Origin of the sequence: uncultured Roseobacter sp. (genome assembly GCF_947501835.1) — a bacterium.
Taxonomy (GTDB): domain Bacteria; phylum Pseudomonadota; class Alphaproteobacteria; order Rhodobacterales; family Rhodobacteraceae; genus Roseobacter.
In genome coordinates, this window is record NZ_CANMXR010000001.1 from 171495 (window position 1) to 227254 (window position 55760).

The following is a 55760-nucleotide window of genomic DNA, read 5'->3' on the forward strand; positions in this document are numbered from 1 at the left end:
TGGCAAACCCCTCGTCAATCAGGATGTCCGAGATCAGTTCCCGGATGTCACGCTCGTCGTCTACAATGAGAATATCGCTCATGGGTCATTTCCTTCCAGCACTGGGGAGAGTTCGGTTTCTGCGGCGCCGCTTGTACAGGGCAGCGTGATTACTGCCATGGCGCCCGCGTGGGTCTGGCCGTCAAAGGCCGGTGCATCTTCGAGCGACAGGCTGCCGCCGTGCTCTTCGATAATCTTTTTCACGATGGGCAGGCCGAGACCGGTGCCCTCGCTTCGGGTTGTCACATAGGGTTCAAAAAGCCGCGCCCGGTCTTCGGGCAGGCCGATCCCATTATCCGCAATCGTGATCCGGGCGCGATCGTCATCGACGCTCAACCGGATCTGAATGGTCGGAACATGCCCATCCGGCACGCCCTTTTTACTCAGGGTTTCAATGGCTTCCCCGGCATTCTTGATCAAGTTTGTCAAGGCCTGGCTGATCATCGTCGCATCAAGATCAGCGGTCACCGCACGATCCGGCAGGGCGGCGTCGATCTTTACATCAGGCTGTCCGGTCTGCTGCAACAACACCGCATCGCGCACCAATTCCGTCAGGTTCAACGCCTTGCGGTCCGGCTCCGGCATCCGGGCAAATTTGGAAAACTCATCAACGATGCGGCGTAGATCGCCGGTTTGCCGCACGATCACATCGGTCATCTGCTCCAGCGTCTCGCTGTCCTCGCCCACCTTTGGGGAAAACTTGCGCTTAATCCGCTCAGCGGACAGTTGGATCGGGGTCAGCGGGTTCTTGATCTCATGCGCAATCCGCCGGGCCACGTCGCCCCAGGCCGCCATCCGCTGCGCGCTAACCAGATCGGTGACATCGTCAAAGGAGACCACATAGCCCTCCAACGCACCGTCCTGCGAGCGCCGTTTGGCCATGCGCACCAGCAGGTTTTCCGAGCGCCTCTGCCGGGTGACTTTGACCTCGCCCTGCGCCACTTCGTAATGTGGCTGGGTGATCGTCTCAAAAATCGGCCCGAACTCCGGCACCGCCACCTTGAGCGAGAGCGATTCCTGCCCCGCCTGCCAATCCAGCAATCGTTCAGCGGATTTATTCACGAAGGTGACCCGCCCCTGCGGATCGAGCCCAACGACCCCGGAGGTCACGGAACTCAGCACGGAATCAAAAAGGCGCCGCCGGCGTTCAATCTGTTCGGTGTTTTCCACCAGCGTTTCGCGCTGCGCCTTCAACTGCTTGGTCATCTGGTTGAAATAACGCCCCAGCATGGCGATCTCATCATCGCCCTCCTCTTCGCGGACCTGCACATCGAGATCGCCCGCACCGACCTGCTGCGCGGCCCCGGTCAGACGCCCCACGGGCACCGACAGGCGTTCGGCGAACCACAGGCCCAGCCAGATCGCCGCCAGGATCAGGATCACCGCAAAGGCCAGATACAGCAGCACAAAGTCAAAAAGCAGCCGCCCGCGTTCGCTTTCGAGCTGCTGGTAGAGCCGCACGGTTTCCTGCGTTTCATCCAGCAGCGACAGGATTTCGCCATCGACATCCCGGCTGATATAAAGGAACCGGTCAACAAAGGCGGAGAGGCGCACGATGGCGCGGAATTCGCTGTTGGCCCAATCTTCGATGACCAGCACCTCTTGCTCATCCGCATCAAGCAGTTGCTGCTGTGTCGGTTTTTCGAAATCGAAAAGATAAGACCGGTCGCCCCGCGCCCGAATGTCCCCGGTACCGTCAATCAGATAGGCCTCGCGCAGTCCGCGCTGAATTTGCCGCTGCCCTTCGCCCAGCAATTCACTGTCAGATACATTGATACCGGTGCGGCGCGCCTCGTTCAGACTGCGCGCCAGGGCCAACGCATCCTCGGCAAGATCGACCTGCTGTTCAGCCTCATAGGCCTGTGCGGCGGCAAGCGAGCTGCCGACCACTTCGCGCACCCGGTCCGAAAACCACCCCTCAAGCCCCACGCTTATCGTGAGACCGGCAAAAATCGCTACGGTCACCGTGGGGATCAGGGCCATCAAGGCGAAAACCCCAGTCAGGCGCAGGTGCAGCCGGGACCCGGCTGATTTTGCCCGCCGCGCCGCGATCAATCGCCCGACCTGGGCCAGCACAAGAGCGGCGACAACGAGGATATAGACCAGATCGGCAAGCAGGATCAGGCGCAGCCCGAGCGTATTGCCCGCTTGCCCCACCGGACCGAGCACGAGATAGGTCGAGAGGGCCAAAAGCGGCCCCAGAACGACAAGGCCCAGGGTTGTGAAGTTCCGCATGCGGCGCATCCGGCGCAAACGCCCCAGCCGCAGCCATAGTGACCTTTCTACACGGGGGTTCACCCGATGCCCTCACTTATGATGTGGCGCCAAGGCACCGTACCGCTCTATTTTGTGGTCCTGAGCAGGGGTGTCCCCAATCGGCCACGCTTTGTGTGGCAGTTTTACATCAATTTTCGGCGCCGTGTCACCTCAATATCGAGGTCGGTGATCTTTTTTCGCAGGGTGTTTCGATTTATTCCAAGTAAATCAGCGCATTTCGCCTGATTTCCGCCGGTCGCTTCGAGCGCAATTTCGATCAGTGGTCCCTCAACTTCGCGCAAAATCCGCGCATAGAGCCCCGCGGGCGGCAGCATATTCCCGTGCAGGTCGAAGTAGCGCCGCAAATGACGCTCCACTGACGCGCCCAGCTTTTCGGTGTTTCCCGAGGCGCGCATCGGTTCAAGATCCGGCTGCGCGCCCAAGACCTGCTCCACCTCGCTGGCGGAGATTTCTGCGGCGCGGCTGGTCAGACCAAGGCGACGGACCGCGTTTTCCAGCTGGCGCACGTTGCCGGGCCAGCTGTAGTTGCGGAAAATCTCGGCAGCTTCACGCGACAGCTCACGTGGCGCCGCCCCCGACGCCTCCGCCTTGGCCAGAAAGTGATCTGCGAGTATGGGAATGTCATCGACGCGCTCCCGCAGCGCCGGCACGGTTAAGGTGGCACCGCTCAGCCGGTAATAGAGGTCCTTGCGCATCTGCCCCGCCTCCATCGCGGCGTTCAGATCCGACTGACTGGTGGCGAGGAACCGCGGGGAATATTCACCGGGCGTGTCCATCATATGGACCAGCCGCGCTTGCAACTCAGCGGGGAGATCGGCAATCTCTTCGACCAGAAGCGTGCCCCCCTTCACCCGGGCCAACAGCCGCGCAGGCCCCTCAAGATCCTGCAGCTCTTCAATCGAGGCGGTGATGAAGGGCAGATTGCGCCGGTCCGAGAAATCGTGGATGGCGCGCGCGATCAGGGACTTTCCCGTCCCGGATTCGCCCCAGATCAGCACCGGCAGATCCGTGTTCATCACCCGCGCCACCACCCGGTAAAGCGCCTGCATCACCGCCGTACGGCCCACCAGCGGCAATTCGTCAGGGCGGGTATTGGCGTCCTCGGGCAGCCGTCGGTTTTGCGGTCGTGTTTCCAGCGCGCGCGCTGTTCGCTTCATCAGGTCCGGCAGGTCGAAGGGTTTGGGCAGGTAGTCATAGGCCTCCGCCTCTGCTGCCTGAATGGCGGTCATGATGGTGTTTTGTGCTGAAATCACGATGACGGGCAGACCGGGCCGGTCATCCGCGATCTTGGGCAGCATCTCCAGGCCGTTCCCATCAGGCATCATCACGTCGGAGATCACGACATCGCCTTTGCCCTCGCCCACCCAACGCATCAGCGTGGTCAGGCTGGAGGTCGCATGTACCTTGCACCCGGCGCGCGTCAGGGCCTGTGTCAGAACGGTCCTGATCGTTCTGTCGTCATCCGCAACCAATACCGTACCGTCCATCGTTAGCTCTCCTTCACAAGTCTTGCGCCGCACCTTTGGGTGCGCGCGGCAGGGAAATCCGAAATACTGTTCTACCGGGCACAGAGGTGACTGAAATCCAGCCGCTGTGGTCCGACACGATCTTGCTCACCAATGCGAGGCCGAGCCCCGTTCCGTTTTCACGCCCCGATACGAACGGATCGAACACATCGCCCTTGATGCTTTCGGGCAGGCCCGGGCCGTCATCGATGATCTCGATCTGCAGGGGCAGTGACTGACCGGACCCATCGGCTCGGCGCAGACGAAACGAATGCTCGTAATAGCTGTGCAGCCTGATGGTGCCCGCCTCGCCTTCGGTCGCCTCGGAGGCGTTTTTCAACAGGTTCAACACCACCTGCAGCAGTTGATCAGGATCCCCCAGCGCCAGTGGCAGGGAGGGGTCATAATCCTCGATGATCTTCATATGCGCCCCAAACCCAAGCAGCGCGGACCGACGCGCGCGGTCCAGAACGTCATGTACGTTGACCGGTTGGAAATCCGGCATCGAGAGATTTCCAAACTGCTCCACCTGCCCCAGCAGCTTCACGATCCGGCGGCTTTCCTCGACGATCAGATCGGTGAGTTCCAGATCATCTGCGCCAAGGTTCATGCTCAGCAACTGGGCGGCCCCGGTGATGCCCGCCAGCGGGTTCTTGATCTCATGGGCCAGCATTTCGGCCATGCCAATGGCGGATTTGGCCGCCGATTTGACCGAATGATTCTGCGTCATACGCCCGGCCAGCTCGCGAGGTGAGATCATCAGGATCATGTGCTCGGAATGCCCGACCAAGGGCGCCACCTGCAAATCGGATTGCATCGGCGCGCGCTGACCGCTGCCCACATCCACATCATTCACAAAAAGCGGCGTGTTGGTATCGCGCGCGCGCACGAAGGCGGTCTCCAGTGGATCATTCACCGCGATCTGATCCCAGACGGGAATGCCACGCACGGATTTGGCCGAGACATTCAAAAAGCCTTCGGCGGCGGAATTGATGTCGACGATCTTGTCATCCGGTCCGATGATCAGCGTTGGCACTGGCAGGCTTGCCCAAATCGCACGGTCCGAGTTCATGCAGCCACCAGATTGCTGGGCATGCAGGCCTGCCCGATCAGCGAAAGCGTCTCATCAACGCGCGCGCCCGTCAGAACCGCGCGCCGCAGATCATCCGGGGTTTTGCAGGTGTCCATGTACCAGCCGAGATGTTTGCGGGACACCCGCAGCCCCAATTCCGGACCGTAAAAGGCGATCATCGCCTCGTAATGGGCCTGCACCATGGCCGCGAAATCGGCACCGCTCGGAATGCTTGGCGCTGCTGTGCCAAAAAGCGCATGGGCGATCTCTGCCAACAGCCATGGCTTGCCGCGCGCGCCGCGGCCCACCATGATCCCGTCAGCCCCCGAAAGCGCCATGGCCCGCCGGGCCGATCTACTGTCGATAATGTCGCCATTTGCGATCACCGGAATCGCGACTGCATTTTTCACCTCATGGATCGCGGCCCAATCGGCGGCACCCTTGTAGAATTGGCACCGCGTCCGTCCGTGGATGGTGATCATCGTGATCCCGGCTGCCGCCGCCCGGCGCGCGATCTCCGGCGCATTGCGCATCCGGTCATCCCAGCCCAGGCGGGTTTTCAGCGTCACCGGTATCTTGACCGCCTTCACCACCGCCTCGATGAGGGTCAGCGCATGATCGGGCGTGCGCATCAGGGCAGAGCCTGAATAACCCTGTGTCACCTTCTTGGCGGGACACCCCATATTAATATCGATCACCTGCGCGCCCTGCCCTTCGACCATCCGCGCGGCTTCCGCCATGGGGGCGGCTTCCCGACCCGCCAGTTGCACCGCAGTGCCCACATGACCCAAACCCAGTTCCGCTTTCTCGCGGCTGCCGGGGCGCGCATTCAACATATCATGGCTTGCGACCATTTCCGAAACCACCAGACCCGCCCCGAAGGACGCGACCAAATTCCGGAACGGCAAATCGGTGATTCCTGCCATGGGCGCCAGCATCACCGGCGGCGTCAGATCGAAGGGCGGGGCAACTGCGGGCAAATGCTTAATCCTTAGGCAAGTGTCATTGGTGTATCAATGTAGCAGGTTTCTCTCAATATATCAGCGCTCTTGCGATCGCGACTAATGGCCCACTGCCTATTTTTTAATCACACCCTCCCGCCAATTGCCTCCGCTTCTGCAAAGCCCTAGACACGGGATATGAACAAGGCCCAAGGCATATGAAAATTGGCGCGGTCATCGTTGCGGCAGGTCGCGGCGCGCGCGCGGGCGGCGGCACGCCCAAGCAATGGCGGCCCCTGGCGGGCCAAACCAGCACGCAGTTTGCCCTGCAGGCATTCGCGTCACATCCGGGCATCGAGCGCCTGGTTCTGGTGCTGCATGCCGATGACATCGCCACCGACTACTGGCCTACGACGCCGGATGCCGAAATTGTCACCGGGGGCGATACCCGCAGTGCTTCGGTGCTGGCAGGCTTGCAGGTACTGGAGGGGGCCTGTGATCAGGTGTTGATCCATGATGCCGCGCGGCCTTGCGTGTCACGTGCCGTTATTGATGGTGTCATCGACGCGCTGCGCTCCGGGCCAGCGGCGGCCCCGGCGGTCGCCGTTGTCGATGCACTTTGGCGCGGTGAAAGTGGCGCCGTGGCAGAGACAGTGGACCGCAGCGCGCTCTACCGCGCGCAGACGCCTCAGGGGTTCGATCTCGATGCCATTCTGGCGGCGCATCGGGCCTTCCCGGATGGGGCCGCAGATGATGTCGCCCTTGCTCGTCGCGCGGGTCTTACGGTTGCCATCACGCGCGGCAGCGAGGACAATCTGAAAATCACATTGCCCGAGGATTTCGAGCGGGCAGAACGCATCCTGAGGACCCGTGATGGACATTAGACTTGGCAATGGATTTGACGTGCATGCCTTCGGGCCAGGTGACCATGTTACCCTCTGCGGCGTGAAAATCCCGCATCATCAGGGGCTTGTCGGGCACTCGGATGCCGACGTGGCGCTGCACACAATCACCGATGCGATTTACGGTGCCCTGGCGGAGGGAGACATCGGCCAGCACTTCCCCCCGAGCGATCCGCAGTGGAAAGGGGCCGCCAGCGACGTGTTTTTAAAACATGCCGTGGCCCTCGCGCGGGACATGGGTTTTGACATTTCCAACGTGGATTGCACGCTGATCTGCGAATTCCCAAAGATCGGCCCGCACGCGCAAAAGATGCGGGGCTGTGTTGCCGATATCATGGGGCTTGATCCCGCACGCGTGTCGGTGAAGGCCACCACCTCGGAACGGCTCGGGTTCACCGGGCGCGGGGAAGGAATTGCCTGCATCGCCACAGCCGCTCTGGTGAAACCATGATGGGGATGGCGAAGCTGATCGGGACCGTTCTGGGGGTGGGTTACATCCGTCCGGCGCCGGGCACTTGGGGGTCCCTTGTGGCCCTGCCCTGGGCTTGGCTTTTGCATATTCTGGGCGGGTTTCCGTTGCTACTTTTGGGGGTCGTCGCGGCATTTCTCAAAGGCTGGTGGGCAACCGCGCAGATGACCCGCGGCAGCGAAAATCACGACCCCTCGGAGATCGTTGTGGATGAACTTGTTGGCCAGTGGATCGCGCTCCTGCCGCTTTCCTACGCCGCCTGGTCGATGGGGATCAACGTGCTGGCCATGTGGCCCGGCTGGATCGCCGCCTTTTTGCTCTTTCGGTTTTTCGACATTCTCAAACCGGGGCCCGTGGGCTGGGCGGACCGGCGCGGTGATGCCCTGGGCGTGATGCTGGACGATGTGATCGCGGGCCTCTTCGCGGCCCTCGGGGTCTTGGTTCTGGCGGGTCTCTACCACGGCCTATTGACATGAGCCTCGTGTCAGAACTCATTGAAAAAGCCTCATCTCTCGGCAAAATGATTGCTGCCGCAGAAAGCTGCACCGGTGGTATGGTCACCGCGGCGCTCACGGATATTCCGGGCTCCTCCGCGGTCGTCGAACGCGGGTTCGTGACCTACACAAATGCGGCCAAAACGGAATTACTGGGCGTCAAACCCGACACACTGGCGGCCCATGGCGCCGTCTCCGAAGAGGTGGCCGCAGAAATGGCGCAGGGTGCTTTGGCGGCCTCCCACGCTCAGATCGCGATTTCCGTGACCGGGATCGCCGGTCCGGGCGGATCGGATCACAAACCCGAAGGGCGCGTCTGTTTCGGGCTGGCGGATGGATCACAAGTGCGCACCGAAACCGTTGAATTTGGCGCCTTGGGCCGCGACAAGGTGCGCAGGGCCGCGCGGGATCACGCGTTGCGACTGATATTATCCGCGCTCTGATCCACGCAATGCGGCCGTAAAACCGGCCATGTCGCCGTTCTGAACGCTCTGCCAAAGCGGATACGCCCGAGTGTCTCCCAACAGGCCCGCCGCCTTCGCGCGCAATTTCTCTGCGCGCAGCTCTCGGGTGATCGGCGCGGCCAGATCATGCGCCGCGTGGAACGTTTCACCCGTGCTGAGCGTGATCACCACCTCCGCCTGCATCTCGGACAATTGCGCGTCGGCCTCCACACTGATCTTTTGCCGCATCGCTCTGAGCTCAGGATCAGTGGCAACTGTTTCGGTGAACATCTCACGCTGCGCCGTTGATTTGCCCAACAGCGCCATGGCAGCGGTGTGCCGATAGCTGAATTTCGCCGCCAGGCCGGTTTCGGGATCGGGCTTATTACAAACAGACATCCAGCGCGGGTGTGTTTTAATATCTATTTTTTCAATGCCTTGAGGGGCGGTGTTAACAGAACTCAACGCTTCTAGCATCGCGTGCAACCCGTGACAGCAGGCGTGGAACTTGTGGCTTATCGACAGTATTTGCCAGGGCGTCTGACCAAGCGTGGCCAAAGATGTGGTGTCACCGGCACCGTGATGGGTCGCGCCAAATCCCAACGGACCGGCCAGACCATCAGCCGCTGCAGTCACCCCGCTTTGCGCCCACAAACCGGCCTCCACCCCGCTGCGCGCCGCAAGCCCGGCGTTCAAAGGTTTGCCGCCGGTGCCGAACTGAGCTTTGACACCGGAAGCCAGCGAGGCGCACAAGCCCAGGGCATGCCGCGTCTGATCCGGTGACAGCCCCAGCAAGCGCGCCGCTGCCAGCGTTGCGCCAAAGGCACCTGCCGTTGCGGTCTGATGAAACCCGACCTCATAGTGATCACGCCCCAGCCAAAGGCCCACGTGAATGGAGGCCTCGACCCCAATCAAAGCGGCTTCCAGAAAGGTTTCAAAATCCAGATTCTGTTGTTCCGCAAGCACCAGAGCAGCAGGCACCACCGCCACGGAAGGGTGCCCGATATGCGCAAAATGGGTATCGTCGAAATCCAACGCGTGGCTCAAGGTGCCATTGATCAGCGCCGCGTTGGCAGCAGGCACCGCGCCCCCGCCCAAAACACTCGCCTCGGCTGCGCCCCCTTGCACGATCATCGCGGTGCGAAACCCTGTGAATTCAGGATCATCGGCACCGGCAATGCCACAGGCCGCCCAATCAAAGAGCGACAGCCGCATCATATCGCGCGCCGCGCTATCCGCTGAATGACTTGCAAAATCAATCAGTTGATCGGTGATCCCCGTCATTGCGCCGCCAGGCATTTCAGGCGGTTTCCTTGCCGTAAAGCGCCTCGGCACGTGCCTCGAAAGCACGCACAATCCGCTGCATCGCTTCATTGAACACAACGCCGATCAGACGCTGCAGGATCATGTTCCGAAAGGCAAAATCGACAAAGAAGCTGACCTCGCAGCCCCCCTCAACATCGCGAAACCCCCAGTTGGATTTCATGTAACGAAAGGGACCGTCCAGATATTCGGTGTCGATCTTCTTGTCACCCGGCATGAGTTCCACGCGGCTGGTGAACCTTTCGCGAAAGACCTTGAAGCTGATCACCAGATCCGCCTCCATGATTTCGGCGTCCCCATGCGGCGTGACCGACTTCACCCGCGCCGCAGAACACCATGGCAAAAACTCAGGGTAGCGCGCCACATCGGCCACAAGATCGTACATTTGCTGCGCTGTGTAGGGAAGTTTTCGGGTCTCGGAGTGCGTAGGCATTGATTTGTCAGTTTGTGAAGGTTAGCCATCCATGTCCTATGTCCGCCGCTCAATATCAAGGTCTAACACATGCCCACGCGTCCTTATGTCATAGACGAAATGATCTCTGCCAAGGCGATTGCCGCACGTATCGAAGACCTCTGTCGCGAAATCCAGACCGAATTTGCCGGGACGGACAAGCTGGTTGTTGTGGGCCTGTTGCGGGGTAGTTTCGTGTTCATCGCCGATCTGGTGCGCGAGCTGGACCTGCCCATCGAGGTCGATTTTCTGGAAGCCTCCAGCTACGGCGATGGCATGGAAAGCACCCGCGAGGTGCGTATTCTCAAAGACCTGCGCGGCGCCATTGAAGGCCGCGATGTGCTGGTGGTTGAGGATATCGTCGACACCGGCCACACACTGAACCACGTCACCCATCTGCTGGAAAGCCGCCTGCCCGCGCGGTTGAAATCCATCGCCCTGCTCGACAAGCCCAGCCGCCGCGAGGTGGACTTCAAGGCGAACTGGACCGGCTTTGAGATTCCGGACGAATTCGTCGTGGGCTACGGCATCGATTTTGCGCAACGCAACCGCAACCTGCCCTACATCGGCAAGGTCCGCTTCGCGGAAAAATAATGCGCCCCTTGTGATCAATCGGCTCAGGTCACGCAGAATTGTGATCTGGGCGTTGAATAAATCACCCAATCTAAGCGTATAGTATCTTAGAGGCCTGATGTGCGCAGGGGCTCGCTTTAACGTATCCATTGTCCTGCAAGGAGATAGAGAATGAAACGATCCCTCACCCTACCGCTCGTGGCTGCATTGGCGCTGACCGCCGTTGCGGGTACGGCCATCGGCGACGGTCATTCAAACAAAGCCCTCGAAGATGCCATCAAGGCTCGCAAAGCGCAGATGACATTGGTGGGCTATAACACCGGCCTGCTGGGCGCGATGGCCAAGGGCGAAACCCCCTATGACGCTGCGGCGGCCACGGCGGCGGCCTCGACCCTCGCAGCCGTTGCGAAACTGGACCGTAGCATTCTGTGGCTCGAAGGATCCGTTCAGGGCACAGTCGAAGGCACCCGCGCCAAGGCGGACATCTGGACGGATGCTGCGGGTTTTGAAAAGGCTGCCGCCGGTCTCGAGGCAGCATCAGCTGATATGGTGACCGCTGCCGGCACAGATCTTGCATCGCTTCAGGCGCAGATGAAGGCGCTCGGCGATTCCTGCGGGACATGCCACAAGGCCTATCGCGGTCCCAAGAACTGATCGCAGCGATGCAGTTGGTCACGGGTCTGGCGCTGGCAGCCTGCGCCGCCGGTCTGGTGTTCTGGGGCGTGACAACGCCGGACAGGACACCGCCGGATTTCGCGAGCACCTCCGCAGGGGATGTCGAGGCTGGCGCGATGGTCTTTGCGGCGGGGGGCTGTGCCTCGTGCCACAAAGCACCCGATGCCAGCGCGGAAAACAAGCTGGTGCTGGCGGGAGGCCACGCGTTTCCCAGCGATTTCGGCACATTCTACGCGCCGAATATCTCGCCGGATCCGCAGGCCGGCATCGGACAGTGGACACAGGATGAGTTTGCCGTTGCACTGACCAAAGGTGTGTCCCCCGAGGGGGCGCATTATTACCCCGCCTTCCCCTATGCGGCATATAACAAGATGACCGCGCAGGATGTTGTGGATCTTTTTGCCTATATGAAAACCCTGCCCGCCGCGCAGACCCCCAGCCGCGACCATGACGTCGGATTTCCGTTTTCAATCCGCCGCACGCTTGGCGTCTGGAAACATCTCTTTGTCAGCGACGACTATCATATCACCGGCACGTTGAGCCCGGAGGTGGAACGCGGGCGCTACCTGGCCGAAGCGCTGGCGCATTGCACCGAATGCCACACGGAACGCAATGCCTTGGGCGGGCTGAACACCGGCAGGTGGCTCGCGGGTGCCCCTAATCCATCCGGCAAAGGTCGCATCCCAAATATCACGCCGTCCGATCTGGATTGGTCGGAGGCGGATCTTGTTGCGTATTTCACCAGCGGATTCACACCGGATTACGACAGCGCAGGCGGCGAGATGGCCGAGGTGATTGAAAACCTCGCACTGCTGCCCGCAGAAGACCGCGCGGCACTGGCTGCTTACCTACAAGCGGTGCCCGCGATCCCCTGAGCGCAGAGCCCGTCAGATGTTGGACGATTCGCCCATCGGGATCGGTCGCGTACGACGTGGGCTTTCACTTTGCGCATCACGTGCGAAAATCGCGTGGATGGCATCGTCAATATGATGGCAGGCCACATCATATCGGTTGCGGTCGAGAGATTTCTTTATGTCACGAAGGGCAAACACAGCCCAATGGTTATCGGTCATATCATAGGCTTTCGAAAAAGGAACTTGCTCCTCCGCCCTATACAACTTTTACGATTTTCTGTACGGGAAATCGGCGCCGCGTTTCCCCACCGGACGTTACGTCACGCCCGGTCAGGCGATGCCCAGCTTACGATTCCGGGCTGCGCGCAACTGCGCAAAATCATCGCCCGCGTGATAGGAGGACCGCGTCAGCGGTGTAGCGGAGACCATCAGGAACCCCTTGCCATAGGCCGCTTTTTCATAAGCGGAAAATTCATCTGGGTGCACGAACCGGTCCACCGCATGGTGTTTCGGCGTCGGCTGCAGATACTGACCGATGGTCAGAAAATCGATGTCGGCCGCACGCATGTCTTCCATCACCTGCATCACCGATTGCTTGTTTTCACCCAAGCCCACCATGATCCCGGATTTGGTGAACATCGACGGGTCGAGCTCTTTCACCCGCTGCAACAGGCGCAATGAATGAAAATACCGCGCGCCGGGGCGCACTTCGGGGTAGAGCCCGGGCACGGTTTCGAGGTTGTGATTAAAGACATCCGGGCGCGCCTCGACGACCAGTTCCAGCGCCTCCGGGGCACATTTGATGAAATCTGGTGTCAGGATTTCGATGGTTGTGTCCGGGCTGCGATGCCGGATGGCGCGAATCGTCTGGGCGAAATGATCCGCCCCGCCGTCTTCGACATCGTCGCGGTCCACCGAGGTGATGACCACATGGTTCAGGCCCAGCTTTTCCACTGCATGGGCGACGCGGCCTGGCTCAAATGCGTCCAGCGCTTCGGGGGGTTTGCCGGTCGCAATATTGCAGAAGGTGCAGGCACGGGTGCAGACCTCGCCCATGATCATCATGGTCGCGTGGCCCTGGCTCCAGCATTCGCCGACGTTCGGGCATCCCGCCTCTTCGCAGACCGTCACCAGCTTGTTCTCGCGCATAATGCGGGCGGTTTCGGCATAGCCCTGACCGCCGGGCGCCTTGACGCGAATCCAGCTGGGCTTTTTGGGTTGCGGATTATCGGGGCGCCGCGCCTTTTCGGGATGGCGCTGTTCTGGAATTTTGAGGTCCCGCGGGGCCATATGGGTCGCTCCTTTAACAGCAGGCACCCTTGGCACCCCTCGTTGCTTCCTATGTAGACATCTTAAGGGCGGTGTTTCAACAGCCCCCCGCGTCGCAGGCCGCATGGCTGCCTTGCAAAAACCGACACTGAAAAAATAAAGGGCGCCACGAGGACGCCCTTTCAAGTGAGTTTTCTTGCCTGATTTTCTGCCGTTTAACCGATCAGCGGTCCACCCGGACCGATGGTCTCATCATAGTGGCGCTTGAGCCGCATCAGCGCGATGCGCAGCACGATCTTGCCGGACCGCGCGGACCAGCCCAGCTTTTTTTCCGCTGTTTCCAACCCTTCCAGATAGCAGCAGCAGCGCAGCACAACATCCGAAAGACCCGGACCCAGATCTGCCAGCGCATCCGCCACACGTTTGCGCGCATTTGACGGGCCATCGCCGACACCGCTGTCGGGCACAAAGCTGCCGCGCCCGCCGGAGGTCAGAAAACGGTCCCAGTTCTGCGCGACCCGCGGCCCCATCTGCGCCAGCTCAAAGTCCTCGCGCAGCCGTTCGCCAACGGTGACCAGATCATCGCTGAGGAAGTTTTCGCCGTTCTTGTCGCGCCGCCGGGCCAGGGCCGTCAGCGGGCTCTCCGCGAGATTATAGCGCATCCGGCGCGGGCGACCGGTATCGACATCCGGTACCGTTTTCACGCCCCAGCTGCGATGCTGTTCCGCGAAATCGACCGGTGCCTCGGCGAATCCGCCAGCCGTCGTGTTACCATCACTATCCAGCAGATCTTCAAGGGCAGCACGCCCTGCCGGCGTGATGGTATAGCGGGTGATCTTGCCGGAGGTCTGGGCCGAAATCCATTCCTTCAGCGCCATGGCCTCGGCAATCTTGCGCGACACAACGCCTGTGCGCGTGGCCTGTGAACCTGCGCCGTCACGGACGATCACCGCTTTTTCCATCTCCGCAGCAACCGCCAGAACGGCACCCTTTTCACAGAGTCTGCGCAGAACACGCACACCTTCTGCGCGCAGAGAGGCTTCGCTGGGCGGGTTGTTTCCAGCATCCGTCGGAGCCGTGATACGATCTTGAAAACTCATGCGCGATAGGTCCTTTTTGTTCTCTAGAGCAGCGTTAGAACGGGGAACAAAATGCGCAGCACCCAAAGCCTTGAGGGCGGCATCAACCAGTGGATCATCACGCCGTGTCTCAACCCGCCGGATCTGGCGCAGTATCGTTGAGGCGTGGCAGCCTGCCGCACGCGCGAGCGCTCTGATCGGCAGTCCTGCTTCGGTATGAGCGAGGTAGACCTGCGCCGCTGCCGGGACCCAATCGGGCAATACAGCCGTATTCGGATCGCAGGGTTGCAATGGCGTGTGTCCCATCTCTTTCATTTGATCGATACCGGCGTCATATTGTACTATGGTTGATCCCAAAATATACAACACAACCTAAAGAGGAATTAGTTACCCGTTCGTTAACAGTTTCTGATTTAGCGAGTATTGTCTCTAAATTATAAACAGTATTTAAACCTCCGAACGCCCCAATATTGCCAAACGCAACAGTATGGACCGGGCGGGTTCAGAGGGCCGCGCGCGCCCAGCGCCTTTGCGCGATCCACCGACAAAACCCCTCCACTTCAAAGTGTTAACAAGTTCCTAAACCCTCCGAGCGTGGATCGACCGGCCTGCGCAACAGGCAAATTGTCCATGTAGTATCGACGCCAGAAGGACAGAAATGTCCTCAGGGGAAAGACGGTACAAAGGAATACAAAAATGCAAGATCTGCTCTCAATGCTGCACGCCATCCGACGTCCACCACTGCTGATGCGCGCGGCGCGTATTGGTGCTGAGGACTACCGGCGGTCGGTCCATCTGCCACGCCTTTTGGGATATGGCGTTCTACCCAGACATGGCTCTGCCCTGTTCCGATTGATCGAGATCGAAGCAGATCTGAACACGCAACGGACCAGCGGTGACACCAGCTACAGCCTGATCCGTCACGTCGATGTGCTGATCGCGATGCTGGGCGAAGCCCGCGTGCTGCGCGCCTCGCAAGCTGCCTGAAAGGGCTACATGAAGCTGTCAGGGGCTTCGGATTTCTTACGCGCAACGAAATCGGAAATCGCCTCGTTGATCGCAGGATCCAACGCGGGCTGCTGATAGTCACCCAACATCTTCTCGACCCGCAGGCTGGCCAGAGTTTGCGTGTCGCGTGCGCCTTCATCTTCCCAGGTTTCAAATGGCTTGTAATCCAGGAGGTCTGATTTCCAGAACGCCGACTGGAAGTTTTTCTGCGTATGTTCGCACCCAAGGTAGTGCCCCCCTGGTCCGACCTCGCGAATGGCGTCCATCGCCTGGGCGTTTTCATCGATGGACACGCCCTGCGCCAGATGATGCAGCGTGCCAAGCTGGTCGGCATCCATCACGAATTTCTCAAAGGACGACACCAGACCGCCTTCAAGCCAGCCGCAGGAATGCAGCATGAAATTCACCCCGGCCAACAGCCCCATATTCAGGCTGTTCGAGGTCTCATAAGCGGCCTGCGCATCGGGCAACTTCGATCCGCAAAACGATCCGGCTGAGCGATAGGGCAAGTCAAGACGCCGCGCCAACTGCCCTGCCCCATAGGTGATATGCGCAGCCTCTGGCGTGCCAAATGTCGGCGCACCCGAGTTCATGTCGATCGACGTCACGAACGCGCCCATGATCACCGGCGCGCCCGGACGGATCAGCTGGCTGTAGGCGATCCCGGCCAGCACCTCCGCCAGCACCTGCGTCAAGGTCCCGGCCACCGATACCGGCGCCATCGCCCCGCCAACAATAAAGGGCGAAATGATGCAGGCCTGATTGTTCGTGGCGTAAACCTCTAACGCGCCCATCATCACGTCATCGAAAGTCATCGGCGAGTTGATGTTGATCAGCGAGGTCATCACCGTGTTCTGCTGCACGAAATCCTCACCAAACAGCAGCCCACACATGTCCACCGAATCCTGGGCGCGCGAGGGCTCCGTCACCGAGCCCATGAAAGGCTTGTCGCTCAACGTCATATGCGCCTGCAGCATATCGAGGTGGCGCTTATTCACCGGCAGATCGGTCGGTTCGCAGACCGTGCCGCCGGAGTGATGCAGCCATTTGGACATATAGCCCAGCTTCACGAATTTGCGGAAATCCTCCATCGTCGCATAGCGACGCCCCCCCAAGGCGTCGCGCACGAAGGGCGGGCCATAGACCGGGGCCAACACCAGATTGCGCCCCCCGACCTCCACGGTGCGCGCCGGGTTGCGCGCATGTTGCGTGTAGCTGGAAGGTGCCGTTTTACAAAGCTGGCGCGCCAGCCCGCGCGGAATACGCACCCGCTCCCCATCGACATCCGCGCCGGCCTCCCGCCACCGTTGAAGAGCCGCCGGATTTTCCACGAAATTGACGCCAACCTCTTCCAGCACGATCTCGGCATTGGTTTCGATGATTGCCAACGCTTCCTCGCTCAGGACTTCGAAGTTGGGAATGTTGCGCTCGATGAAACGGGCGGTCTCAAAGGACACAGCGCTGCGCTCTGCGCGTCGGGCCGCACCGCCGCCACCACGCCCGCGTCGACCTCTACGCTCTGCTGCTTCCGCCATCTTTCGTCTCCCGGTAGGTTATTGAGCAGGTGCTACCCTATTCGACGGTTGCATTCATGCGTATAGCGGCCTTGCAGGGAAAAAAGCGACATTGGCCGCGCCGCCCGCTTCTTCTGGCCGAAAATATCCCGGGGGTATGGGGGCTGGCCCCCATTCCGACCCTTGCCACTTGGCCGCGCCGCCCCTAATCAGCACCTATGAACACACAAGATCATGACCGCCTTCTCATCATCGACTTTGGCAGCCAGGTCACGCAATTGATTGCGCGACGATTGCGCGAACTCAATGTCTACTGCGAAATCCATCCTTTCAATTCGGTTGATGAAGCATTTCTGACTGAATTTGCGCCCAAAGCGGTGATCTTCTCTGGCGGGCCCTCGTCGGTCTTTGCTGATGGCGCACCAATGCCCCCCAAGGGTGTTTTCGAACTGGGCGTTCCGATCCTTGGCATCTGCTACGGACAGCAGGTGATGATGCATTGCCTTGGCGGCAAGGTGGAACGCGGGCACGGCACAGCGGAATTCGGACGCGCCTATGTGACGCCCGAAGCGCGCCAACTAGCGCTTCTGGAAGGCTGGTTCGAAGCAGACCGCGAACAGGTCTGGATGAGCCATGGCGATCATGTCAGTGAAATCGCGCCCGGGTTTGAAGTCTATGGCACCTCGCCCAACGCCCCCTTCGCGATCACCGGAGACACGGCGCGGGATTTCTACGCGGTGCAATTCCACCCCGAAGTGCACCACACCCCCAATGGCGCAAAACTCTATGAGAACTTCGTGCGTCTGGCCGGGTTCAAAGGCGATTGGACCATGGGCGCCTATCGCGAGGAAGCCATCCAGCGCATTCGTGAACAGGTTGGAACAGGCCGCGTCATCTGCGCCTTGTCAGGCGGCGTCGATTCGTCGGTCGCCGCGGTGCTGATCCACGAAGCGATCGGCGAGCAACTCACCTGTGTCTACGTGGACCACGGTTTGATGCGCAAAGGCGAAAGCGAACAGGTCGTCGGCATGTTCCGGGAACACTATAACCTGCCTTTAATCCACGTAGACGAATCCGATCTCTTCCTAGGCAAGCTCGAAGGTGTCAGCGACCCCGAAACCAAGCGCAAGATCATTGGCGGGTTGTTCATCGAAGTCTTCGAAAGACGTGCCAAGGAAATGGGCGGCGCCGATTTCCTGGCCCAGGGCACGCTTTACCCCGATGTCATCGAATCGGTGAGCTTTTCCGGCGGGCCGTCCGTGACCATCAAATCGCACCACAATGTGGGCGGCCTGCCGGAACGCATGAACATGCAACTGGTCGAGCCGCTGCGGGAGCTTTTCAAGGATGAGGTCCGCGCGCTGGGGCGTGAGTTGGGCCTGCCCGACAGCTTCATTGGCCGACATCCTTTCCCGGGACCGGGTCTTGCGATCCGCTGCCCTGGCGAGATCACCCGCGAAAAGCTGGACATCCTGCGCGAGGCCGACGCGGTCTACATTGATCAGATCAGAAAACATGGCCTATACGATGAGATATGGCAGGCCTTTGTCGCGATCCTGCCCGTACGCACGGTCGGTGTGATGGGCGACGGGCGCACCTATGATTTTGCCTGTGCGCTGCGGGCGGTGACGTCGGTGGATGGGATGACGGCGGATTACTATCCGTTCAGCCACGAGTTTCTGGGGGAAACGGCAACGCGGATTATCAATGAGGTGCCGGGTATCAACCGGGTGACTTATGACATCACGTCGAAACCACCCGGGACCATCGAGTGGGAATGACAATCTCCAAAGGGATTTTTGCCTTCGGCGAGGATATTTTCGGCCAGAAGAAGCACGCGGTATGAGCCCCACCTTCAAGGCGGCGCTTTGGATGATGGGGTCCATCGCGTCTTTCTCCTCGATGGCTGTGGCAGGCCGGGAGCTGGCATCTGAGCTCGATACCTTCGAGATCATGATGTACCGCAGCCTCTTCGGGACGCTGATCGTGGTATTCTTGGCGGCGGTCACCGGCACATGGCGCCAGATCAATACCGGCAATATGCCGGTACACATCATCCGCAACATGGCGCATTTCACCGGCCAGAACCTCTGGTTCTACGCAGTGACAGTCATTCCCCTGGCGCAGGTCTTCGCCCTGGAATTTACCTCTCCTCTCTGGGTAATCGTGCTATCGCCGTTCCTGTTGGGCGAAAGGCTTACCTTCATGCGCGGTCTGGCGGCGGTGATGGGCTTCGTCGGCATCCTGATCGTGGCGCGCCCTGATATGGCCGGCATCAATGCGGGTGTTGTCACGGCCGCCTCTTCTGCCATTTTCTTCGCGCTCACCATCATGTTCACCAAACGCCTGACCCGCACACAGAGCATCACCTGCATCCTCTTCTACCTGACAACCATGCAACTGGTTTTCGGGATCGTCGCCGCCGGGTACGACGGGGATATCGCGCTGCCCTCCTCACAAGGGTTGCCCTTTGTCATGCTGATCGGTGCGGCGGGTCTCATGGCGCATTACTGCATGACAAATGCGCTTGCGATTGCACCTGCAACGGTGGTCGTTCCCATTGACTTCATTCGCCTGCCCGCCATCGCGGTCGTCGGTATGCTGCTTTATAATGAGCCCATCGAGATCTGGGTCGTTCTGGGGGCTTTGATCATTTTCGCCGGCAACTACTTGAACATTTGGTCGGAGACCCGACAAAGAAATTGATTTTACGTGAGGTCACAACGCAATATGCCCTAGCGTCAATAATTGACCGAAAGAGCAATCGTGCTTAAGTGCCCGCGCCTGTTTGCACCTACGCATTATCCAACTCAGGCGAATCTTCTGGGGAGGAGATCAATGAAATCGTATCTTACAAGTGTAACGGTCCTATGTCTTGCGACGGGTGCCGCCCATGCCGGTGCATTGGACCGCACCGGCCAATCCGTAGACGTATTGTTTGAGACCGGACGGTATGGTGAATTCAGCTTCGCCACCGTCTCGCCGGATCTGTCGGGCAATACCGTCACCCCGTTTTTGTCGAACGGCAGCGGTTCCGGTGACATTTCGCCATCCTACACGGTGTTTTCCGCCGCCTATAAGGCCGACATCAACAACACCTGGTCGTATGCCCTGATCCTGGATGAGCCCTTCAAGGCTGATGTCGATTATCTGGCAGGCACCGGTTACTTTGCAGCCGGCGCGCAGGCGAATTTCCAGTCTTACGCGTTGACTGGTCTGTTGCAATACAACATGCCCAGCGGGTTCAGCGTCTATGGTGGTTTGCGTCTGCAGTCCACCGAGGCGGACGCTCGTATCCCATTTGTCGCCAGCTACGAAGTCGAAGCAGATCGTGACTATGGTGTGGGCTATGTCGCCGGTGTCGCCTATGAACGTCCCGACATCGCCCTGCGCGTCTCGTTGACCTATAACTCTGAAATCGCCCATGAAAACGACACGGTTGAAACCTCCGTTTCGCTTCTCGGCGGTCCCAACGCCTCGGTCACCGAATTTGAAACACCGCAGTCGGTCAATCTGGCGTTCCAGACCGGTATCGCGCCGGGTACCTTGCTGTTTGGCGGCGTACGTTGGGTCGATTGGTCCGATTTCGCCCTTACACCAGCAAACTACCAGACCCTGACATCAGGTGGTTCACTGCTCAGCTACGAAGACGATGTCTACACCTACACGCTGGGGATCGGCCGCCGCCTGAATGACACGTGGTCCATCGCTGCGACGCTTGGGTATGAAGAAACCAACGGCAGCTTCTTCACCAACCTTGGCCCCTCTGATGGTCAGGAAAGCATCGGTCTTGCGGCCATCTACAACAAAGGCAACATGAAGATTACCACTGGCATCCGCTACGTGCGCATCGGTGATACGGTGACACGTGTTGGCGCACTGGCCCCTGCGGCCCGATTTGACGGCAACGATGCCATCGCCTTCGGCGTAAAGGTCGGCTACAACTTCTGATCCCCCGAACACATGGATCAGAGGCCCCCGCAAGCACGCGCTTGCGGGGGTTTTTTTGCGCATGATCCGGGTGGCCGGATCAAAGGCGTCTGCGTAAGGTGCCCGGATGATTGAGCAGACAACCATATCTTCGAGAGCATGGGCGGCGCTGGTATTACTGGCGTTGATCTGGGGCGCGTCTTTTGTCTCCATCCGGATCGCGCTGGACGAAATTGGCCCGCTGACCTCTGTGGCGCATCGCACCTTCTGGGCGATGCTCGTGCTATGGCTGGTGGTTGCCGTCATGCGGCTTCCCGTCCCGCGCGATCCGGCCCTTTGGGGGGCCTTCCTGATCATGGGGCTGCTCAACAACGTCATTCCCTTCGGGCTGATGGCCTGGGGACAGCTTCACATTGAAAGCGGCCTGACCTCCATTCTGAACGCCGCAACGGCCGTTTTTGGCGTTCTGCTCGCCGCAATCTTCTTTGCCGACGAGCGCCTCAGCCCCCGCAAGGTCATCGGCGTCACCCTTGGGTTTGCAGGCGTGGCCACGGCCATCGGGCTTGAAAACCTTCGCGACTTTGATCTGCGGTCACTGGCGCAGCTCGCGGTGCTGGGCGGCACCGTTTCCTACGCACTGGCCGGTGTCTGGGCGCGCAAGATGCTGGCGGGTCTCGCCCCGCAGGTGGCGGCAGCGGGCATGCTGACCGGATCGACACTCGTTACCCTGCCTCTGGCGCTGATCGTGGAAGGGCCGATGCGGTTTGATCTGCAGACGGACACCCTTCTTGCCATCGCCTATTACGCCGTGATCGCCACGGCGGGGGCCTATCTGCTCTACTACTACGTGCTCGCCCGCGCAGGCAGCGGTAACCTGCTGCTGGTCACATTGCTGATCGCTCCGGTCGGGATTGTCCTCGGCGCGCTCATCCTGGGTGAAGCGCTCAATCCAAACGCCTATGCAGGTTTTGGCCTGCTGGCGCTGGGTCTGATCATCCTGGACGGCAGGCTCTGGCACAGGCTGCGCAAAACCCGACCCCTCGCGGCTGATTGATTGACCGTCCCGGACCACGCCGCTAGGACTTGCCTAACGTCATTTGCCGCAAGGTCCGCACCCCATGCTTTATTCTTCTGCCGCCGATTGGCGGGCCGCCCCGCGCAAATCCGTGCTGGTCTACGGGATGTCGGGATTGGGCAAAACCCATATGTCCAATCTGCTGCGCGCCAGCGGGGACTGGTTCCACTACTCCATCGATTATCGCATCGGCACCCGCTACATGGGCGAATACATCACCGACAACGCCAAGGCCGAGGCGATGAAGGTGCCCTTTCTGCGCGACCTGCTGATGAGCGACAGCATCTATATCGGCTCCAACATCACCTTTGATAATCTGGCCCCCGTGGCCACCTATCTGGGCAAACCCGGCAGTCCGGCCAAAGGCGGACTGCCGATGGACGAATACGCCCGGCGGCAGGAGCAGTTCCGTCAGGCGGAGATCTCCGCGCTCTATGATACCGCACATTTCGCCGAACGGGCCGAGGCGCTTTACGGCTATCCGCATTTTATCTGCGATTCCGGCGGGTCGATCTGTGAATGGGTGGAGGCCGCAGATGACGAGGATGCGCTGATGCGCGATCTGTCCGCGCATTGCCTGCTGATCTGGATCAAGGGCGACGCAGCGCATACTCAGGAACTCATCCGCCGCTTTGACCGCGCGCCCAAACCCATGGCCTATCAACCTGCGTTTCTGATGAAGGTTTGGCAGGAATATCTGAATGAAAACAAATGCGTTGAGGCCGATGTTGATCCTGATGATTTTATCCGTTTCACCTATGCACGGGCGCTGGCCCACAGGCAACCACGGTATGAGGCGATGTCGCGCTGGGGCGTCACGGTCACCGCAGATCAGGTCGCTGCGTTAAAGACACCGCAGGATTTTGACGATCTGATTGCAAGCTGCTTGTAACGCGCGTCACCGACCTGTGAGCGCGCCCCTCTTGAGCCCCCCCTGACAACCGACTATCTGCCTTGCCTGACCAAGTTCTGGAAAAAACCCATGCCGATCAAGATACCCGCCGACCTGCCTGCCTATGACGTGCTGACGCGCGAAGGGGTGATGGTGCTCGACGAGGATCAGGCGGCCACACAGGACATCCGGCCCCTGCGGATTGGTCTTTTGAACCTGATGCCCAAGAAGATTCAGACGGAAAACCAGTTCGCACGGCTGATCGGAGCGACGCCTTTGCAGATCGAGCTGAGCCTCATTCGCATGTCCGAGCACAAGACCAAGAACACCGCCTCCGAGCATATGGCGAGTTTCTATCGCCCGTTTCAGGAGGTGAAACACGAGAAATTCGACGGGCTGATCATCACCGGCGCCCCCATCGAGCATCTGCCCTTCCCGGATGTCACCTATTGGGATGAGCTGCTCGAGGTCATGGACTGGACCCAGACCAATGTGCAGTCGACCTTTGGCGTGTGCTGGGGTGGCATGGCGATGATCAATCACTTTCACGGGGTCGATAAACACATGCTGGGGGCCAAGGCCTTTGGCTGTTTCCGGCACCGCAATCTGGAACCGGCCTCGCCCTATCTGCGCGGGTTCTCGGATGACTGCGTGATCCCGGTGTCGCGCTGGACCGAAATGCGCCAGGATGAAATTGACACTGCATCCGGCCTCAGGACCCTGCTCGGCAGCGATGAGGTGGGCCCCTGTCTGGTCGAGGATCCGGCGCACCGCGCGCTCTATATCTTCAACCATTTCGAATATGACCGCGACACGCTGAAACAGGAATATGACCGCGATGTCGCCGACGGCAGCGCAATCACCCTGCCCGCGAATTACTACCCCGACGATGACCCGACCCAGATGCCCCTGAACCGCTGGCGCAGCCATGCGCATCTGCTTTACGGCAATTGGATCAACGAGATTTACCAATCCACCCCTTTCGAGATGTCGCGCATTGGGACCTAGGATGTTGATGGTGGGCCTCCTTGTCACCCTGGCGGTGGTCGGCACAGTGCAATGGCGCGCCAATGCGCGCGAAGCACAGGCCGCCGACGCCTACCCCCCCAGCGGCCAGATCATCGAGGTGGACGGCACACAGGTGCACCTGACCATGTCCGGGAGCGGGCCCGATCTGGTACTGATCCACGGCGCCAGCGGGTCACTGCGGGATTACACCTTTGATCTGGTGGGTCGGCTGAAAGACCGCTACCGGGTCATTGCGCTGGACCGTCCCGGACTGGGCTGGAGCGACCGGCCACACCCCGGCTATGGCGGCGTCTGGAACACATCAGCGGAACCACCCGCCTTGCAAGCGCGCGTTTTGCAGGCAGCGGCGGATGCCGTCGGGGTGAAACGCCCGATTGTGCTGGGCCATTCCTTCGGCGGTGCCGTGGCGCTGGCCTGGGCGTTGGAACGCCCCGAGGAGACCGCAGGGCTTGTTCTGCTGGGTGCCGCCTCAAACCCCTGGCCCGGCGATCTTGGCGCGCTCTATCAGATCAACTCTTCCCGCCTGGGCAGCGCTCTGGTGATCCCGTTGATCACCGCCTTTGCACCACATTCCAGAATAGAAGACACAGTCGCGTCCATTTTCACACCGCAGCAGATGCCTGCGGGCTATCTGGAACACATCGGTCCGGAGATGTCTTTGCGCCGCACTACCCTGCGCGCCAATGCCCAGCAGGTGAACAATCTGCGCCCCTATATCGTCGATATGGCAAAGCGCTACCCCGATCTGACGCTGCCGGTGGAAATCCTGCATGGCACCGAAGATACGATTGTGCCGCTGCGGGTGCATTCCGAGCCGCTGGCGCAATTGCTGCCGAATGCGACGCTGACCCGGCTGGAAGGTGTGGGACACATGCCACACCATGCGGAACCTGAGACAATTGTTGCCGCGATTGACCGCGTGGCGGCGCGCGCGGGTTTGCGTTAAGCCTGTTAACATCCCATATTAAAACAGACACCCGCCTCCGGAGGCCCCATGACTCTGCCCTTTGACGGTGAAATCAGCCGCTTTTTCGAGACCGAAGCGCCCAAAGACATTCGAGATGCGATCAAGCGGGGGGAAAAGGACGATATCCTGTCACCAACCTATCCGCATGGCGAGCGCCTGGCGCGCAAACCCTATGAAAAAGCGCTGGCGACCCTGCAGATCGAGCTGGTGAAAATGCAGTCCTGGGCTAAAACCAGTGGCGCCCGGATCGTGATCGTTTTCGAAGGTCGGGACGGCGCCGGAAAAGGCGGTACAATCAGTCGCTTCCGCTCCAACCTTAATCCACGTGGCGCGCGTATTGTTGCCCTGTCCAAACCAACGGAAACCGAGGCCACACAATGGTATTTCCAGCGCTATACCGGCCATATGCCAAGCGCGGGGGAAATGGTTTTCTTTGACCGCAGCTGGTACAATCGCGGCGTTGTCGAAAAGGTCTTTGATTTCTGCACCGACGCGCAACGCGAGCAGTTTTTCGGTCAGGTCGGGCCCTTCGAGGATTTGATTGCCGATGACAACGTCGTTCTGTTCAAATTCTGGCTGAATGTGGGGCGTGCCGAACAATTACGCCGCCTGTTGAAACGCGAAGCTGATCCGCTCAAGCAATGGAAACTGAGCTGGATCGATGTGGAGGGCCTCAAGCGCTGGGATGCTTATACGGATGCGATCGGTGAGACCCTGACGCGCAGCCATAGCAAAACCGCGCCCTGGACCGTTGTGCGGTCGGACGACAAACGCCGCGCGCGGATCAATGCCATTCGAACCGTGCTGCATGGCTTGGACTACGACAGGAAAAACCCGCAGGCCATTGGAAAAATTGATAAATCCGTCTGCGGTGGTCCGGAAATCTGGGATGCCTAAACGGGGCTATCATCATGGCAATCTGCGGCAGGCTTTGATCGACGCGGCGCTGGAGCTGATCGAAGCGCGCGGGCCAATGGGGTTCACCCTCTCGGAGGCGGCCAAACAGGCAGGTGTCACGCCCGCCGCCGTCTACCGCCATTTCGAGGGGCGCGAAGACCTGATCGCTGAGGCTGCCTTGCAGGGTTATGAAATCTTCGCAGACCTGATGGAATACGCCTATGAAAAGGGCCAACCGTCGGCCCTGGCGGCCTTTTCCGCGACCGGGCGGGCCTATCTGGCCTTTGCGCGCAAATACCCGGGCCATTACATTGCGATGTTCGAAAGCGGTATCTCGATCAACCGCACGCCGGAACTGGCGGCCGTTGCAAACCGCGCCAGCGGGGTTCTGGAGAAAGCAGCAACCGGGCTCAGCCAACACATCCCGGAGGATAAACGCCCGCCCGCCTCCATGTTTTCGGCTCATATCTGGGCCTTGAGCCACGGGGTCGTTGAACTCTTCGCCCGAAATTCGCCGGGACGCGCGTCACCTTTCCCGCCGGATGACCTTTTGGAAACGGGTATCGGGATTTACCTGCGCGGTCTTGGATTGATCAACCCGGACGAGTGATTGCGCGGTGTTCTACGCGACCAGATAGGGCCGTAGGGCTGCCGCCTCGCGGGCATTCAGGGTCATCTTGACCGTGGCCCCGAATTGCTCATACCGGTTTTGCACAGCCGGAAAAATGCTCTTGAGCTCTTCGCGCTGTGCGCGCTCCAAGGCTCCTACCGCACTATCGGCATAGAAAAAGCTTTCCATCAACGCGCCATTGGCCCGCACGATCTGATGGCTGTCGAACATGAAATGAGTGTAGCTGATCCGCTCTTGCGGGCTGAGATCCACGCCGGGTATGCCGCACAGATGCTTCGCCGCAACGAGCACTTCACGCTCCCCGAACAACAGCTCCGCCATGGCGTTTTCGACCCAGACGCGATGCTGCTGGGACACCAGCAGTTCCGCGTCGTTGCCAATCGCACCAGGTGCAAAGCAGACGGGCGCAAAGGCACCTTGTCCGGAAACGTCGGTGGTGGAAACCCAGCGCACCGGTAGATCGCCTGACTCCCGTGTCCAAACGGCCTGACCCACGGTGATGTCCTGCACCGGTATCGGGCCATCCGCTGTGTCGATCAGCGTGCCTTCGGCAAAACAGGTGATGTAGTTTTCATAGCCCGAGGTGCCAGAATTCGTCCCGTCCACTTTTACATAGGACACACCGTCCTGAAGCGGCGCGCTGGTCGCATATCCCCAGACGTCGCTGAAATTGCCGTTTTGCGAAAACACGTAAATCGATATTCGGGGTCCGGTCGGGTTGCCCATGCTGTTCAGCGCGCGCACCTCGATGATGGATTCCGATTCCACCCCCGTCCCATCGGCGACGATGCCGCCCCCGTCCGTGATCACATGGTTGGCGGCATTGTCGTCGTTGAAATTGCCAAAGCCGCCACCGGTATCATTCAACTCGATCTCGGTGCCGCTGCCGGCGGTGTATTGAAAGACCGTGCCATTCGGCGTGCTGGAATTGTTGACAATCGGATTGCCGACAATGCCGCCATTGTTGCTGGAGGTTACAATGAGACTGTCATTGTCGAAAGCTATGAAAGATCTAAGAACCATAATGACGCCGTGATAAACCATCTAAGGATTAACAATGTAGTGGGAATTTCCCGGAATTTGAAACACCAAGGGTCAAAATCGCGGGAAATTGCCGGAAATAGCCACTAAAATGCAACGTGCGCGATGTGATCCTGCGGGTGATCTGCGCCATAAAACGCAAAAAAGGCCGCCTCGGAAGGGCGGCCTTTTCGATAAGAGTATTGGAAGCTTAACGCTTGGAGAACTGGAAGCTCTTCCGCGCTTTGGCTTTACCGTATTTCTTCCGCTCAACCACGCGGCTGTCTCGGGTCAGGAAACCGGCCGCTTTCAGCGCACCGCGCAAGCTGGGATCGTAAAGCTGCAGCGCTTTGGAGATGCCGTGCTTGACCGCACCCGCCTGACCAGAGAGACCGCCACCCTTGACGGTGGCAACCACGTCAAACTGACCTTCAGTCCCGGAGATGGAGAAGGGCTGCGCCAGGATCATCTGCAGCACAGGGCGTGCAAAGTAATCGTTCTGCGGCTTGCCATTCACGGTGACCTTGCCGGAGCCCGGCTTGATCCAGACACGGGCAACAGCGTCTTTACGCTTGCCTGTGGCGTAGGAACGGCCCAGATCGTCACGGACCGGCTCGCGCGCGACAACAACTTCGGCTTCGGGCGCTGCGACCTCGAGACCAGCGGCCTGGCCGAGCTCTTCGAGTGTATTGATTTCTTCAGCCATGCTCATGCACTCCGGGTGTTTTTGCTGTTCATGGATTTCACGTCCAGAACTTCGGGGCTTTGCGCCTCATGTGGGTGATCGCCACCTGCATAGACGCGCAGGTTGGTCATTTGCTGACGGCTCAGACGGTTGCCCGGCAGCATGCGCTTGACCGCGAGGGTCACGACACGCTCAGGGTGTGCACCTTCGAGGATCTGCGCCTTGGTGCGGGATTTGATGCCGCCCGGATGGCCGGTATGCCAGTAATGGTGCTCTTCACGCTTCTTGCCGGTCAGCTGGATCTTATCCGCGTTGATGACAATCACGTTGTCGCCCATATCCATGTGCGGTGTGAAGGAAGCTTTGTGTTTGCCGCGCAGACGTTGCGCGATGATCGAGGCAAGACGGCCCAGAACAACGCCCTCGGCGTCGATCAGGATCCATTTCTTGTCGATATCTGCGGGAGTTGCAGAGAAGGTTTTCATGGACGATTCCCCGTTTGAGGTGACAGACCGGTACGGGAGCGCACGGGCCTCAATTCGATTGGGGCGTTATAAAGGAGGGAAATGTCACGTCAAGCGAGGGAATGTCGATTTAATCTTTGCAAAACATATACTTATAAAATAGGTATTATTTTACCCCAAAATTCAGACGCTGATTTGCTCCGGCGGGTTGTCCAGCAGCTGGCACAGGCGCGTCATGGCTGCCTCGAAGCTCCCGATCGACACGCCGGCATTGACCGCCATCCGCACGGCATGCGGCGCGCGCGCCTCACGACACACAAACTCCTCGGCGGATCTGATCTGAACGCCGACCGCTTCGGCGGCCTGACAAAACGCCCCTGCTCGCCAGCCCATCGGCAAGCGCAGCCAGAGGAAGGGCACATCCTCGCGCCAGCTCAGATCGTGGCCGCCGAGAATATTGACCGCGCTTTGCACATATTTGTTGAAGGCGCGTCGGGTCTCGCGTGTCAGATCGTCAATCTGCGGATGCACCAGCAGCAAGGCCGCCAGATCGCTCAACGGCGTGGCCAGTCCAAAAAAGCTGTGCTCCGCAGTACGGCGCAGGATCGACCATTTGCCTTCGGGCGCAATCGCAAACCCAAGGCGCAAGGCGGGCGTGACCGTCTTTGCGATGGAGGACACATACCACCCCCGCTCCGGGGCCAGCATTCGGTAAGAGGGCGCCCGGTTCACGCCCATCCGGTAACAATCGTCCTCGACGATCTGCACATCGTACTGTCGGGCGATTTTGGCGATCTCCTCGCGACGGGCCACCGGTGTGAAGCCGCCCGTGGGGTTGTGCACCTCCGGCGATGTGCACAGAACCTGCGCGTCATGCGCCCTGACGGCCGCTTCAAGCGCGTCGGGGATAATGCCCTCCGCGTCCATCGGGACAGGCACCACATCCGCCCGCAACATCTCGGCGGCACGGCGAAATCCGGGATACGCCAGCTCTTCAATCAGAACCGTGGGTTTGCGCCCCTCCAATATCGATTGCAGGATCATCAGTATCCCGTTCTGACCGCCGTGACAGAGCACGATATCCTTCTCCCCCAGCGGCCCAAGCGGTGTGCCTTCCAACCACCGCAGCACCGCCCGGCGCGCCGGACGCGCGCTGTCGCGGCTTGGATAATGCATGATGCCGGAGGGCGGGTTCGCCGCAACCTCGGCCATCAGATGGCGGATCAGCTTGTCCTGACCGACACAAGGCAGATGCGGGGAAAACAGGCTGACATTGTATTGATCACTGTCTTCCTCGGCACTGTGCGGGATCACGTCAATCTCGATCGGCGCATCAAAGACGCGCGCAGCCCGCGGCGGCGCCACAAAGGTCCCGCGCCCCACTTCGGCCTGCAGCGCACCTTCGTCCGTCAATATCGTATAGGCGCGGGCGACCGTGCCGGGTGTGATGCTCAATTTCCACGCCAGATCACGCACCGGCGGCAGTTTGTCACCGACCTGTAACGCACCCTTTTCAATGCCGTCACGTATCGTTGCGACAACGGCGCGGTATTTGGGTCCCTGCCCGGCGATCAGTTCAGGTTGCCAAATTGTATCCATTACAATGTTTTCCTAGCGTCTTTGTACCCGTTATCGTATCAATACAGCATGGCGGAAACGTCTTATTGTGTCAATACAATTTAGGAGATTCCCATGACACACGCAATGACACCTTCACCCGACTCCATGGCCTATCTGAACGAGGCCAAGACGATGCCCACAGTGGCCATCATCGCGGTAGAGTTTGCTGTCTGCGTGTCCAAATGGGCCACACGCCGCCGCACCAGGCGCGCGCTGAAACAGCTGACTGTCTGGCAGCTGGACGATGTGGGACTGACACCGAGGCAGGCTCGTAACGAGGCGGTCAAGGTGTTCTGGCGCGCGTAACCTCCCCGGTACGCCCCCAGACCTCTTCCTCAAGGCCGGGCTTTGTCCCGGCCTTTTTTTGCACCACTATTTTCCGCGCCGATTGCCTGCTCCATTGGAAAACCGGCGCTTTGCCAAGCCCGTGCGATCCCCTAAAAAGGTCGGCAAAACATACAACGCGAGGCGGAGATCATGGCAGAAATTCCAATCAGGTCGTTCATTGCATCCCTCTTCGCCATCCGAAGAACCCAAGCGCGGCACGAAGTTCTCCTGCTGAAGAGAACGCAGACGCTGATCGGCGCATGGTGTCAGGTGGCAGGCAGCATCGAGGAAGGCGAAACAGCCTGGCAAACGGCCTTGCGCGAACTTGATGAAGAGACGGGGTTGCAGCCTGAAACATTATGCTCGGCGGACACCTGCGAGCAGTTCTATGAAGCGGACCGCGATGCGATTACGATTGCGCCGGTCTTCGTTGCCTTCATCAACAGCGCCGCCACGGTTTCACTAAACCATGAGCACAGCGAATACCGCTGGGTGAGCTTCGAAGAGGCCCGTGAGATGGTCGCCTTTGGCGGGCAGCGACGCGTTCTGAGCTGGATCGAAGACGAGTTTATCAAGAGACCCCCAGCAAGCATCTGTTGATTGAGAGCCTTTAGATCCGCGCCGCGACAGTCAATCGGGGCTCACAGCGGAGATTGCCCTTACGGTTGGCGTTTGGGCGGGATCGCATAGGTCAGGCTCGCGCGCGCAACCGGTTGCGCCATACCTTCCGAATAGATCAGCACATCACTGACGGACAATTGTTTGCCCAGCTTCAACAGCTGCACCTCTGCAATCAGATCGACCCCCGCCGTCGGTTTCCGCATGAAATCGATGGAGCAATTGGTGGTCACCGCCAGAGCCTGCGGGCCGATCATCGCCATGGTGACGATATAGGCGGATACATCGGCAAGCGCGAACATGGCAGGCCCCGACACCGTACCGCCAGGGCGCAGGTGCCTGTGCTGAACATTCAGCCGCACCCTCACCCGATTTGGTTTGACCTCTTCAATGGTGAACTCGCCCTTCACCTGCTCGAAGACCTGATCCAGAAACGCGCTCATTTCCGCGGCGGTCATTTTTACGTCCATCGTTCAGCCCCCTTTGACGGTGCAGAGTTGTTCGAAACGCCCACAAGGGCAAGCCAGCATATGGTTTGCGAACATTTTCCGTAACGTCCGATGATTGTTTCCAAATCCGGTCCGGAGAGTTTCTACCTGCGGTATTTCAATTCGGGCAGGAACGTGGCAAGACTGCGGCAAGGCCTTAAGCGCCATGACGCTTTTGGGTCGCCGTGGGCGGAAGGTCCCTCCAAACCAGTCTCTCGCTGGTTCGACATTCCCGCAGCGGCGACCCCAAAATGCCCCCTCCCCCCCCTGACAGCGAAAGCATCACCTCTCATGTTGCGCGCGCCCGGTCGCTGCCTTACATGACGCCCATGGCGACAGAACTTCATATCATTGGCGGCGGCATGGCCGGATCCGAAGCAGCATGGCAGGCGGCACATCTGGGCGTGCCGGTGGTGATCCACGAGATGCGCCCCAAGGTGGGCACCTTCGCGCATCAGACCGGGCTCTTGGGGGAGATGGTCTGTTCCAATTCCTTCCGCTCTGATGATGACGAGCAAAACGCGGTCGGGTTGCTGCATTGGGAAATGCGTCAGGCGAACGGGTTGATCATGCAGACGGCGGACAAACACCGTTTGCCCGCGGGCGGCGCGCTGGCTGTCGACCGCGATCCTTTTGCACAATCGGTGACTGACGCGCTGATGGCGCATCCGAACATCCGCATCGAATATGGTGAGATCACGGAGCTGCCGACCGATGGTCAATGGATCATCGCGACCGGCCCGCTGACGTCATCCGCCCTGGGCCAGGCCATCGCTGCAGAAACGGGGGCCGACGCGCTGGCGTTTTTCGATGCAATTGCCCCCATCGTCTATTTCGACAGCATCGACATGTCCAAGGCCTGGATGCAATCGCGCTATGACAAGGGTGAGACGGAGGAGGAACGCACCGCCTACCTCAACTGCCCGATGGATCGCGATCAATACGAGGGCTTCATCGATGCGCTGATGGCGGCTGACAAGACCGAGTTCCACGAGGGCGAAACGGCGGGTTATTTCGACGGCTGCCTGCCCATCGAGGTGATGGCCGAGCGGGGGCGTGAAACTCTGCGGTTTGGGCCGATGAAACCGGTCGGCCTGACCAACCCGCATGCGCCGGACGTAAAGCCTCATGCCGTCGTGCAGCTACGCCGGGATAACAAGCTGGGCACGCTTTACAATATCGTGGGCTTCCAGACCAAGATGAAATACGGCGCGCAAACGGAGGTTTTCAAGCGTATTCCGGGGCTGGAGAACGCCAGTTTCGCGCGCTTGGGCGGTATTCACCGCAACACCTTCCTGAATTCCCCGACGCTGCTCGACGGTCAGATGCGGCTGCGGTCGCGTCCGAACATCCGCTTTGCCGGGCAGATCACGGGCGTGGAAGGCTACGTCGAATCCGCCGCGATGGGTCTTCTGGCCGGGCGATTGGCGGCGGGTCAGATCCTGGGCCACCCCGTAGACACGCCGCCCCCCAGCACCGCAACCGGCGCGCTGATCACCCATATCTCGGGCGGCGCCGAGGCCAAGATCTTTCAGCCGATGAACGTGAACTTCGGTCTCTTCCCCCCGGTTGATGGTTTCAAGGGCGGTCGGCGCGGGCGCAAAGACCGGTACAAAGCCTACACGGATCGCGCGAAACTGGCGTGGCAGCAGTGGCTTAACCCCGAGGCACTGGACGCCGCCTGATCCGGGCGGTTATCCTAGGCAGATGGGACAAGGATTTTTAGACAAGGCTTACGCAGCCCGCGACGCGGCACAAACCCGTGCACTATATGACGACTGGTCAGACAGCTACGAGGCCGAGGTCGGCAAAAACGGCTATGCCACGCCGGGACGCTGTGCCGAGGCGCTGGCAAAATTTACTGATAATCAGACCGAGCCGATCCTCGATTTCGGCTGTGGCACCGGGCTATCCGGGCTGGCACTGAAACTGGCCGGATTTGCAGCGATCGACGGGTTCGATCTTTCCCAGGAGATGCTGGCGCAGGCAAAGGCCAAGCGGCTCTACCGGGAGCTTCATCAGATCGAAGCCGATGCCCCGTTGCCTTTCGCACAAGGGGCCTACCCCGCGATTGCGGCCATTGGCGTGATCGGGGCGGGTGCCGCGCCCATCTCGCTGCTCGACACGCTGATGAAAGCGTTGGGACGCGGTGGCAAACTGGTGTTTTCGCTCAACGATCATGCGCTCCAGGATCGCGCCAACGAGGCCCGTCTCAACGAATGGACCGACTGCGGCGCCGCCTGTCTGCTGTTTCGCGAGCACGGGCCGCATCTGCCGGGGATCAACCTGAAGTCCAACGTCTACGTGCTCGAAAAAGCGTGACGCGCACCACCCGGTTTGCCCCCTCGCCGACGGGGCCGTTGCATTTGGGTCATGCCTATGCGGCGATGGTGGCCGCCGATATGGCCGCCGGGGGGCGGTTTTTGCTGCGCATCGAAGACATCGACCAGGGCAGATCGCGCGCCCAGTGGGAAGCGCAGATTTATGAAGATCTGGCCTGGCTCGGGCTGCAGTGGGAGACGCCGGTCTGGCGCCAATCCGATCATATGGACCTCTATGCACAGGCGCTGGACGATCTGTGGGATCAGGGGCTGCTGTATCCCTGCACCTGTAATCGGCGCGACATTCAGGAAGCGGCTTCCGCCCCACAGGAAGGTGGCGCTGCGCAATACGGCCCGGATGGGCTGATCTATCCCGGCACCTGTCGGCACGCGCCGCGCCCCGGAGCACGCCCGACCGACATGGCCCTGCGCCTCGATCTGGAAAAGGCGCTGGACATCAAAAGTATCCGATTCACCGAAACCGGCGCGGGCCCCGACGGCCAAACCGGAGAGATCACGGTGGCGCGCGATACCCTTATCCGAAACGTTGGCGATGTCGTGCTGGCGCGCCGCGACATGGGCACCTCCTATCACCTGTCGGTGGTTGTGGATGACGCGGCGCAAGGCATCACCCATGTCACCCGCGGTGCGGACCTCTTTGAGGCCACGCAAATTCACGTGGTGCTCCAACGGCTTCTGGGTCTGGAAACGCCGATCTACCATCACCACCGCCTGATCCGCGACACCCAAGGCAAACGACTTGCCAAACGCGACGATGCGCGCGCGATTGCCAAATACCGCGCCGATGGCAAGACGCCAGCAGATATCCGGCGCAGGGTCGGTCTGAGTTAGGCGCCAGACGGCATCGGCTGCATCAATTCGGTCTCGCCTGCAGCGGAGACGCCAGTGTAAAAGCACGAACGCCGGTTCGTATGACAGGCGGGCCCGGTCTGACGCACCTGCATCAGCAGGCAATCGCGATCACAATCCACCCGCATCTCGACCAATTCCTGCACATGGCCGCTGGTCTCGCCCTTGACCCAAAACGCCTGCCGCGAGCGGCTCCAATAGGTCACGCGACCGGTCTCCAACGTGCGTGCAACGCTTTCGCGGTTCATCCACGCCATCATCAGCACATCGCCATTGTCGACGTCCTGCGCAATGGCCGGGATCAGACCTGCGGCATCATAGGTCAGCGTCGCGGGGTCGAAGGGAGCAGGATCATTTGACATCGCGAAAACCTTTTTGCTTCTCTGGCGCCAGGTCTTATGTATGGATTAACGTATTAAAGGAAAGCCATAAGGTGTCTCATGTCTGGTGAAAATGACCTGATCAATCTGTATTCGGGCCGTATTCTGGCGCTCGCCGCCGATATCCCGCATTTGGGCCGGCTGGATGCACCGATGGCATCGGTCAAGAAACGGTCCCCTTTGTGTGGATCGGCTGTGACGGTCGATCTGAGCGTAGAAGACGAACGCGTCAGCGCCTATGCGCAGGACGTAAAAGCCTGCGCTTTGGGTCAGGCCGCCGCCGCTGTGACCGGGGGGGCTATCATCGGTCGTACCCTGAGCGAGCTGGAAGCCGCGCGGGACGCATTGCGCGCGATGCTGAAGGACGATGGCCCCGTGCCTGCCAGCCCATTTGACGGCTTTGAAGTGCTGCAACCTGCGCGCGATTACAAGAACCGCCACGCCTCCATTCTGCTCAGCATCGAAGCCGCCTGCGAAGCCATGACACAGGCGCTGCAGGCCGATTGTGCCTAACGGACATTAGCACTTTTTAAGTAAAATAGTGTCAATAAGACCCCGCAGCACGGCGCGGGGCCCTATGAACACGCAACCACAATTTTCCGAAAACCAGCAAACAGATCGCCTGACAGAAGCGGCAGCCGCATTGGGGTATGAGATTGTAGACATCGCCGGGTTTCTCGACCTGGTCGAGGAACATGCCCGCGCGCAACGCAGCGGTCTCACGGTCCTGGATGCGCGCGCCACTGAAATGGTGCAGGCGAATTCCGACGTGCGCAGCGCCGTACGACAAATGGCTCAAAGCACCGACGAGACCGCGCATGATGTGAAATCATCCGCTGAGCTGATGCGCACAACCGGCGAAAAAACCCGCAATGTGGCAGGCTGGGTTCAGGACCTGGCGCAACGCACCGAAGCGGTGAGCGATACTTTGAGCGCTGTTAAAAGCAATAATCTGCAGATCGCGAATATCGCCACGCAGGTCAACACCCTCGCAATCAATGCGAAAATCGAAGCGGCGCGGGCCGGTGATGCCGGGCGCGGATTTGCGGTTGTCGCGGAAGCAATCAACGAATTATCCCGGAAAACCCGCGAAGCGGCGGTCGAGATATCGGACAATATCGAATCCCTGACCAGCTGGATTTCCAACCTTGGAAAGGAAGCCTCCGGTGTGGCGACCGAAGCTGCGGATGTATTGGAAAACGCGGGCGGCACCGACAGCGCCCTGGGTCGGATGGAAACCTCCATCGCCTCGGCAAACCAGCAGGCCAAACGCATCGCCGAACAGGCCGAGCGCATGCAATCGGCCATCGAAGATTTCACCCCCGCGCTCGCTGGGATCGATGAAGCGGTCGCAAGCACAACATCCGGGATCGAAACGACGCATGAACGGGTGTTGCGGCTCATCGATACGTCAGAAACGATTGTCCAGACCACGGCCCTGCTGGGCGGCGATTCTGCGGATACACCCTTTATTGCGCGCATCCAGACGATGGCGCGGGACCTGTCTGAATTGATGGAAGACGCGGTTGATCAGGGGGATATTTCAATGTCTCGACTGTTTGACCGAAACTACCGCCTGATCCCCGACACCAATCCCGAGCAGTATCTTACCGAGTTCACCACGCTGATTGACAAGATTTTACCCCCTATTCAGGAGCCAGCGCTGGAGCTCGACAGCAAAGTCGTCTTCTGCGCGGCGGTGGACAACAACGGCTATCTGCCGACCCATAATCGCAAGTTTTCGCATCCGCCCAGCGACGATCCGGTCTGGAATACCGCGCATTGCCGCAACCGCCGTATTTTCGATGACCGTGTAGGGCTGAAAGCTGGACGCAATACGCAGCCGTTTCTTTTGCAGGTCTACCGCAGGGACATGGGTGGTGGCGCGTTCACCATGATGAAAGACCTCTCCGCGCCGATTTCCGTAAAAGGCAGACATTGGGGGGGCCTGCGCCTCGCCTATACATTCTAGAGCATATCAGGCAAAAAAACGCCGCACGTTCTGAACAGAACGGCGGCGTGAGGTAAAGCAATGCTCACGTGGGACCCGGGCAAGCGCGGTGAGGAAAACCTCAGTTAAAGACCAAGAACAGGCAGTGTTCGTCTTTAGGACCAGTTTGGGGAGAAAACTGGCGCTTGCACGGCGCGAGATCGCAGGCAGAAATCAGATAAACGCAGGCAGATGCAGACCGACCACAAGCATCACGATCAAAGCAGCGGCACCAGCTGCGTCTTGCAGCAAAGTCGCATGGGATCGGGTTGCGATACCTTTGATCTGTAAAAATGTGGTCATGTGAACCTCCTACATTTGTTGCTACTTTGTTCTCATATTTTTAATCCTTTGTAAAGAACTTAAAGAGAACATTCGCGAACAAAATGCGCCAGACTGCTTAACCCACTGAAATCAAACGGATCGCTTCCTCCTGTCGCATCAGCCACAAAAGCAGGCGTGCCGCCTGACCTCTGTCGCTTTGCAGGCCAGGGTCCTCCGACAATAAATGCCGCGCATCGCTTTGTGCAATCGCCATGAGGCCAGCCTGCCGTTCCAGATCTGCCACCCGGAACCTCGGCACACCAGATTGGGCGGTCCCGATCAGATCGCCGGCGCCGCGCATTTGCAAATCCGTCTCGGCAATTGCAAAACCATCCTCGGTTTCGCGCAGCACTTCCAGTCGTTTGCGGCCGTTTTCCGACAACGGAGATTGATAGAGTAACAAGCAGGTGGACGCGGCATCCCCCCGCCCGACCCTTCCCCGCATCTGGTGCAACTGCGCAAGCCCAAAGGTCTCGGCCCGCTCAATCACCATGATGGTTGCGTTTGGCACGTTCACGCCCACTTCAATCACCGTGGTTGCCACCAGCACCTTGGTGTCACCTGCCTGAAACCGCGCCATGGCCGCGTCTTTTTCCGCCGCGGGCATCTGGCCGTGCACCAAGCCGACGATCCCCTCACCCAGTGCGGCACGCAGATGTTTGAAACGTTCTTCGGCGGCCGTCAGATCAACCGCCTCGCTTTCCTCGACAAGCGGGCAGACCCAGTAACATTGGCGGCCCGCATCAATGACTGTGCGCAACCGCGTCACCACCTCATCCATCCGCCCGGTGCTGATCAGGGCGGTTTTGATCGGCTGTCTGCCGGGCGGCTTTTCATCAAGGACGTAGACATCCATGTCGCCATATTGCGCCAGCGACAAAGAGCGCGGGATTGGCGTCGCCGTCATCACCAGAACATCAACCGCCTCGCCCTTGCGGCCCAACTCCAGACGCTGGCGCACACCAAAGCGGTGTTGCTCATCGATGATCGCCAGTCTGAGATCGCGAAATGCCACATCCGCCTGAAACACCGCGTGGGTGCCCACCAGCAAATGAATGTCCCCGCGGGCCAGGCCATCCAGTTTTCGGCGACGCTCAACGCCCTTGTCGCGTCCCGTCAGCACCTCCAAAACGACACCTGCCTCTTCGGCCAGCGGCACCAGGCTTTCGTAATGTTGCCGCGCCAGAATTTCCGTTGGCGCCATCAAAACCCCCTGCCCGGCGGCCTCCACCGCGCGCAGCAAGGCCATGAATGCGACAAGCGTTTTTCCGGCACCGACATCCCCTTGCAGCAACCGGTTCATGCGCCTCGGATCCGCCATATCGGCATTGATCTCGGCAACGGCGCGCTCCTGAGCAGACGTCGCCTTGTAGGGTAAGGCGGCGATGACGCGGGCCTGCAATTGACCGTCGCCAATGCTCACCCGCCCGGGCTTACGCCGCTCCGTGGCGCGCGCCAATGCAAGGGTTAGTTGATGCGCGAACAACTCGTCATAGGCCAACCGCTCGCGGGCGGGCGCTGTCGGCAGCAGATCTTCCTGACGCGTCGGCGTATGGGCCATCTGCGCGGCAGCGTCGAAATCCGGCCACCCCGCCTTTGTTTTTTGTGCTACATCTATCCATTCAGGGAAATCCGGCACCAAGGCTATGGCCGCGCGTGTTGCCTTGAACATGAGCTTTTGCGTGACCCCGGCAGTCAGCGGATAAACCGGCTCAAAATCAGGGATACTATCGGCTTCCGCTTCCGGCACGATGTGGTCTGGGTGCACCATTTGCGCAATGCCATCAAAGGCTTCGACCTTGCCCGAGACAATGCGGCGGCTGCCTTCGGGCAGAGCTTTGCTCCAGTAGTCACCGCGCGCATGAAAAAAAACCAGTTGAAAGAACGTCTCGGCATCCTCGACATGAATCCGGTAAGCCCCCCCCTTGGCGCGCGCGGCCATATGCTTGCCAACGGTCACGGCCACGGTCAACGTGGCGGGGAGCACGGCACCCTCAATGGTATGCCGCAAACGCCGATCGATCCCGGAATACGGGAGCGTGAACAGCAAATCCCGCGGGACCTCAACGCCAAGCGCCACCATGTGAGCCGCCGTTTTCGGCCCGATGCCTTGTAGCGTTCGCAATTCAGCGAAGAGCGGAAAAAGACGTTCCGGCCGACCGGTCATATGTCTGAAATCAAGGCGAGCCAGCCATCCTCATCAAGGGTTTCAATCCCAAGATCCGCAGCCTTTTTCGCTTTCGAGCCAGCGCCCGGCCCTGCGACCAGCAAATCCGTCTTCGCCGAAACCGAACCCGACACTTTCGCCCCTAGCCTTTCGGCGCGGGCCTTTGCCTCCGCACGTGTCATTTTCTCCAATGTCCCTGTGAAAACAACGGTTTTGCCGGCGACAGGGCTGCCTTGGGTGTCGGGGCGTTCGACAGGTTGGACCGTGAGCTCGGCAACCAGGCGATCAATCGAAGCACGCTCGGCGGGCTGCGCAAGCGTTTGCGTCAGAGAGCTGGCCATGACGGCGCCGACCCCGTCAATCGCGTTCAAATCGTCCCAGGCTTCACCGGATTGATCAACTGCCGCCCGCATCGCCGCGTCGAAATTCTCCCAACTGCCGTAATGCAGCGCGATCATGTTGGACGCGGCTTCGCCCACATGTCTGATGCCAAGCGAAAAAATCAGGCGCGGGAGCGGGATCTGCCGCTTTTCTTCAATGGCGTCAAAGAGGTTGGTCGCGGATTTTTCGCCCCACCCTTCGCGGTTCTTGAGCTGTTGCAACCCGTCGCTGAACCGGGCGCGCAATGTAAAGATATCAGCAGGTTCCTTGATCCATTGGTCGGCGTAGAATTGTTCCACCTGCTTGGCGCCAAGACCTTCGATATCAAAGGCGGCGCGTGACACGAAGTGCTTCAGCTTCTCCACCGCCTGCGCCGGACAAATCAAACCGCCGGTGCACCGCCTGACCGCGTCGCCTTCTTCGCGGATGGCATCGCTGCCGCATTGTGGACAGACCGTTGGAAAAACAAAGCGTTCCGCGTCGTTCGGGCGTTTGCTCAGGTCCACATCCGCGACCTTGGGGATCACATCGCCGGCGCGGTATACCTGCACCCAGTCGCCAGCGCGAATATCCTTGCCCTCGCGGATGGTCTCACCCTTGCTGTCTTTGCCCGCGATGTAATCTTCGTTGTGCAGCGTTGCGTTCGAGACCACGACCCCACCGACAGTGACCGGCGACAGGCGGGCCACCGGGGATAACGCGCCTGTGCGCCCGACCTGAATGTCGATGGCTTCAAGCCGAGTCCACGCGAGTTCAGCCGGAAACTTATGCGCCGTTGCCCATCGCGGCGTTGTCGACCGAAAGCCCAACCGCTCTTGCAGGGTCAGGTCGTTCACTTTGTAGACGACGCCATCGATATCATACTCAAGGGTGGCGCGCATTTCTTCGATCTGCGTGTAATGCTCAAGCATTTCCTGCGGGCCGGCGCAGAGTTTTGTCAGAGGGTTTACCGAGAACCCGAATGCAGCCAGTCGCGCGATGGCCTCCATCTGCGTCTTTGCCAGTGGCTCCGAGAGAGCCCCCCAGGCGTAGGCAAAGAAGCGCAACGGCCTGGATTTGGTGATGCGCGCATCCAATTGGCGCAGCGACCCCGCAGCCGCATTGCGTGGATTTGCAAAGACTTTGCCGCCGCTTTCCGATTGCCGGGTGTTGAGCGCTTCGAAATCCGGATGCGACATATAGACTTCACCCCGCACCTCAAGCACATCCGGTGCGCCGGGGATGTTTTCGGGAATGTCTGAGATTGTGCGCGCGTTGGCAGTCACATTTTCGCCAACCGACCCGTCTCCGCGGGTCGCGGCTTGGATCAGTCGCCCATTTTCATATCGCAGCGACAGCGACAGACCGTCAATTTTGGGCTCGGCGGTGTAGGTGAGGGTGTCGTCCTCCAACGTTCCAAGATATTTTCGAACACGTGTGTCAAAGTCGGTAATGTCATCGGCGTCAAATGCGTTTGACAAAGACAGCATCGATATCGCGTGGCTGACCTTGGAAAACCCTTCCGCCGGGGCTGCGCCCACTTGGTCGGAGGGGCTGTCGGCGCGTTTGAGGTCCGGGAAACGCTCTTCAATGGCGGCATTGCGCCGCTTTAATGCGTCATATTCGGCGTCAGAGATCTCGGGCGCATCCTGACCGTGATAAGCCAAATTTGCCTGCTGCAGTATTTTGGAAAGCTGCGCCAGTTCGGCCTTTGCGGACGTCTCGTCCAACTCTTCAATACTTCTCAAAGACGCCAAGACCTGCCCCTTCACCGCTGCCTATCATCGTAGATATGCGCAGGTCAGGACCAGGTCCAGTCGAATTCAGTTTCGAAATGTCGCGTCTCCGGTCCGGCACCAGCCCCCTGGGCCGGACCATCAGCGCTGCATTTATGCGCCCACAGCAAGCCGCTGCGGATCGTCGACTTGATTGGGTTCTGGATCACGCAGCACATAGCCGCGCCCCCAGACTGTCTCGATATAGTTTTCGCCGCCTGTCGCAACGCTGAGTTTCTTACGCAGCTTGCAGATAAACACGTCGATAATCTTGAGCTCCGGCTCATCCATACCGCCGTAAAGATGGTTCAGGAACATTTCCTTGGTCAGCGTTGTGCCTTTACGCAAGGAAAGCAATTCCAGCATCTGATATTCTTTGCCTGTCAGATGTACCGCTTTGTTGTCCGCGCTGACGGTCTTCGCATCCAGATTGACCGAAATCAGCCCTGTGTCGATCACCGATTGCGAATGGCCCTTCGAGCGCCGGATGATCGCGTGAATACGCGCCACCAGCTCTTCGCGGTGGAAAGGTTTGGTCAGATAGTCATCTGCACCAAATCCGAACCCCTTGATCTTGTTCTCGGTATCATCCGCACCGGACAGGATCAGGATTGGCGTCTCGATGCGGGAAAGACGCAGCTGCCGCAGCACTTCGTGACCATTCATGTCGGGCAGGTCCAGATCCAGCAGAATCAGATCGTAATCATACAGCTTTGCTAGATCGATCCCCTCCTCACCAAGGTCTGTCGCGTAGACATTCAGGTTTGCGTGGGTCAGCATCAATTCAATGCTTTTCGAGGTCGTGGGGTCGTCTTCGACAAGCAGTACGCGCATAATTTTCTCCGCATCGGATGAACGTTTATCTCGGAATTAACCGTGAACAAAAAAGGTTAACCACACGTTACCGTCAGCAAGAATGTTATCGCGACAACTTAAGGTTGTCTATATTTTTGTAGTGCTGTTGCCTTCAGAGCATCCTCGCCATGCTCCGAAACGGCCTTAACCCACTCCTGAAACTCATCTTCGCTGATCTGATATTTTTTCAGCGCATCGCTTTGCGTGATCAGCCCGTAGGCAACCCCACGCACCACCGCAGCCTTGCGCGACGCCACCCAACGCCGGGTGTTCGCGGGCGGAAGGTCCGCAAGCGTCATTACCGTGCCATCAGCCAAGGTCACAGATCGTGGCCCATCAACTTTCTTCAGATACATCACTCATACCCATGTCTACTCAGTTGATCGGACCTTGACCTCATCGCCTTAAAGACCGATGAAGCCGCCTCTTGAGAGTAATTAGGATTTTCCTATATTTTCTCAGAATATCCGGAGACCCGTGACATGTCGCTTGACCACAAGCCCCAGTTGAACTCGCTTGGCTTTGCCAAATCGCCCGCCGACACGCGTGTCGTCGTGGCCATGTCCGGTGGCGTCGATAGCTCCGTTGTCGCTGCTATGCTGGCCGAAGAGGGCTATGACGTGGTCGGTGTGACGCTGCAACTCTACGATCACGGCGCCGCGCTAGCCAAGAAGGGCGCCTGCTGTGCGGGTCTGGATATTCACGATGCGCGCCGTGTGGCGGAGAAGATGGGTTTCCCGCATTATGTGCTGGATTATGAGAACATTTTTAAAGATGCGGTGATCGACGAGTTCGCGGATAGCTATCTCGGCGGGGCCACGCCAGTGCCCTGCATCCGCTGTAACGAGCGGGTGAAATTCAAGGATCTTCTGGAAACGGCCAAGGATCTGGAAGCAGATTGCATGGCCACGGGACACTACATCCAGCGCAAGGTTGGCATGCAAGGCGCCGAATTGCATTCAGCTGCCGACGCCGCCCGGGACCAAAGCTATTTCCTGTTTTCCACAACGCCCGAGCAGTTGGAATTTCTGCGCTTTCCCCTCGGCCACCTGACGTCAAAAGCAAAAACACGCGCCGTGGCAGCCAAATACGGCCTGAGCGTCGCGGACAAACCTGACAGCCAGGACATCTGCTTCGTGCCCAATGGCGATTACGCCTCGGTCATCCGAAAACTGCGTCCCGAAGCCGCCGATCCCGGTGAGATCGTGCATGTCGATGGGCGCGTTCTTGGCCAGCACGCCGGTGTCATTAACTATACCATCGGGCAACGGCGCGGACTGGGGATTGGCGGTCTGGCGGACCCGCTTTATGTGGTGAAGCTTGATGCAGATGCCAAAACCGTGGTTGTCGGGCCCAAAGAGATGCTCGCCACCAGAACGGTTCCAGTGCGCGAGATCAATTGGCTGGGCGATGCGCCTCTCACCTCTCGTGACGCATGGCATGTTGCCGTCAAGGTGCGCTCCACCCGCCCGCCGACCGATGCCATCATCCGCCCGATCAGCGAAACCGAGGCGAGCGTCGAACTGCTCACCCCCGAAGAGGGCGTCTCACCCGGTCAGGCCTGCGTCTTTTATGATCCCGACAGCAGCCGCATTTTCGGGGGCGGCTGGATTCACAAGGGCTGAAAGCCGGATCGCCGCAACACGCACTGCCCTCTCGACAAACTGTTTGGCCCGCGCGGGCCAAACGCATCGTGTCAGGCGCAGCCTGTCCTTTTAACAACAGCGGTGCTCACAACCGCGCCAGAACGGCGCGGGCGGCGCGCAGTCCAGGATCCTCGCCCCCCTCGCCCAAGCGCGTCATGGTGACCTCCATCGCTGCCAATTGCGCCTCCGGCGCTTGCATGATGTCGAGCAGCGCTTGTCCGATCCGATCGGGCTGACAATCAGGGCCCAGGAAGTCAGGAACCACCCGCGTGTCCGAAACCAGGTTGACCAGGGTCACGGTGTCCACCAAAGCCATCGCGCGGATCAACCGAAAGGTGAGCCAGTTCATTTTGTAGGCAATCACCATCGGCGTGCGCGCCGCGGCCAGTTCCAAGGACACGGTCCCTGAGGCAGCCAGAGCAATATCCGCCGCGCGAAAAGCCGCGCGTTTGAGATGGCCCGCCGCGGCCAACGTCCTGCCGCGCGGGTCCAGAACCACTGCTTTTACAGGCCAGTCCGCGACCGCGTCCCGCACCAGCTCCGCCACGGGGGCCGCTGCCGGAACCACCACCTTCAGATCGGGATGGCGCGCCAGGACCGGTGAAACGGATTGCCCAAAAACCGCGGCCAGCCGTGACACTTCCCCGCGGCGTGATCCCGGCAGAACCATTAAAACGGGCGCATCGCCAAGGCCGTATTCTGCGCGAAAGGCCAACGCGTCCTCCGCGCTTGCCTTGGGCTCCGCTACCACCGGATGTCCCACGAAGTCACAAACCATCCCATCCACGGTCATCAGCGGCGGCTCAAACGGAAAGAGCGCCAACACTTGGTCGATGACCTGCGCCATCTTTTTCGCCCGCCCGGCACGCCAGGCCCAGACGGTCGGCGCCACATAATGCACAGTGCGGATGGTGCTGACGGACTTCACCCGGCGCGCGACCCTGAGCGAAAAATCCGGGCTGTCGATGGTGATCAGTACATCAGGTGCCGCCTTCACCACGCCGGCTGCAGTCTCGTTGATGCGGGCCATCAGTGCCCGATACTTGGGCAGGATTTCCGCAATACCCATCACGCTGAGTTCTTCCATTGGGAAGCGACTGACCAGCCCCTCAGCCTGCATGTCGGTGCCACCAATGCCATCGAACTGAACCTCTGGCAGAAGCTGTTTCAACCCCTTCATCAATGCGCCGCCTAGCTTGTCGCCCGAAGGCTCGCCCGCGATGATGAAAACCCGCATCAGCCCGGCGTGCGCGCCCAAAGGACCAGACCTGCCGCCTCCGCAGCGGCCACTGTCGCCTCAGGCTCCAAAAGAATGACCTGGCCCGCATCCACCACAACCCCGGCCAAACCGGCTGCCGCGGCAGCGGTAATCGTACCGGGGCCAATAGCGGGCATATCCACGCGCAAATCTTGGCCCTGCTTGGGCCGTTTGACCAAGATCGCCCGCGCCTTGGCCGCCGCAGCGGGCAATGTGCGCAGGAGATGATCCGTCCCGCCCAGCGTCTCGATGCCCCAGACCTGCCCGGCGCCAACAACACAGCCCTGCCCCACATCCAGCGGGGCCAGAGCGGCCAGCACAGCCGCGGCACGGGTCACATCCGCCTGCATCTGATCATCGGGCTGCGCGGTGGACAGCACCCCCTCAGGCACCAGGATATCCGGCGCCAGTTCATGCGCGGCCCGCACCATGAACCCCTGCGACTCGAAAACCGCGATGACAGCCCGCAGCGCCCCGTCATCCCCGGATCCAAGCGCCTTCATGATCAAGGGCACAAAGGGCAAGGTCGCCGCATCCAGCGCTGCCGGATCAACCGGTGGCCGCTCAATCGCACCGCACATGCAGATCTCCGTCACCCCTCGGGCCTTGAGATCGCCCAGCAACGTGCCCAGATGTTCCAGCCGAAAGGTGAGATCCGCCGTCAGCTTGTCTGGTTCAAAGCCTTGCAACACACAGATCAACGGCGGTGGTGACTGCGCCCCAGCGATGCGGGCGGGAAGCCCCCCGCGCCCTGCGATCAACGCCAGCATCAGCGCGGCGTCAGGAAGTGACGGTCGCTGCCCGCCAGGATGAAATCAACGATCTCGCGCACGTAGTCGCTGGTGGTCTCATCCGCCAGACGCCGGGCGCGGTCGTGGAAGGTGCCTTCGCCCTGCGCCAGCATCTGAAATCCCGCACGCAACGCGGTGATGTCCGCACGCGACACGCCGCGGCGCTTCAGCCCCACCAGATTGAGCCCGTCAAGCTCGCCGCGCGGGGCCTGTACCAGACCGTAAGGGATCACATCATTGGTCACCATGGTCACGGCCCCGATGATCGCCCCGCGCCCGATGCGCACGAATTGATGCACGCCGGACAGACCGCCCACGATCACGTCATCCTCCAACACGCAATGCCCGGCAATGGCCACGGAATTCACGATGATGCAGCGATCCCCGAGGATCGCGTCATGGGCAATGTGACAGCCCGCCATGAAAAGCCCGTCATCGCCGATCCGGGTGATGCCGCCACCACCTTCGGTGCCGCAATTCATCGTCACATGTTCACGGATGCGGTTGCGTTTGCCGATCACCAGCCGCGTGGCTTCGCCCTTGAATTTCAGATCCTGCGGGATCTCTCCGATCACCGCGAAAGGAAAGATCTCTGTATCCTCGCCAATCTCGGTCTGGCCCGTCACCACCACATGGCTCTTGAGGTGCACGCCCGCGGCCAGAGAAACCTCCGGTCCCACGATGCAAAACGGCCCGATCACCGCAGAAGGGTCGATCTGCGCGCCCTCTTCGATGACGGCGCTGGGGTGAATATTGCTCATGCGCAGCTACCCCAGATCCATCATCGCGGTGAATTCACACTCTGCGGCCATTTCACCATCGACAGACGCCACGCCCCCAAAGCGCCAGACCTTGCCACCGGGTTTGCCGCGCAGGGTCTGCAGCTGCATTTCAAGCACATCGCCGGGCACGACCTTGCGGCGGAACTTGGCCTTTTCGATCGCCATGAAATAGACCTTCATCTCCTTATCCGCCATCTCCAGCGTCACGCCCACCATCACGGCGGCGGTCTGCGCCATGGCCTCGATGATCGTGACCCCCGGCATGATCGGAAGCCCCGGAAAATGGCCCTGAAAATGCGGCTCGTTCATTGTGACATTCTTGATGCCCTTGGCCGATGTCGTGCCGTCAATATCGACCACCTTGTCCACCAGAAGAAACGGATAGCGATGCGGCAGGATCCGCTGAATCAATTGGATGTCAGCGCTGGTGGTCGGGCTTGTCATGTCAGGTGTCCTTTTGTCCTCAAGGGCTTGACCCTCTGCCTAGCAACTGAGCGGCGGCGGAGCAAGCATCGTGCAACCGGCTCAGGGCCTGGGCACATCGCTCCCATCCCCCAAAACCGCATCCAGGCGTTCCACGGCGGTTCGGGTGATGTCGATGGCGTTGGAGCTGAGAAAAACCGACCGGCGCTCCATGATAACCGCGGCTCCGGCTTCGCGCATGAGCATTTCCAGAACCGGTGCCGCCGCGTTCAAAAAGACGACGCGACGCTCTTCCAGCGCCACATTCAGATCCCGCGTCTTGGCATCCTGTCTGCGGCGAGTGGATTGTACCTTTTCGTCAAAAGCATCCGCCAAAACCCGAAACTCCGCCGGGGTCATTGTGCCGCGTTTATCGGTGAGTTCTTTTTCCTCGGCGGAAAGCTCTTCCTCGATCCGACGGTTTTCAGCGGCCAGTTCAGCACCCCGCGCTTCGAATTCTTCGACCGTGCGCTGACCGAAGGCGCTGTCTGAAAACAGCTTGTCGGAATCTATGGTCAGGATCGGGCTTTGCACCGGTCCGACCCGCTGCGCCAGAGCTTCGCCCCCCCCAAGGCACAGCCAGACCGCCATCAAGACAGTTAGAAGCCGTGCCGCAGGTGCCATCGGATCAGAACGTTGTGCTGAGCGTCAATTCGAACGACTGATCGCGGTCAAACTCTTCTTTGCGCAGCGCGTCGGTGAAATTGAACCGGAGCGGACCGACCGGCGTGTTCCACAGGATCGCAAACCCGATCACGTGGCGGAACGAGCCGCCCTCACCCACGATATTGCCGCCGGCGACATTCACATCGCTGAGATCCCACAAGTTGCCAACGTCGTAAAAGAGACCACCTGTGATGCCATATTCCTCTGGCAGGCCCAGCGGGAATTCAGCTTCGAAACGCGCCGCCACATAGAGGTTGCCGCCCAGCGGATCTTCGGGACCGGTTGTCAGGTCGCGCGGACCAATGCCGCCCGGTTCAAAACCGCGGATGATATTGGAGTTCAGCAGGAACCGGTCCACCGCACGGTTTGTGCCGCTCTGCCAGGACAGCGCGCCGCCTTCGAGGGTTGCCCGCAGGGTGACCTCTTCGCTCAGAACCTTGGTCTGACCAACCACTTTTGCCGTGGTCTTGATGTATTGGCTGTCGCCACCAAGCCCGGCGAAATCCTGTGCGAACTCCAGCAGATAGCCGGAGTTTGGATCCAGACCGGTGATCCGGGTGTCGTACGTCAGCTCATATCCGATAGCGCTGCTCAACTGCTCACCGGCTGCAATTTCATTGCCGATGACCGGGCCATTGACCGGTGTGTCACGCTGCTGCATTTCCGAATCTTCCAGCGTATAGCGCAGCTGCAGCCGGGTGTTTTCGGCCACGGGGAAGGTCAGCGACGGCTGGAACAGGAACCGTTCCGTATCATAGGTGGTGAAGGAGCTGTCCGTCTCGGCGATATCGAACCGCAGACCAAGCGCGACTTCGCGGCCCAGGAACGACGGCTCAATGAAGTTGATGCCATAACGACGGGAATCTTCGGTGGTCGAGACGTTCAGAGCCAACCGTTGACCACGTCCGAGGAAGTTGTCTTCGGCAAACCGAATGGCAAAGCCCAGACCATCGTTGTTGGAGAAGGAGGCACCGAAACTGAAGGACCCTGTCGGCGCTTCGACAACATCCACATCGACCACCACCTGATCAGGTGACGTGCCCTCGCGCGCGTTCACTTCTGCGGTCTCAAAATACCCCAGCGCCCGGATGCGTTCCGCAGCTTCGCGAATCTCACGTGGGTTGAACGGGTCGCCCTCAACGCTGGTGAACTGGCGCCGGATCACCTGGTCCAGCGTGGTGGTGTTGCCTTCGATATCAATCCGCTCGACAAAAACACGCGGGCCGCGCGACAGCACATATTCGATGTTCAGGCGCAGGTTCCGGTCGTCGCGTGTCACACGCGGCTCGACCCGCAGGAAATCAACACCGTCACGCAGGGCCTGCCGCTCCATGCGCGCAATATCCGTTTCCAGCACGGTCGGTGAATAGGTGACACCCGGTCTGACCTTGGCGACCTCGCGGTACACATCCGCATCCACACCCGGGATGTTGCTGGTGACGGAAATCTCGCCAAACTGGAATTTCTGCCCTTCTTGCACATTGAACACCAGGAAATAGGCATCGCGCTCTTCCGTCAGCTCGGCGTTGACCGAGTTGGTGCGAAAGTCGATGTAACCGCGCGACAGGTAGAAATCACGCAGCAGCTGTTTGTCGAACTCGATCCGATCTGCGACCAGCAAATCCGCCCGGACAAAGGCGCGGAAGAGCCCGGCCTGCTTGGTGTCCAGCACGCGGCGCAACCGGCGGTCGGAATAGGCGCGGTTGCCCACAAAACTCAGCCGTTCGATCTCGATGGTGTCGCCCTCGAAAATCTCGAACACCAGATCGACGCGGTTGTCGGAGCGCCGGATGATTGTCGGTGACACTTTCGCCGCCAGACGCCCGTCATTGGCGTAGGCTTCAGCGATCAGCGCCGCATCGCGCTCGGCCTGTGCGGGGTTGAACACGCGACGCTCGTTGGAATTGATGGCGGCGGCCAGCGCCTCATCGTTCAGCCGGGCATTGCCCTCAAAGCTGATGCGGTTGATCGTCGGGAATTCTACAACCGTGATCCGGAGCGAATTGCCTTGCGGGTCGAAATCCACCGTCTCGAACAATCCGGAATCGATAAGCCGTTGAAAAGCGGTGTTCAACTCGGCGGCATTCAGGGTTTGACCGCGTGCGATTCCCGCCCGGGTGAGGATGGCCGCATCGCCGACCCGCACGTTTCCGTCCACGGTGATGGTGTTGAGCGTGTATTGCTGCGCCAGTACCGGTGTGGGTGGTGCCAACCAAACCACTGATAAAAGCAGACAAAAACTGCCGAGTCGCATCAGCGATTTGAGTGCGTTGAAATGCCCAAGCTGACGCGGACCTGTGCCCGATGTGCCCCGATTCATGACCTGCCCCGATCCTCAGATTTTAGTTAATATCTGAGTACCGATAATGCCGGGTATTGTCAAAACCATGTGGCCAAAAAACGGCACACAACTACATGCGCGCCGGTTTGGCTGGATTTGTAAATATTTGCGAGGCGCGCTGGCGCGTCAGATATGGCCGGAAATCAGCCGAAAGCCGTGCCAATCCAGGCACCGGCACCGAGTGCCAGACCAATTGTACCAATATAGAGCGCGCGATCCCAGTTGAGATCCATCAGCAGGCTAAGACCACGGTATCCATTATGTATCGCTTGCATTGCAGTTCTCCGATCTCGTCACCGAAGAACTACCGAAGGATTGCGGCGTGAATTTGTCCAATTGTGGCACAACTGGGGCAATTTGGCCCAGCCATTGGGTTACGGGCAGAAAAGATCGTTGCCCAAGGCAAAGAGCATCAGGGTCAGCACCGTCGCCAGCCCGAAGGTCATCAATACCCGCAGCGCCTTGTCGCTGGGCGGTTTCCCGGTGACGGCCTCATAGGCGTAGAACACAAGGTGTCCGCCATCCAGCGCTGGCACTGGAAAGAGGTTCAGCAAGCCCACGGCTGTGCTCAGCACGGCAATGAACCACACGAAAGATTGCGCGCCCTGGCTGGCCATGGTGCCAGAGACCTGGGCGATACCAATCGGCCCGCTGAGATTGCAGGTGCTGATGGCCCCGGTGATCATATGACCCAGACCAGACAGCGACCCTTCGATGATGCGTCCGGTTTGGCGGACACCGCTCATGATCGCCTCGCCGACCCCCGGCGTTTGAGTTGCGGGCTCAAACGCCAAACCGCCCGCAATGCCGATCCGCCACTGCGTAGCAAAGCCGCCATCGGGTTGCGGCTCATCCACACGTTTCGGTGTCAGTGTCACATCAAGTTCTTCACCATCGCGCCAGACCCGCAGGGCAAGTGACGCGCCCTCGCCGCCCTCAACCGCCGCCTTAAGCTCGTCAAAGGCAAAGATCGGCGCCCCATCAATAGCGGTGATCACGTCGCCCACGACCAGCCCGGCCCCGAGCGCGGCGCTCTGCGGGCTCACGCCAGTCACCAGCGGCGGCAAGAGATAGGCCCCAGGCACATCGCGTTCCGAACCATCGCGGCGCACGGTGTAATCCAGCACAGGCACCACCGGCACGGCATCGATGAAATCGGCATAGGCCACCGCGTCTTCCATGCTGGGCACCGGCACGCCATTGATGCCGATCACCTCATCGCCAACCTCCAGACCGCGATCTGCAACCGGCAAGGGGCGCAATTCGCCAACCGTCAGGGGATCACGGGACACACCGCTGGTCAAAACCACGGCGGCAAACACGATGATCGACAGGGCAAAGTTGAAAATCGGGCCTGCCGCGACGGTTGCCGCCCGCGCCCAAAGTGGCGCACCGTGCATGGTGGCGCGTAGCCGTTCAGGATCATTTTGCGCCGCCGCCATCGCGTCTTCGTCCTTGCCCGAGGCGGCATTGGCGTCGCCTGCAAATTTGACGTAGCCGCCAAATGGCAAGGCCGCGACCTGCCATTTCGTACCGCGCCGGTCCATGCGCGACCACAGCACCGGACCAAAGCCCAAGGAGAATACATCCGCGTGAATCCCCGACCACCGACCGACAATGTAATGGCCGTATTCGTGGATGGCGACGATCACGGAAAGCGCCAGCACAAATGCCGCAAGTGTCCAGATCAGGCCGCCAAACTGCGGGATCAACGCGAAAATATCCAATTTCTAACCTGCTCTGTTGTGAATGACCCGTTGGGCCTCTTGTCGTGCCAGATGGTCCACTTTGGCCACGTTATCAAGGGTCATGGTGGCATCAATATGGCCCGGCGTGGACGTGATGATGGCCAGAACCTCTTCGACAATCATTGCCATTTCGTTGAAACCGATGTGGCCCGCGATGAATTCATCGAGCGCGGTTTCTTTGGCCGCGTTGAACACCGCCCCGGCCAACCCGCCGGTTTCCATCACCTCGCGCGCGAGCCGCAGCGCGGGCCACCGGGTCTCGCAGGGGGCGCGAAAGCTCAGCTGACCAATGGCGGCCAGATCCAGCCGCGCCACCGGCAGCGCCTGTCGCGCGGGCCAGTGCAGCGCATAGCCGATGGCGTGGCGCATATCGGGCGGACCCACATGCGCCATCAGCGCGCCATCGTTGAAGCCGACCATTGCATGGATCATCGATTCAGGGTGCACCAGCACTTCGATCTGGCGCGGCTGAACGCCAAAAAACTCTCGTGTTTCAATGAGTTCCATCGCCTTGTTAAACATGGATGCTGAATCAATCGTGATCCGCTGCCCCATGTCCCAGTTGGGATGGCTGGAGGCCTGATCAAGCGTCGCATTTGCCAGGTCTTCAATCGGCCAATCGCGAAACGCCCCGCCGCTGGCGGTGATGATCACCCGCTCCACTGCGGTCATCTCCTCGCCCACCAGGGCCTGAAACACTGCCGAATGCTCACTGTCCACCGGCAACAAGCGTGCGCCGTGGGCCTTGGCGGTTTCAAGCATCAGAGATCCGGCGCAGACCAGCGATTCCTTGTTGGCCAGCGCCAGGGTTGTGCCCTGTTTCAGCGCCGCGACCCCCGGTGCCAGACCTGCAGCCCCGACAATGGCCGACATGATCCAATCCGCAGGCCGCGCGGCAGCTTCTGTAATTGCGTCTGTCCCGGCCTGCGCGACAACGCCTGAGCCTGCCAAGGCATCGCGCAGATCGTCCAGCAGGTGATCATGGGCGGTCACCGCCACTTCGGCACGCAGGCGCTTGGCGTCCTTGGCCAGTTGTTCGATGTTGCCGGCCCCGGTCAGCGCGACGACGTCATAGTCTTCCGGTGCGCGCGCAATCAGATCGATGGTGTTTTGGCCAATGGAGCCTGTGGCCCCGAAAATGCTGATCCGCCGCATCGCCTATCTCAACATCAGGGGCGATCCCATGATCGGCCCCCCGATGATCAGCAAAAACACCGCCGCCCCCAGCATTCCGTCAAACCGGTCGAGCAGGCCGCCGTGACCCGGGATCAGGTTGGAGCTGTCCTTGACCCCCACCCGCCGTTTGATCGCGCTTTCAGCGATATCGCCCATCTGGCTGGCCATGGAGACCGCAACCGACACGCCGATCAATTGCACGCCTGCCCCGGTATTGGCCATGAAGAGCGCCCCCACGATGGCCGCGCCGATCCAGCCGAACCCGGTGCCGGCCCATGTTTTCTTGGGGCTGACGCGCGGCCAGAACTTCGGCCCGCCGATCAAACGGCCCGCGAAATACCCAACCACGTCCGTTGCCACAACCACGAGCACCATCCAGAGCATCCAGTTGAATCCAAGATCGTCGCGCACCGACATCATGCCATAGCCCGCCATCAGCACCATCACGGAAAACACCATGTAGATCGTGCGGAACTCGCGCAATTGCCCAAACCCGACCAGCGCCGCCGCCAGCAGAATGGGCAGCGCAAAACCGGCGGGCAGATAGATCGCCAGCAGCGCGGCACCACCGGTCAATGCGCCAAGTTGCAGTGCGGTGGATTTCGGTGCGTGCAACATGACCGCCAGTTCCCAGACCATCAGACCGCAAATCGCGGCGACCATCACGTGAAACACATGCCCGCCCGCCCAAACGCCCCAGAGCCCCAGAACCACCAAAGCGGCGCCAGAGCCCATACGCGTCGCAAGATCGGACCATTTTTCAGGCGCTACCGTCACCCAAGCACCCCACCATAGCGCCGGTCGCGCCCGCCAAAGGCGGCACAGAGGTTCTTGAACTCATCGCTGGTGAAGTCGGGCCAGAGCGTATCGATGAATTCATATTCCGAATAGGCCGACTGCCAGAGCAGGAAATTCGAAATCCGCGCTTCGCCGCTGGTCCGAATGACCAGATCGGGATCGGGCAGCACATGTGTGTCCAGATAGCGCGGCAGCGTTTCCTCATCGACATCGTCGGGATGCAACCGCCCCTCAGCCACGTCACCGGCCAGCCGCTTGGTCGCGCGCGCCACCTCATCCCGCCCGCCATAGTTGAGCGCAATGGTCAGATGCACCAGCGTGTTCTGCGCCGTTGCCGTTTCGAGATCATTCATCAGCGCAATCAGCTTGTCATCCAGGCGCAGCCGGTCGCCGATAAAGCGCACCCGTACGCCCGAGGTGATCAGCGCCCGTGTCTCCTTGACGATGTAGCGCCGAAAGAGGGTCATCAGCCCCGCAACCTCGACCTGTGTGCGCTTCCAGTTTTCTGTCGAGAAGGCAAAGATCGTCAGGTATTCCACACCGATCTGCGGACAGCTTTCCACGATTTCGCGCACCCGTCGTGCGCCTGCGTGGTGCCCATAGAGCCGGGGGCGGCCGCGCTGCGTGGCCCAGCGACCGTTCCCATCCATGATGATGGCCACATGACGCGGACATCCCGGAATCAGGTTCACTTGGGGTTGCGGCACACCAGCCATGATACTCTCCTACTCCTGACACATCCTATAAACCAGACATTGCGTCGGTCTGCGGTAAATCGGTCCGGCGCGTATGTTCTGCGCATTTGACTATGGTTTACCTAAAACACCTATGACCCCGACCGGGGTGCTGCGAAAAAATAGGGGCGCAGCGGCCCAATGCCCACTAAACCTGCATGATCTCGCCTTGCTTGGTTTCCAACATCTCGTCAATCGTCTTGATGGCGCGATCGGTGATTTCCTGCACTTCGCCTTCCCAGATTTTCTGGTCGTCTTCGGACATGCCCTCGCCCTTGGCCTTCTTGATCTGGTCCATGCCGTCGCGGCGTACATTGCGCACCGAGATGCGGGCATTCTCCGCATAGCTGCCGGCAACCTTGGTCAGCTCGCGGCGGCGCTCTTCGTTCAGTTCGGGGATCGGCAACATGATGATGGTGCCATTGAGCTGCGGGTTGATCCCCAGACCGCTTTCGCGGATCGCCTTTTCCACCTTGCCGACAAGCCCCTTGTCCCAGACGTTGATCGTCACCATGCGCGATTCAGGCACGTTCACCGTCCCCACCTGGTTGATCGGGGTCATGGCGCCATAGGCATCCACCATGACCGGCTCCAGCATCGAGGCTGACGCGCGACCGGTGCGCAGAGACGAGAATTCCGTGCGCAAATTCGCCATCGCCCCGTCCATGCGCCGCTCCAGGTCGTCGGTGTCGAGCATAAAATCGTCTGACATATATTCATCCTGCCACAAGTTTCTTGGCCCGCCTCTCAGCGCGCTCGCGTTGAAAAACTGTATAAATCAGGTA

General features: G+C 60.0%; 58 protein-coding genes (1 of these 58 only partly in view). 25 read left to right on the top strand and 33 right to left on the bottom strand.

Going from position 1 to position 55760, the window contains the following annotated elements:
• The 5 genes from Q1A20_RS00790 to dusB form a co-directional block, all read right to left on the bottom strand.
• Positions 1 to 82, bottom strand: the 5' end (the start) of a protein-coding gene (locus Q1A20_RS00790; protein WP_299404585.1) for a sigma-54 dependent transcriptional regulator. The gene continues 1331 nt to the left of window position 1, outside the view; only the first 82 of its 1413 coding nucleotides appear in the window; its start codon is at positions 80 to 82; its stop codon lies beyond the left edge, outside the window.
• A complete protein-coding gene (locus tag Q1A20_RS00795; RefSeq protein WP_299915984.1) occupies positions 79 to 2283 on the bottom strand; it encodes a PAS domain-containing sensor histidine kinase in 2205 nt (734 codons plus the stop codon). The genes Q1A20_RS00790 and Q1A20_RS00795 overlap by 4 nt, the downstream gene beginning before the upstream one ends.
• A 155-nt stretch (positions 2284 to 2438) precedes the next feature.
• The gene (locus Q1A20_RS00800; RefSeq protein ID WP_299915563.1) at positions 2439 to 3803 is read right to left on the bottom strand and encodes a response regulator; all 1365 of its coding nucleotides are present in this window, start codon (positions 3801 to 3803) and stop codon (positions 2439 to 2441) included.
• 13 nt (positions 3804 to 3816) lie between these two features.
• Positions 3817 to 4893, bottom strand: coding sequence for an ATP-binding protein (locus Q1A20_RS00805; protein ID WP_298969654.1), 1077 nt, complete (start codon positions 4891 to 4893; stop codon positions 3817 to 3819).
• Positions 4890 to 5873, bottom strand: a complete 984-nt coding sequence (dusB, locus tag Q1A20_RS00810; protein WP_299404581.1) for a tRNA dihydrouridine synthase DusB — start codon at positions 5871 to 5873, stop codon at positions 4890 to 4892. The genes Q1A20_RS00805 and dusB overlap by 4 nt, the downstream gene beginning before the upstream one ends.
• Before the next feature lie 179 nt (positions 5874 to 6052).
• Between dusB and ispD the strand changes: the two genes are divergently transcribed.
• From ispD to Q1A20_RS00830, 4 genes are read left to right on the top strand one after another with little or no spacing between them, the layout of a single operon-like run.
• Positions 6053 to 6718: a 2-C-methyl-D-erythritol 4-phosphate cytidylyltransferase gene (ispD, locus tag Q1A20_RS00815; RefSeq protein ID WP_299915565.1), complete on the top strand. Its 666-nt coding sequence runs from the start codon at positions 6053 to 6055 to the stop codon at positions 6716 to 6718.
• Positions 6708 to 7187, top strand: coding sequence for a 2-C-methyl-D-erythritol 2,4-cyclodiphosphate synthase (ispF, locus tag Q1A20_RS00820; protein ID WP_299736395.1), 480 nt, complete (start codon positions 6708 to 6710; stop codon positions 7185 to 7187). The genes ispD and ispF overlap by 11 nt, the downstream gene beginning before the upstream one ends.
• The gene (locus Q1A20_RS00825) at positions 7187 to 7681 is read left to right on the top strand and encodes a phosphatidylglycerophosphatase A (RefSeq protein ID WP_299736468.1); all 495 of its coding nucleotides are present in this window, start codon (positions 7187 to 7189) and stop codon (positions 7679 to 7681) included. Before ispF ends, Q1A20_RS00825 begins: the two co-directional genes overlap by 1 nt.
• Entirely contained in the window at positions 7678 to 8142 is a 465-nt protein-coding gene (locus Q1A20_RS00830; RefSeq protein ID WP_299736394.1) for a CinA family protein, read from the top strand. Before Q1A20_RS00825 ends, Q1A20_RS00830 begins: the two co-directional genes overlap by 4 nt.
• Here Q1A20_RS00830 and Q1A20_RS00835 read toward each other — a convergent pair.
• Together Q1A20_RS00835 and Q1A20_RS00840 are read right to left on the bottom strand one after the other, a co-directional pair.
• Positions 8128 to 9441 carry an MmgE/PrpD family protein gene (locus Q1A20_RS00835; RefSeq protein ID WP_299915566.1) on the bottom strand — a complete coding sequence of 438 codons (1314 nt, stop codon included), beginning with the start codon at positions 9439 to 9441 and terminating at the stop codon, positions 8128 to 8130. The two genes, Q1A20_RS00830 and Q1A20_RS00835, sit on opposite strands and share 15 nt — an antisense overlap.
• Position 9442: 1 nt before the next feature.
• Positions 9443 to 9898, bottom strand: a complete 456-nt coding sequence (locus Q1A20_RS00840; RefSeq protein WP_298969660.1) for a type II toxin-antitoxin system RatA family toxin — start codon at positions 9896 to 9898, stop codon at positions 9443 to 9445.
• A gap of 69 nt (positions 9899 to 9967) precedes the next feature.
• Here Q1A20_RS00840 and hpt point away from each other — a divergent pair, with 69 nt between their 5' ends.
• From hpt to Q1A20_RS00855, 3 genes are all read left to right on the top strand, one after another.
• On the top strand, positions 9968 to 10510 hold the full coding sequence (gene hpt / locus Q1A20_RS00845) for a hypoxanthine phosphoribosyltransferase (RefSeq protein WP_298969661.1): 543 nt from the start codon (positions 9968 to 9970) through the stop codon (positions 10508 to 10510).
• Between the two features lie 150 nt (positions 10511 to 10660).
• Complete coding sequence (locus Q1A20_RS00850; protein WP_299404566.1) at positions 10661 to 11143, top strand: cytochrome c; 483 nt, start codon at positions 10661 to 10663, stop codon at positions 11141 to 11143.
• On the top strand, positions 11110 to 12039 hold the full coding sequence (locus Q1A20_RS00855) for a cytochrome c (protein ID WP_299404564.1): 930 nt from the start codon (positions 11110 to 11112) through the stop codon (positions 12037 to 12039). The genes Q1A20_RS00850 and Q1A20_RS00855 overlap by 34 nt, the downstream gene beginning before the upstream one ends.
• Positions 12040 to 12348: 309 nt before the next feature.
• Here the strand turns inward: Q1A20_RS00855 and lipA are convergent, their stop codons facing one another.
• Together lipA and Q1A20_RS00865 are read right to left on the bottom strand one after the other, a co-directional pair.
• Positions 12349 to 13308: a lipoyl synthase gene (gene lipA / locus Q1A20_RS00860; RefSeq protein WP_299404558.1), complete on the bottom strand. Its 960-nt coding sequence runs from the start codon at positions 13306 to 13308 to the stop codon at positions 12349 to 12351.
• Between the two features lie 194 nt (positions 13309 to 13502).
• Positions 13503 to 14672, bottom strand: coding sequence for a DUF6456 domain-containing protein (locus tag Q1A20_RS00865; protein WP_299405160.1), 1170 nt, complete (start codon positions 14670 to 14672; stop codon positions 13503 to 13505).
• A 390-nt stretch (positions 14673 to 15062) separates the two neighbouring features.
• Here Q1A20_RS00865 and Q1A20_RS00870 point away from each other — a divergent pair, with 390 nt between their 5' ends.
• Positions 15063 to 15353, top strand: coding sequence for a DUF6477 family protein (locus tag Q1A20_RS00870; RefSeq protein ID WP_298969667.1), 291 nt, complete (start codon positions 15063 to 15065; stop codon positions 15351 to 15353).
• 5 nt (positions 15354 to 15358) lie between these two features.
• Here Q1A20_RS00870 and Q1A20_RS00875 read toward each other — a convergent pair whose 3' ends face one another.
• Positions 15359 to 16909, bottom strand: a complete 1551-nt coding sequence (locus Q1A20_RS00875) for a trimethylamine methyltransferase family protein (RefSeq protein ID WP_299404554.1) — start codon at positions 16907 to 16909, stop codon at positions 15359 to 15361.
• 197 nt (positions 16910 to 17106) lie between these two features.
• On the opposite strand from Q1A20_RS00875, the gene guaA reads away from it, so the two are divergent.
• From guaA to Q1A20_RS00920, 9 genes are all read left to right on the top strand, one after another.
• Complete coding sequence (gene guaA, locus Q1A20_RS00880) at positions 17107 to 18669, top strand: glutamine-hydrolyzing GMP synthase (protein WP_299915567.1); 1563 nt, start codon at positions 17107 to 17109, stop codon at positions 18667 to 18669.
• 61 nt (positions 18670 to 18730) lie between these two features.
• On the top strand, positions 18731 to 19594 hold the full coding sequence (locus tag Q1A20_RS00885) for a DMT family transporter (protein ID WP_299915568.1): 864 nt from the start codon (positions 18731 to 18733) through the stop codon (positions 19592 to 19594).
• Positions 19595 to 19726: 132 nt separating this feature from the next.
• Complete coding sequence (locus Q1A20_RS00890) at positions 19727 to 20839, top strand: hypothetical protein (RefSeq protein WP_299915569.1); 1113 nt, start codon at positions 19727 to 19729, stop codon at positions 20837 to 20839.
• Between the two features lie 106 nt (positions 20840 to 20945).
• On the top strand, positions 20946 to 21872 hold the full coding sequence (locus Q1A20_RS00895) for a DMT family transporter (protein ID WP_299404545.1): 927 nt from the start codon (positions 20946 to 20948) through the stop codon (positions 21870 to 21872).
• 64 nt (positions 21873 to 21936) lie between these two features.
• Positions 21937 to 22785, top strand: coding sequence for an ATPase (locus Q1A20_RS00900; protein WP_299404542.1), 849 nt, complete (start codon positions 21937 to 21939; stop codon positions 22783 to 22785).
• 90 nt (positions 22786 to 22875) lie between these two features.
• Positions 22876 to 23793, top strand: a complete 918-nt coding sequence (metA, locus tag Q1A20_RS00905) for a homoserine O-succinyltransferase (RefSeq protein WP_299404541.1) — start codon at positions 22876 to 22878, stop codon at positions 23791 to 23793.
• Between the two features lies 1 nt (position 23794).
• Positions 23795 to 24760: an alpha/beta hydrolase gene (locus Q1A20_RS00910; RefSeq protein ID WP_299404538.1), complete on the top strand. Its 966-nt coding sequence runs from the start codon at positions 23795 to 23797 to the stop codon at positions 24758 to 24760.
• Positions 24761 to 24808: 48 nt separating this feature from the next.
• Positions 24809 to 25678 carry a polyphosphate kinase 2 gene (gene ppk2 / locus Q1A20_RS00915; protein ID WP_299404535.1) on the top strand — a complete coding sequence of 290 codons (870 nt, stop codon included), beginning with the start codon at positions 24809 to 24811 and terminating at the stop codon, positions 25676 to 25678.
• Positions 25671 to 26288 (top strand): TetR/AcrR family transcriptional regulator, encoded by a 618-nt coding sequence (locus Q1A20_RS00920; protein ID WP_299498793.1) that lies wholly within the window; start codon positions 25671 to 25673, stop codon positions 26286 to 26288. The genes ppk2 and Q1A20_RS00920 overlap by 8 nt, the downstream gene beginning before the upstream one ends.
• Positions 26289 to 26300: 12 nt before the next feature.
• Here the strand turns inward: Q1A20_RS00920 and Q1A20_RS00925 are convergent, their stop codons facing one another.
• The 4 genes from Q1A20_RS00925 to Q1A20_RS00940 all read right to left on the bottom strand — a co-directional run bounded on the left by Q1A20_RS00925 (position 26301) and on the right by Q1A20_RS00940 (position 30077).
• Positions 26301 to 27332 (bottom strand): Hint domain-containing protein, encoded by a 1032-nt coding sequence (locus Q1A20_RS00925; RefSeq protein ID WP_299915571.1) that lies wholly within the window; start codon positions 27330 to 27332, stop codon positions 26301 to 26303.
• A gap of 208 nt (positions 27333 to 27540) precedes the next feature.
• A complete protein-coding gene (gene rpsI, locus Q1A20_RS00930; RefSeq protein WP_298969679.1) occupies positions 27541 to 28035 on the bottom strand; it encodes a 30S ribosomal protein S9 in 495 nt (164 codons plus the stop codon).
• Between the two features lie 2 nt (positions 28036 to 28037).
• A complete protein-coding gene (rplM, locus tag Q1A20_RS00935) occupies positions 28038 to 28499 on the bottom strand; it encodes a 50S ribosomal protein L13 (protein ID WP_298969680.1) in 462 nt (153 codons plus the stop codon).
• Positions 28500 to 28661: 162 nt separating this feature from the next.
• Positions 28662 to 30077 (bottom strand): PLP-dependent aminotransferase family protein, encoded by a 1416-nt coding sequence (locus Q1A20_RS00940; protein WP_299915572.1) that lies wholly within the window; start codon positions 30075 to 30077, stop codon positions 28662 to 28664.
• Between the two features lie 93 nt (positions 30078 to 30170).
• On the opposite strand from Q1A20_RS00940, the gene Q1A20_RS00945 reads away from it, so the two are divergent.
• The gene (locus Q1A20_RS00945) at positions 30171 to 30404 is read left to right on the top strand and encodes a DUF1127 domain-containing protein (protein WP_298969682.1); all 234 of its coding nucleotides are present in this window, start codon (positions 30171 to 30173) and stop codon (positions 30402 to 30404) included.
• A 171-nt stretch (positions 30405 to 30575) separates the two neighbouring features.
• Complete coding sequence (locus Q1A20_RS00950) at positions 30576 to 31025, top strand: NUDIX domain-containing protein (protein WP_299915573.1); 450 nt, start codon at positions 30576 to 30578, stop codon at positions 31023 to 31025.
• Positions 31026 to 31084: 59 nt separating this feature from the next.
• Here Q1A20_RS00950 and Q1A20_RS00955 read toward each other — a convergent pair whose 3' ends face one another.
• A complete protein-coding gene (locus tag Q1A20_RS00955) occupies positions 31085 to 31513 on the bottom strand; it encodes a PaaI family thioesterase (protein ID WP_299915574.1) in 429 nt (142 codons plus the stop codon).
• 347 nt (positions 31514 to 31860) lie between these two features.
• Here Q1A20_RS00955 and trmFO point away from each other — a divergent pair, with 347 nt between their 5' ends.
• From trmFO to gluQRS, 3 genes are read left to right on the top strand one after another with little or no spacing between them, the layout of a single operon-like run.
• Positions 31861 to 33216, top strand: a complete 1356-nt coding sequence (gene trmFO, locus Q1A20_RS00960; protein WP_299915986.1) for a methylenetetrahydrofolate--tRNA-(uracil(54)-C(5))-methyltransferase (FADH(2)-oxidizing) TrmFO — start codon at positions 31861 to 31863, stop codon at positions 33214 to 33216.
• 22 nt (positions 33217 to 33238) lie between these two features.
• Entirely contained in the window at positions 33239 to 33853 is a 615-nt protein-coding gene (locus tag Q1A20_RS00965) for a methyltransferase domain-containing protein (protein ID WP_299404520.1), read from the top strand.
• Positions 33850 to 34704, top strand: coding sequence for a tRNA glutamyl-Q(34) synthetase GluQRS (gene gluQRS / locus Q1A20_RS00970; protein ID WP_299404518.1), 855 nt, complete (start codon positions 33850 to 33852; stop codon positions 34702 to 34704). Before Q1A20_RS00965 ends, gluQRS begins: the two co-directional genes overlap by 4 nt.
• Here gluQRS and hisI read toward each other — a convergent pair.
• On the bottom strand, positions 34701 to 35084 hold the full coding sequence (gene hisI, locus Q1A20_RS00975; protein WP_299404515.1) for a phosphoribosyl-AMP cyclohydrolase: 384 nt from the start codon (positions 35082 to 35084) through the stop codon (positions 34701 to 34703). The genes gluQRS and hisI overlap by 4 nt on opposite strands.
• Positions 35085 to 35162: 78 nt before the next feature.
• On the opposite strand from hisI, the gene Q1A20_RS00980 reads away from it, so the two are divergent.
• Together Q1A20_RS00980 and Q1A20_RS00985 are read left to right on the top strand one after the other, a co-directional pair.
• A complete protein-coding gene (locus Q1A20_RS00980) occupies positions 35163 to 35615 on the top strand; it encodes an iron-sulfur cluster assembly scaffold protein (protein ID WP_298969689.1) in 453 nt (150 codons plus the stop codon).
• Between the two features lie 64 nt (positions 35616 to 35679).
• Positions 35680 to 37074, top strand: a complete 1395-nt coding sequence (locus Q1A20_RS00985; protein WP_299404512.1) for a methyl-accepting chemotaxis protein — start codon at positions 35680 to 35682, stop codon at positions 37072 to 37074.
• A 192-nt stretch (positions 37075 to 37266) separates the two neighbouring features.
• Here Q1A20_RS00985 and Q1A20_RS00990 read toward each other — a convergent pair whose 3' ends face one another.
• From Q1A20_RS00990 to Q1A20_RS01010, 5 genes are all read right to left on the bottom strand, one after another.
• Positions 37267 to 37395, bottom strand: a complete 129-nt coding sequence (locus Q1A20_RS00990; protein WP_298969691.1) for a hypothetical protein — start codon at positions 37393 to 37395, stop codon at positions 37267 to 37269.
• A gap of 97 nt (positions 37396 to 37492) precedes the next feature.
• The gene (gene recG / locus Q1A20_RS00995) at positions 37493 to 39583 is read right to left on the bottom strand and encodes an ATP-dependent DNA helicase RecG (RefSeq protein ID WP_299404509.1); all 2091 of its coding nucleotides are present in this window, start codon (positions 39581 to 39583) and stop codon (positions 37493 to 37495) included.
• Entirely contained in the window at positions 39580 to 41700 is a 2121-nt protein-coding gene (ligA, locus tag Q1A20_RS01000; RefSeq protein ID WP_299915576.1) for an NAD-dependent DNA ligase LigA, read from the bottom strand. The genes recG and ligA overlap by 4 nt, the downstream gene beginning before the upstream one ends.
• 132 nt (positions 41701 to 41832) lie before the next feature.
• On the bottom strand, positions 41833 to 42552 hold the full coding sequence (gene ctrA / locus Q1A20_RS01005) for a response regulator transcription factor CtrA (protein ID WP_298969693.1): 720 nt from the start codon (positions 42550 to 42552) through the stop codon (positions 41833 to 41835).
• A gap of 98 nt (positions 42553 to 42650) precedes the next feature.
• Positions 42651 to 42929 carry a DUF1153 domain-containing protein gene (locus tag Q1A20_RS01010; RefSeq protein ID WP_298969694.1) on the bottom strand — a complete coding sequence of 93 codons (279 nt, stop codon included), beginning with the start codon at positions 42927 to 42929 and terminating at the stop codon, positions 42651 to 42653.
• 126 nt (positions 42930 to 43055) lie between these two features.
• Between Q1A20_RS01010 and mnmA the strand changes: the two genes are divergently transcribed.
• Complete coding sequence (mnmA, locus tag Q1A20_RS01015) at positions 43056 to 44198, top strand: tRNA 2-thiouridine(34) synthase MnmA (RefSeq protein WP_299915577.1); 1143 nt, start codon at positions 43056 to 43058, stop codon at positions 44196 to 44198.
• A 106-nt stretch (positions 44199 to 44304) separates the two neighbouring features.
• Here mnmA and lpxB read toward each other — a convergent pair whose 3' ends face one another.
• From lpxB to frr, 12 genes are all read right to left on the bottom strand, one after another.
• Positions 44305 to 45456 (bottom strand): lipid-A-disaccharide synthase, encoded by a 1152-nt coding sequence (gene lpxB, locus Q1A20_RS01020; RefSeq protein WP_299915988.1) that lies wholly within the window; start codon positions 45454 to 45456, stop codon positions 44305 to 44307.
• Positions 45456 to 46247 carry an LpxI family protein gene (locus Q1A20_RS01025; RefSeq protein ID WP_299915578.1) on the bottom strand — a complete coding sequence of 264 codons (792 nt, stop codon included), beginning with the start codon at positions 46245 to 46247 and terminating at the stop codon, positions 45456 to 45458. Before Q1A20_RS01025 ends, lpxB begins: the two co-directional genes overlap by 1 nt.
• Positions 46247 to 47029: an acyl-ACP--UDP-N-acetylglucosamine O-acyltransferase gene (lpxA, locus tag Q1A20_RS01030; RefSeq protein ID WP_298969697.1), complete on the bottom strand. Its 783-nt coding sequence runs from the start codon at positions 47027 to 47029 to the stop codon at positions 46247 to 46249. The genes Q1A20_RS01025 and lpxA overlap by 1 nt, the downstream gene beginning before the upstream one ends.
• A gap of 6 nt (positions 47030 to 47035) precedes the next feature.
• Complete coding sequence (gene fabZ, locus Q1A20_RS01035; RefSeq protein ID WP_299404501.1) at positions 47036 to 47494, bottom strand: 3-hydroxyacyl-ACP dehydratase FabZ; 459 nt, start codon at positions 47492 to 47494, stop codon at positions 47036 to 47038.
• Positions 47495 to 47575: 81 nt separating this feature from the next.
• A complete protein-coding gene (locus Q1A20_RS01040; protein WP_298969699.1) occupies positions 47576 to 48136 on the bottom strand; it encodes an OmpH family outer membrane protein in 561 nt (186 codons plus the stop codon).
• 4 nt (positions 48137 to 48140) lie between these two features.
• Positions 48141 to 50432 (bottom strand): outer membrane protein assembly factor BamA, encoded by a 2292-nt coding sequence (bamA, locus tag Q1A20_RS01045; RefSeq protein WP_298970470.1) that lies wholly within the window; start codon positions 50430 to 50432, stop codon positions 48141 to 48143.
• A gap of 230 nt (positions 50433 to 50662) precedes the next feature.
• Positions 50663 to 50794 carry a hypothetical protein gene (locus Q1A20_RS01050; protein ID WP_298969700.1) on the bottom strand — a complete coding sequence of 44 codons (132 nt, stop codon included), beginning with the start codon at positions 50792 to 50794 and terminating at the stop codon, positions 50663 to 50665.
• Positions 50795 to 50893: 99 nt separating this feature from the next.
• The gene (gene rseP / locus Q1A20_RS01055; RefSeq protein WP_298969701.1) at positions 50894 to 52246 is read right to left on the bottom strand and encodes an RIP metalloprotease RseP; all 1353 of its coding nucleotides are present in this window, start codon (positions 52244 to 52246) and stop codon (positions 50894 to 50896) included.
• 3 nt (positions 52247 to 52249) lie between these two features.
• The gene (gene dxr, locus Q1A20_RS01060; RefSeq protein ID WP_299404493.1) at positions 52250 to 53422 is read right to left on the bottom strand and encodes a 1-deoxy-D-xylulose-5-phosphate reductoisomerase; all 1173 of its coding nucleotides are present in this window, start codon (positions 53420 to 53422) and stop codon (positions 52250 to 52252) included.
• Positions 53423 to 53425: 3 nt separating this feature from the next.
• The gene (locus tag Q1A20_RS01065; protein ID WP_299915579.1) at positions 53426 to 54220 is read right to left on the bottom strand and encodes a phosphatidate cytidylyltransferase; all 795 of its coding nucleotides are present in this window, start codon (positions 54218 to 54220) and stop codon (positions 53426 to 53428) included.
• Positions 54217 to 54957 carry a polyprenyl diphosphate synthase gene (gene uppS, locus Q1A20_RS01070; protein ID WP_299915580.1) on the bottom strand — a complete coding sequence of 247 codons (741 nt, stop codon included), beginning with the start codon at positions 54955 to 54957 and terminating at the stop codon, positions 54217 to 54219. The genes Q1A20_RS01065 and uppS overlap by 4 nt, the downstream gene beginning before the upstream one ends.
• Positions 54958 to 55123: 166 nt before the next feature.
• A complete protein-coding gene (gene frr, locus Q1A20_RS01075; RefSeq protein ID WP_298969705.1) occupies positions 55124 to 55687 on the bottom strand; it encodes a ribosome recycling factor in 564 nt (187 codons plus the stop codon).
• Positions 55688 to 55760: the final 73 nt, after the last annotated feature.

Excerpts from the sequence above, each read along its gene's own strand:
- fabZ (WP_299404501.1), bottom strand. The coding sequence starts at position 47,494 with ATGACAAGCCCGACCACCAGCGCTGACATCCAATTGATTCAGCGGATC.
- Q1A20_RS00855 (WP_299404564.1), top strand. The coding sequence starts at position 11,110 with ATGCCACAAGGCCTATCGCGGTCCCAAGAACTGATCGCAGCGATGCAG.
- Q1A20_RS00900 (WP_299404542.1), top strand. The coding sequence starts at position 21,937 with ATGCTTTATTCTTCTGCCGCCGATTGGCGGGCCGCCCCGCGCAAATCC.
- ispD (WP_299915565.1), top strand. The coding sequence starts at position 6,053 with ATGAAAATTGGCGCGGTCATCGTTGCGGCAGGTCGCGGCGCGCGCGCG.
- recG (WP_299404509.1), bottom strand. The coding sequence starts at position 39,583 with ATGACCGGTCGGCCGGAACGTCTTTTTCCGCTCTTCGCTGAATTGCGA.
- Q1A20_RS00920 (WP_299498793.1), top strand. The coding sequence starts at position 25,671 with ATGCCTAAACGGGGCTATCATCATGGCAATCTGCGGCAGGCTTTGATC.
- Q1A20_RS00805 (WP_298969654.1), bottom strand. The coding sequence starts at position 4,893 with ATGAACTCGGACCGTGCGATTTGGGCAAGCCTGCCAGTGCCAACGCTG.
- Q1A20_RS00840 (WP_298969660.1), bottom strand. The coding sequence starts at position 9,898 with ATGCCTACGCACTCCGAGACCCGAAAACTTCCCTACACAGCGCAGCAA.
- Q1A20_RS00885 (WP_299915568.1), top strand. The coding sequence starts at position 18,731 with ATGAGCCCCACCTTCAAGGCGGCGCTTTGGATGATGGGGTCCATCGCG.
- Q1A20_RS00870 (WP_298969667.1), top strand. The coding sequence starts at position 15,063 with ATGCAAGATCTGCTCTCAATGCTGCACGCCATCCGACGTCCACCACTG.
- Q1A20_RS00955 (WP_299915574.1), bottom strand. The coding sequence starts at position 31,513 with ATGGACGTAAAAATGACCGCCGCGGAAATGAGCGCGTTTCTGGATCAG.
- Q1A20_RS00985 (WP_299404512.1), top strand. The coding sequence starts at position 35,680 with ATGAACACGCAACCACAATTTTCCGAAAACCAGCAAACAGATCGCCTG.
- guaA (WP_299915567.1), top strand. The coding sequence starts at position 17,107 with ATGAACACACAAGATCATGACCGCCTTCTCATCATCGACTTTGGCAGC.
- ctrA (WP_298969693.1), bottom strand. The coding sequence starts at position 42,552 with ATGCGCGTACTGCTTGTCGAAGACGACCCCACGACCTCGAAAAGCATT.
- Q1A20_RS00795 (WP_299915984.1), bottom strand. The coding sequence starts at position 2,283 with ATGCGCCGCATGCGGAACTTCACAACCCTGGGCCTTGTCGTTCTGGGG.
- Q1A20_RS00875 (WP_299404554.1), bottom strand. The coding sequence starts at position 16,909 with ATGGCGGAAGCAGCAGAGCGTAGAGGTCGACGCGGGCGTGGTGGCGGC.
- frr (WP_298969705.1), bottom strand. The coding sequence starts at position 55,687 with ATGTCAGACGATTTTATGCTCGACACCGACGACCTGGAGCGGCGCATG.
- Q1A20_RS00940 (WP_299915572.1), bottom strand. The coding sequence starts at position 30,077 with ATGGATACAATTTGGCAACCTGAACTGATCGCCGGGCAGGGACCCAAA.
- Q1A20_RS00910 (WP_299404538.1), top strand. The coding sequence starts at position 23,795 with ATGTTGATGGTGGGCCTCCTTGTCACCCTGGCGGTGGTCGGCACAGTG.
- rpsI (WP_298969679.1), bottom strand. The coding sequence starts at position 28,035 with ATGGCTGAAGAAATCAATACACTCGAAGAGCTCGGCCAGGCCGCTGGT.
- mnmA (WP_299915577.1), top strand. The coding sequence starts at position 43,056 with ATGTCGCTTGACCACAAGCCCCAGTTGAACTCGCTTGGCTTTGCCAAA.
- Q1A20_RS00925 (WP_299915571.1), bottom strand. The coding sequence starts at position 27,332 with ATGGTTCTTAGATCTTTCATAGCTTTCGACAATGACAGTCTCATTGTA.
- hpt (WP_298969661.1), top strand. The coding sequence starts at position 9,968 with ATGCCCACGCGTCCTTATGTCATAGACGAAATGATCTCTGCCAAGGCG.
- Q1A20_RS00865 (WP_299405160.1), bottom strand. The coding sequence starts at position 14,672 with ATGGGACACACGCCATTGCAACCCTGCGATCCGAATACGGCTGTATTG.
- Q1A20_RS00990 (WP_298969691.1), bottom strand. The coding sequence starts at position 37,395 with ATGACCACATTTTTACAGATCAAAGGTATCGCAACCCGATCCCATGCG.
- Q1A20_RS00890 (WP_299915569.1), top strand. The coding sequence starts at position 19,727 with ATGAAATCGTATCTTACAAGTGTAACGGTCCTATGTCTTGCGACGGGT.
- Q1A20_RS00835 (WP_299915566.1), bottom strand. The coding sequence starts at position 9,441 with ATGCCTGGCGGCGCAATGACGGGGATCACCGATCAACTGATTGATTTT.
- rplM (WP_298969680.1), bottom strand. The coding sequence starts at position 28,499 with ATGAAAACCTTCTCTGCAACTCCCGCAGATATCGACAAGAAATGGATC.
- lpxA (WP_298969697.1), bottom strand. The coding sequence starts at position 47,029 with ATGAGCAATATTCACCCCAGCGCCGTCATCGAAGAGGGCGCGCAGATC.
- lpxB (WP_299915988.1), bottom strand. The coding sequence starts at position 45,456 with ATGCGGGTTTTCATCATCGCGGGCGAGCCTTCGGGCGACAAGCTAGGC.
- Q1A20_RS00895 (WP_299404545.1), top strand. The coding sequence starts at position 20,946 with ATGATTGAGCAGACAACCATATCTTCGAGAGCATGGGCGGCGCTGGTA.
- ispF (WP_299736395.1), top strand. The coding sequence starts at position 6,708 with ATGGACATTAGACTTGGCAATGGATTTGACGTGCATGCCTTCGGGCCA.
- Q1A20_RS00945 (WP_298969682.1), top strand. The coding sequence starts at position 30,171 with ATGACACACGCAATGACACCTTCACCCGACTCCATGGCCTATCTGAAC.
- uppS (WP_299915580.1), bottom strand. The coding sequence starts at position 54,957 with ATGGCTGGTGTGCCGCAACCCCAAGTGAACCTGATTCCGGGATGTCCG.
- Q1A20_RS00850 (WP_299404566.1), top strand. The coding sequence starts at position 10,661 with ATGAAACGATCCCTCACCCTACCGCTCGTGGCTGCATTGGCGCTGACC.
- Q1A20_RS00980 (WP_298969689.1), top strand. The coding sequence starts at position 35,163 with ATGTCTGGTGAAAATGACCTGATCAATCTGTATTCGGGCCGTATTCTG.
- metA (WP_299404541.1), top strand. The coding sequence starts at position 22,876 with ATGCCGATCAAGATACCCGCCGACCTGCCTGCCTATGACGTGCTGACG.
- bamA (WP_298970470.1), bottom strand. The coding sequence starts at position 50,432 with ATGCGACTCGGCAGTTTTTGTCTGCTTTTATCAGTGGTTTGGTTGGCA.
- Q1A20_RS01025 (WP_299915578.1), bottom strand. The coding sequence starts at position 46,247 with ATGCTGGCGTTGATCGCAGGGCGCGGGGGGCTTCCCGCCCGCATCGCT.
- trmFO (WP_299915986.1), top strand. The coding sequence starts at position 31,861 with ATGGCGACAGAACTTCATATCATTGGCGGCGGCATGGCCGGATCCGAA.
- ppk2 (WP_299404535.1), top strand. The coding sequence starts at position 24,809 with ATGACTCTGCCCTTTGACGGTGAAATCAGCCGCTTTTTCGAGACCGAA.
- Q1A20_RS00965 (WP_299404520.1), top strand. The coding sequence starts at position 33,239 with ATGGGACAAGGATTTTTAGACAAGGCTTACGCAGCCCGCGACGCGGCA.
- lipA (WP_299404558.1), bottom strand. The coding sequence starts at position 13,308 with ATGGCCCCGCGGGACCTCAAAATTCCAGAACAGCGCCATCCCGAAAAG.
- Q1A20_RS00950 (WP_299915573.1), top strand. The coding sequence starts at position 30,576 with ATGGCAGAAATTCCAATCAGGTCGTTCATTGCATCCCTCTTCGCCATC.
- Q1A20_RS00800 (WP_299915563.1), bottom strand. The coding sequence starts at position 3,803 with ATGGACGGTACGGTATTGGTTGCGGATGACGACAGAACGATCAGGACC.
- Q1A20_RS00825 (WP_299736468.1), top strand. The coding sequence starts at position 7,187 with ATGGGGATGGCGAAGCTGATCGGGACCGTTCTGGGGGTGGGTTACATC.
- Q1A20_RS00830 (WP_299736394.1), top strand. The coding sequence starts at position 7,678 with ATGAGCCTCGTGTCAGAACTCATTGAAAAAGCCTCATCTCTCGGCAAA.
- Q1A20_RS01050 (WP_298969700.1), bottom strand. The coding sequence starts at position 50,794 with ATGCAAGCGATACATAATGGATACCGTGGTCTTAGCCTGCTGATGGAT.
- Q1A20_RS01040 (WP_298969699.1), bottom strand. The coding sequence starts at position 48,136 with ATGGCACCTGCGGCACGGCTTCTAACTGTCTTGATGGCGGTCTGGCTG.
- Q1A20_RS01010 (WP_298969694.1), bottom strand. The coding sequence starts at position 42,929 with ATGTATCTGAAGAAAGTTGATGGGCCACGATCTGTGACCTTGGCTGAT.
- dxr (WP_299404493.1), bottom strand. The coding sequence starts at position 53,422 with ATGCGGCGGATCAGCATTTTCGGGGCCACAGGCTCCATTGGCCAAAAC.
- hisI (WP_299404515.1), bottom strand. The coding sequence starts at position 35,084 with ATGTCAAATGATCCTGCTCCCTTCGACCCCGCGACGCTGACCTATGAT.